This window comes from Ruminococcus bromii (genome assembly GCF_002834225.1).
GTDB classification, from domain to species: Bacteria; Bacillota; Clostridia; order Oscillospirales; family Acutalibacteraceae; genus Ruminococcoides; species Ruminococcoides bromii.
The window spans coordinates 1-54,697 of the sequence record NZ_NNSR01000013.1; the positions used below are offsets into that span (position 1 = coordinate 1).

72 protein-coding genes and 1 other RNA gene are annotated in these 54,697 nt (G+C 43.2%); 69 read left to right on the forward strand and 4 right to left on the reverse strand.

Annotated features, from left to right (window positions below; genetic code table 11):
- The first annotated feature begins 108 nt into the window (after positions 1-108).
- The 37 genes from RBATCC27255_RS00175 (at position 109) to RBATCC27255_RS00350 (ending at position 32,496) form a co-directional block, all read left to right on the forward strand.
- Positions 109-1,374: a replication-associated recombination protein A gene (locus RBATCC27255_RS00175; protein ID WP_101028219.1), complete on the forward strand. Its 1,266-nt coding sequence runs from the start codon at positions 109-111 to the stop codon at positions 1,372-1,374.
- A 310-nt stretch (positions 1,375-1,684) separates the two neighbouring features.
- Entirely contained in the window at positions 1,685-3,340 is a 1,656-nt protein-coding gene (locus RBATCC27255_RS10340; protein WP_169923187.1) for a starch-binding protein, read from the forward strand.
- 34 nt (positions 3,341-3,374) lie between these two features.
- Positions 3,375-5,789 (forward strand): alpha-amylase family glycosyl hydrolase, encoded by a 2,415-nt coding sequence (locus RBATCC27255_RS00185; RefSeq protein ID WP_101028221.1) that lies wholly within the window; start codon positions 3,375-3,377, stop codon positions 5,787-5,789.
- A gap of 447 nt (positions 5,790-6,236) precedes the next feature.
- Positions 6,237-7,961, forward strand: a complete 1,725-nt coding sequence (ade, locus tag RBATCC27255_RS00190) for an adenine deaminase (RefSeq protein WP_169923188.1) — start codon at positions 6,237-6,239, stop codon at positions 7,959-7,961.
- A gap of 525 nt (positions 7,962-8,486) precedes the next feature.
- On the forward strand, positions 8,487-8,933 hold the full coding sequence (locus RBATCC27255_RS00195) for a DUF2712 domain-containing protein (protein ID WP_101028223.1): 447 nt from the start codon (positions 8,487-8,489) through the stop codon (positions 8,931-8,933).
- Positions 8,934-9,051: 118 nt separating this feature from the next.
- Positions 9,052-9,813, forward strand: coding sequence for a hypothetical protein (locus RBATCC27255_RS00200; protein WP_101028224.1), 762 nt, complete (start codon positions 9,052-9,054; stop codon positions 9,811-9,813).
- A complete protein-coding gene (locus RBATCC27255_RS00205) occupies positions 9,800-10,555 on the forward strand; it encodes a WxPxxD family membrane protein (protein ID WP_101028225.1) in 756 nt (251 codons plus the stop codon). Before RBATCC27255_RS00200 ends, RBATCC27255_RS00205 begins: the two co-directional genes overlap by 14 nt.
- On the forward strand, positions 10,542-11,234 hold the full coding sequence (locus RBATCC27255_RS00210; protein WP_101028226.1) for a DUF2705 family protein: 693 nt from the start codon (positions 10,542-10,544) through the stop codon (positions 11,232-11,234). Before RBATCC27255_RS00205 ends, RBATCC27255_RS00210 begins: the two co-directional genes overlap by 14 nt.
- A gap of 9 nt (positions 11,235-11,243) precedes the next feature.
- Complete coding sequence (locus RBATCC27255_RS00215) at positions 11,244-11,867, forward strand: ABC transporter ATP-binding protein (RefSeq protein ID WP_101028227.1); 624 nt, start codon at positions 11,244-11,246, stop codon at positions 11,865-11,867.
- Positions 11,857-12,852, forward strand: a complete 996-nt coding sequence (locus RBATCC27255_RS00220) for a leucine-rich repeat protein (protein ID WP_101028228.1) — start codon at positions 11,857-11,859, stop codon at positions 12,850-12,852. The genes RBATCC27255_RS00215 and RBATCC27255_RS00220 overlap by 11 nt, the downstream gene beginning before the upstream one ends.
- A 212-nt stretch (positions 12,853-13,064) precedes the next feature.
- Positions 13,065-13,514 carry an SsrA-binding protein SmpB gene (smpB, locus tag RBATCC27255_RS00225; protein ID WP_101028276.1) on the forward strand — a complete coding sequence of 150 codons (450 nt, stop codon included), beginning with the start codon at positions 13,065-13,067 and terminating at the stop codon, positions 13,512-13,514.
- A gap of 12 nt (positions 13,515-13,526) precedes the next feature.
- Complete coding sequence (locus RBATCC27255_RS00230; RefSeq protein WP_101028229.1) at positions 13,527-14,453, forward strand: hypothetical protein; 927 nt, start codon at positions 13,527-13,529, stop codon at positions 14,451-14,453.
- 18 nt (positions 14,454-14,471) lie between these two features.
- Positions 14,472-14,818, forward strand: a transfer-messenger RNA (tmRNA) gene (ssrA, locus tag RBATCC27255_RS00235).
- A 319-nt stretch (positions 14,819-15,137) separates the two neighbouring features.
- On the forward strand, positions 15,138-16,073 hold the full coding sequence (gene pyrF / locus RBATCC27255_RS00240; RefSeq protein ID WP_101028230.1) for an orotidine-5'-phosphate decarboxylase: 936 nt from the start codon (positions 15,138-15,140) through the stop codon (positions 16,071-16,073).
- Positions 16,074-16,225: 152 nt separating this feature from the next.
- Positions 16,226-17,311 carry a 3-phosphoserine/phosphohydroxythreonine transaminase gene (gene serC / locus RBATCC27255_RS00245; protein ID WP_101028231.1) on the forward strand — a complete coding sequence of 362 codons (1,086 nt, stop codon included), beginning with the start codon at positions 16,226-16,228 and terminating at the stop codon, positions 17,309-17,311.
- Between the two features lie 87 nt (positions 17,312-17,398).
- Entirely contained in the window at positions 17,399-18,553 is a 1,155-nt protein-coding gene (locus tag RBATCC27255_RS00250; protein ID WP_101028232.1) for a 3-phosphoglycerate dehydrogenase family protein, read from the forward strand.
- 291 nt (positions 18,554-18,844) lie between these two features.
- Positions 18,845-19,045: a ferredoxin-thioredoxin reductase catalytic domain-containing protein gene (locus tag RBATCC27255_RS00255; RefSeq protein ID WP_046433028.1), complete on the forward strand. Its 201-nt coding sequence runs from the start codon at positions 18,845-18,847 to the stop codon at positions 19,043-19,045.
- Positions 19,046-19,068: 23 nt separating this feature from the next.
- Positions 19,069-19,377: a thioredoxin gene (trxA, locus tag RBATCC27255_RS00260; protein WP_015522872.1), complete on the forward strand. Its 309-nt coding sequence runs from the start codon at positions 19,069-19,071 to the stop codon at positions 19,375-19,377.
- A 257-nt stretch (positions 19,378-19,634) separates the two neighbouring features.
- Positions 19,635-20,105, forward strand: a complete 471-nt coding sequence (locus RBATCC27255_RS00265; protein WP_021883169.1) for a terminase small subunit — start codon at positions 19,635-19,637, stop codon at positions 20,103-20,105.
- Positions 20,095-21,354 (forward strand): PBSX family phage terminase large subunit, encoded by a 1,260-nt coding sequence (locus RBATCC27255_RS00270; protein WP_101028233.1) that lies wholly within the window; start codon positions 20,095-20,097, stop codon positions 21,352-21,354. The genes RBATCC27255_RS00265 and RBATCC27255_RS00270 overlap by 11 nt, the downstream gene beginning before the upstream one ends.
- On the forward strand, positions 21,351-22,505 hold the full coding sequence (locus RBATCC27255_RS00275; protein ID WP_101028234.1) for a phage portal family protein: 1,155 nt from the start codon (positions 21,351-21,353) through the stop codon (positions 22,503-22,505). The genes RBATCC27255_RS00270 and RBATCC27255_RS00275 overlap by 4 nt, the downstream gene beginning before the upstream one ends.
- The gene (locus RBATCC27255_RS00280; RefSeq protein ID WP_101028235.1) at positions 22,495-23,490 is read left to right on the forward strand and encodes a hypothetical protein; all 996 of its coding nucleotides are present in this window, start codon (positions 22,495-22,497) and stop codon (positions 23,488-23,490) included. The genes RBATCC27255_RS00275 and RBATCC27255_RS00280 overlap by 11 nt, the downstream gene beginning before the upstream one ends.
- A 13-nt stretch (positions 23,491-23,503) precedes the next feature.
- Entirely contained in the window at positions 23,504-23,839 is a 336-nt protein-coding gene (locus tag RBATCC27255_RS00285; protein WP_101028236.1) for a hypothetical protein, read from the forward strand.
- An 18-nt stretch (positions 23,840-23,857) separates the two neighbouring features.
- Positions 23,858-24,865 carry a phage major capsid protein gene (locus tag RBATCC27255_RS00290; RefSeq protein WP_101028237.1) on the forward strand — a complete coding sequence of 336 codons (1,008 nt, stop codon included), beginning with the start codon at positions 23,858-23,860 and terminating at the stop codon, positions 24,863-24,865.
- 12 nt (positions 24,866-24,877) lie between these two features.
- Complete coding sequence (locus tag RBATCC27255_RS00295; protein ID WP_046433696.1) at positions 24,878-25,231, forward strand: hypothetical protein; 354 nt, start codon at positions 24,878-24,880, stop codon at positions 25,229-25,231.
- Entirely contained in the window at positions 25,228-25,581 is a 354-nt protein-coding gene (locus tag RBATCC27255_RS00300) for a hypothetical protein (protein ID WP_147639937.1), read from the forward strand. The genes RBATCC27255_RS00295 and RBATCC27255_RS00300 overlap by 4 nt, the downstream gene beginning before the upstream one ends.
- Positions 25,574-26,005: a hypothetical protein gene (locus RBATCC27255_RS00305; RefSeq protein WP_147639938.1), complete on the forward strand. Its 432-nt coding sequence runs from the start codon at positions 25,574-25,576 to the stop codon at positions 26,003-26,005. The genes RBATCC27255_RS00300 and RBATCC27255_RS00305 overlap by 8 nt, the downstream gene beginning before the upstream one ends.
- The gene (locus RBATCC27255_RS00310) at positions 26,006-26,371 is read left to right on the forward strand and encodes a hypothetical protein (protein ID WP_101028240.1); all 366 of its coding nucleotides are present in this window, start codon (positions 26,006-26,008) and stop codon (positions 26,369-26,371) included. It abuts the gene before it with no gap.
- On the forward strand, positions 26,368-26,517 hold the full coding sequence (locus RBATCC27255_RS10345) for a hypothetical protein (RefSeq protein ID WP_155131291.1): 150 nt from the start codon (positions 26,368-26,370) through the stop codon (positions 26,515-26,517). Before RBATCC27255_RS00310 ends, RBATCC27255_RS10345 begins: the two co-directional genes overlap by 4 nt.
- A complete protein-coding gene (locus RBATCC27255_RS00315; protein WP_101028241.1) occupies positions 26,514-27,029 on the forward strand; it encodes a LysM peptidoglycan-binding domain-containing protein in 516 nt (171 codons plus the stop codon). Before RBATCC27255_RS10345 ends, RBATCC27255_RS00315 begins: the two co-directional genes overlap by 4 nt.
- The gene (locus tag RBATCC27255_RS00320) at positions 27,023-27,979 is read left to right on the forward strand and encodes a hypothetical protein (protein WP_101028242.1); all 957 of its coding nucleotides are present in this window, start codon (positions 27,023-27,025) and stop codon (positions 27,977-27,979) included. Before RBATCC27255_RS00315 ends, RBATCC27255_RS00320 begins: the two co-directional genes overlap by 7 nt.
- Positions 27,954-28,283, forward strand: coding sequence for a phage baseplate assembly protein (locus RBATCC27255_RS00325; RefSeq protein WP_101028243.1), 330 nt, complete (start codon positions 27,954-27,956; stop codon positions 28,281-28,283). Before RBATCC27255_RS00320 ends, RBATCC27255_RS00325 begins: the two co-directional genes overlap by 26 nt.
- Position 28,284: 1 nt before the next feature.
- Complete coding sequence (locus tag RBATCC27255_RS00330; RefSeq protein WP_101028244.1) at positions 28,285-28,614, forward strand: hypothetical protein; 330 nt, start codon at positions 28,285-28,287, stop codon at positions 28,612-28,614.
- The gene (locus RBATCC27255_RS00335) at positions 28,601-29,659 is read left to right on the forward strand and encodes a baseplate J/gp47 family protein (protein WP_101028245.1); all 1,059 of its coding nucleotides are present in this window, start codon (positions 28,601-28,603) and stop codon (positions 29,657-29,659) included. The genes RBATCC27255_RS00330 and RBATCC27255_RS00335 overlap by 14 nt, the downstream gene beginning before the upstream one ends.
- A 17-nt stretch (positions 29,660-29,676) precedes the next feature.
- Complete coding sequence (locus RBATCC27255_RS00340) at positions 29,677-30,138, forward strand: hypothetical protein (protein ID WP_169923189.1); 462 nt, start codon at positions 29,677-29,679, stop codon at positions 30,136-30,138.
- 265 nt (positions 30,139-30,403) lie between these two features.
- Entirely contained in the window at positions 30,404-31,300 is an 897-nt protein-coding gene (locus RBATCC27255_RS00345; protein ID WP_101028247.1) for a YitT family protein, read from the forward strand.
- A 23-nt stretch (positions 31,301-31,323) separates the two neighbouring features.
- Positions 31,324-32,496 (forward strand): cation diffusion facilitator family transporter, encoded by a 1,173-nt coding sequence (locus RBATCC27255_RS00350; protein ID WP_101028248.1) that lies wholly within the window; start codon positions 31,324-31,326, stop codon positions 32,494-32,496.
- Positions 32,497-32,693: 197 nt separating this feature from the next.
- On the opposite strand, the gene RBATCC27255_RS00355 is transcribed toward RBATCC27255_RS00350, so the two are convergent.
- Positions 32,694-33,209, reverse strand: a complete 516-nt coding sequence (locus tag RBATCC27255_RS00355; protein WP_101028249.1) for a cob(I)yrinic acid a,c-diamide adenosyltransferase — start codon at positions 33,207-33,209, stop codon at positions 32,694-32,696.
- Between the two features lie 511 nt (positions 33,210-33,720).
- On the opposite strand from RBATCC27255_RS00355, the gene rpsJ reads away from it, so the two are divergent.
- From rpsJ to rplQ, 32 genes are all read left to right on the forward strand, one after another.
- Entirely contained in the window at positions 33,721-34,032 is a 312-nt protein-coding gene (rpsJ, locus tag RBATCC27255_RS00360) for a 30S ribosomal protein S10 (protein WP_015523187.1), read from the forward strand.
- Positions 34,033-34,105: 73 nt separating this feature from the next.
- Positions 34,106-34,738, forward strand: a complete 633-nt coding sequence (rplC, locus tag RBATCC27255_RS00365) for a 50S ribosomal protein L3 (protein WP_015523188.1) — start codon at positions 34,106-34,108, stop codon at positions 34,736-34,738.
- 16 nt (positions 34,739-34,754) lie between these two features.
- On the forward strand, positions 34,755-35,378 hold the full coding sequence (gene rplD / locus RBATCC27255_RS00370; RefSeq protein ID WP_101028250.1) for a 50S ribosomal protein L4: 624 nt from the start codon (positions 34,755-34,757) through the stop codon (positions 35,376-35,378).
- The gene (rplW, locus tag RBATCC27255_RS00375; RefSeq protein WP_101028251.1) at positions 35,375-35,668 is read left to right on the forward strand and encodes a 50S ribosomal protein L23; all 294 of its coding nucleotides are present in this window, start codon (positions 35,375-35,377) and stop codon (positions 35,666-35,668) included. Before rplD ends, rplW begins: the two co-directional genes overlap by 4 nt.
- A gap of 102 nt (positions 35,669-35,770) precedes the next feature.
- Positions 35,771-36,604 carry a 50S ribosomal protein L2 gene (rplB, locus tag RBATCC27255_RS00380; protein WP_101028252.1) on the forward strand — a complete coding sequence of 278 codons (834 nt, stop codon included), beginning with the start codon at positions 35,771-35,773 and terminating at the stop codon, positions 36,602-36,604.
- Between the two features lie 19 nt (positions 36,605-36,623).
- Positions 36,624-36,896, forward strand: a complete 273-nt coding sequence (gene rpsS / locus RBATCC27255_RS00385) for a 30S ribosomal protein S19 (RefSeq protein WP_015523192.1) — start codon at positions 36,624-36,626, stop codon at positions 36,894-36,896.
- A gap of 20 nt (positions 36,897-36,916) precedes the next feature.
- Positions 36,917-37,258: a 50S ribosomal protein L22 gene (gene rplV, locus RBATCC27255_RS00390; protein WP_015523193.1), complete on the forward strand. Its 342-nt coding sequence runs from the start codon at positions 36,917-36,919 to the stop codon at positions 37,256-37,258.
- A gap of 14 nt (positions 37,259-37,272) precedes the next feature.
- Positions 37,273-37,944, forward strand: a complete 672-nt coding sequence (rpsC, locus tag RBATCC27255_RS00395; protein WP_015523194.1) for a 30S ribosomal protein S3 — start codon at positions 37,273-37,275, stop codon at positions 37,942-37,944.
- Positions 37,944-38,363, forward strand: a complete 420-nt coding sequence (rplP, locus tag RBATCC27255_RS00400; protein ID WP_015523195.1) for a 50S ribosomal protein L16 — start codon at positions 37,944-37,946, stop codon at positions 38,361-38,363. Before rpsC ends, rplP begins: the two co-directional genes overlap by 1 nt.
- A complete protein-coding gene (gene rpmC, locus RBATCC27255_RS00405) occupies positions 38,363-38,566 on the forward strand; it encodes a 50S ribosomal protein L29 (RefSeq protein ID WP_015523196.1) in 204 nt (67 codons plus the stop codon). Before rplP ends, rpmC begins: the two co-directional genes overlap by 1 nt.
- Before the next feature lie 17 nt (positions 38,567-38,583).
- Positions 38,584-38,841, forward strand: a complete 258-nt coding sequence (rpsQ, locus tag RBATCC27255_RS00410) for a 30S ribosomal protein S17 (RefSeq protein ID WP_021883488.1) — start codon at positions 38,584-38,586, stop codon at positions 38,839-38,841.
- 39 nt (positions 38,842-38,880) lie between these two features.
- On the forward strand, positions 38,881-39,249 hold the full coding sequence (gene rplN, locus RBATCC27255_RS00415) for a 50S ribosomal protein L14 (RefSeq protein ID WP_021883487.1): 369 nt from the start codon (positions 38,881-38,883) through the stop codon (positions 39,247-39,249).
- A gap of 14 nt (positions 39,250-39,263) precedes the next feature.
- A complete protein-coding gene (rplX, locus tag RBATCC27255_RS00420) occupies positions 39,264-39,581 on the forward strand; it encodes a 50S ribosomal protein L24 (RefSeq protein ID WP_015523197.1) in 318 nt (105 codons plus the stop codon).
- A gap of 14 nt (positions 39,582-39,595) precedes the next feature.
- Positions 39,596-40,135, forward strand: coding sequence for a 50S ribosomal protein L5 (rplE, locus tag RBATCC27255_RS00425; protein WP_101028253.1), 540 nt, complete (start codon positions 39,596-39,598; stop codon positions 40,133-40,135).
- Between the two features lie 12 nt (positions 40,136-40,147).
- Positions 40,148-40,333 (forward strand): type Z 30S ribosomal protein S14, encoded by a 186-nt coding sequence (locus tag RBATCC27255_RS00430; RefSeq protein WP_021883486.1) that lies wholly within the window; start codon positions 40,148-40,150, stop codon positions 40,331-40,333.
- Positions 40,334-40,352: 19 nt separating this feature from the next.
- The gene (gene rpsH, locus RBATCC27255_RS00435; RefSeq protein ID WP_015523199.1) at positions 40,353-40,751 is read left to right on the forward strand and encodes a 30S ribosomal protein S8; all 399 of its coding nucleotides are present in this window, start codon (positions 40,353-40,355) and stop codon (positions 40,749-40,751) included.
- Positions 40,752-40,766: 15 nt separating this feature from the next.
- Entirely contained in the window at positions 40,767-41,309 is a 543-nt protein-coding gene (gene rplF, locus RBATCC27255_RS00440) for a 50S ribosomal protein L6 (protein ID WP_101028254.1), read from the forward strand.
- An 18-nt stretch (positions 41,310-41,327) separates the two neighbouring features.
- Positions 41,328-41,687 (forward strand): 50S ribosomal protein L18, encoded by a 360-nt coding sequence (gene rplR, locus RBATCC27255_RS00445; RefSeq protein WP_015523201.1) that lies wholly within the window; start codon positions 41,328-41,330, stop codon positions 41,685-41,687.
- A 17-nt stretch (positions 41,688-41,704) separates the two neighbouring features.
- Positions 41,705-42,202: a 30S ribosomal protein S5 gene (gene rpsE / locus RBATCC27255_RS00450; protein WP_021883485.1), complete on the forward strand. Its 498-nt coding sequence runs from the start codon at positions 41,705-41,707 to the stop codon at positions 42,200-42,202.
- Positions 42,203-42,219: 17 nt separating this feature from the next.
- Positions 42,220-42,390 carry a 50S ribosomal protein L30 gene (gene rpmD, locus RBATCC27255_RS00455; protein ID WP_101028255.1) on the forward strand — a complete coding sequence of 57 codons (171 nt, stop codon included), beginning with the start codon at positions 42,220-42,222 and terminating at the stop codon, positions 42,388-42,390.
- 18 nt (positions 42,391-42,408) lie between these two features.
- Entirely contained in the window at positions 42,409-42,852 is a 444-nt protein-coding gene (gene rplO / locus RBATCC27255_RS00460) for a 50S ribosomal protein L15 (protein ID WP_101028256.1), read from the forward strand.
- On the forward strand, positions 42,853-44,163 hold the full coding sequence (gene secY, locus RBATCC27255_RS00465; protein WP_101028257.1) for a preprotein translocase subunit SecY: 1,311 nt from the start codon (positions 42,853-42,855) through the stop codon (positions 44,161-44,163).
- A gap of 23 nt (positions 44,164-44,186) precedes the next feature.
- A complete protein-coding gene (locus tag RBATCC27255_RS00470) occupies positions 44,187-44,819 on the forward strand; it encodes an adenylate kinase (protein WP_101028258.1) in 633 nt (210 codons plus the stop codon).
- A gap of 3 nt (positions 44,820-44,822) precedes the next feature.
- Entirely contained in the window at positions 44,823-45,575 is a 753-nt protein-coding gene (map, locus tag RBATCC27255_RS00475) for a type I methionyl aminopeptidase (RefSeq protein WP_101028259.1), read from the forward strand.
- A gap of 10 nt (positions 45,576-45,585) precedes the next feature.
- Positions 45,586-45,831 carry a KOW domain-containing RNA-binding protein gene (locus RBATCC27255_RS00480; RefSeq protein ID WP_101028260.1) on the forward strand — a complete coding sequence of 82 codons (246 nt, stop codon included), beginning with the start codon at positions 45,586-45,588 and terminating at the stop codon, positions 45,829-45,831.
- Positions 45,832-45,835: 4 nt separating this feature from the next.
- On the forward strand, positions 45,836-46,054 hold the full coding sequence (gene infA / locus RBATCC27255_RS00485; RefSeq protein WP_015523207.1) for a translation initiation factor IF-1: 219 nt from the start codon (positions 45,836-45,838) through the stop codon (positions 46,052-46,054).
- Between the two features lie 42 nt (positions 46,055-46,096).
- Positions 46,097-46,210 carry a 50S ribosomal protein L36 gene (rpmJ, locus tag RBATCC27255_RS00490; RefSeq protein ID WP_015523208.1) on the forward strand — a complete coding sequence of 38 codons (114 nt, stop codon included), beginning with the start codon at positions 46,097-46,099 and terminating at the stop codon, positions 46,208-46,210.
- A gap of 54 nt (positions 46,211-46,264) precedes the next feature.
- Positions 46,265-46,633, forward strand: a complete 369-nt coding sequence (gene rpsM, locus RBATCC27255_RS00495; protein ID WP_015523209.1) for a 30S ribosomal protein S13 — start codon at positions 46,265-46,267, stop codon at positions 46,631-46,633.
- 15 nt (positions 46,634-46,648) lie between these two features.
- Positions 46,649-47,050 (forward strand): 30S ribosomal protein S11, encoded by a 402-nt coding sequence (gene rpsK / locus RBATCC27255_RS00500; protein ID WP_015523210.1) that lies wholly within the window; start codon positions 46,649-46,651, stop codon positions 47,048-47,050.
- Between the two features lie 26 nt (positions 47,051-47,076).
- Positions 47,077-47,679, forward strand: coding sequence for a 30S ribosomal protein S4 (gene rpsD, locus RBATCC27255_RS00505; RefSeq protein WP_101028261.1), 603 nt, complete (start codon positions 47,077-47,079; stop codon positions 47,677-47,679).
- Positions 47,680-47,753: 74 nt separating this feature from the next.
- Positions 47,754-48,707 (forward strand): DNA-directed RNA polymerase subunit alpha, encoded by a 954-nt coding sequence (locus tag RBATCC27255_RS00510; RefSeq protein ID WP_015523212.1) that lies wholly within the window; start codon positions 47,754-47,756, stop codon positions 48,705-48,707.
- A gap of 71 nt (positions 48,708-48,778) precedes the next feature.
- Complete coding sequence (rplQ, locus tag RBATCC27255_RS00515) at positions 48,779-49,120, forward strand: 50S ribosomal protein L17 (protein WP_015523213.1); 342 nt, start codon at positions 48,779-48,781, stop codon at positions 49,118-49,120.
- Between the two features lie 230 nt (positions 49,121-49,350).
- Here rplQ and RBATCC27255_RS00520 read toward each other — a convergent pair whose 3' ends face one another.
- The 3 genes from RBATCC27255_RS00520 to gpmI form a co-directional block, all read right to left on the reverse strand.
- Positions 49,351-51,099 carry an ABC transporter ATP-binding protein gene (locus RBATCC27255_RS00520; RefSeq protein WP_101028262.1) on the reverse strand — a complete coding sequence of 583 codons (1,749 nt, stop codon included), beginning with the start codon at positions 51,097-51,099 and terminating at the stop codon, positions 49,351-49,353.
- Positions 51,096-52,835 (reverse strand): ABC transporter ATP-binding protein, encoded by a 1,740-nt coding sequence (locus tag RBATCC27255_RS00525; RefSeq protein WP_101028263.1) that lies wholly within the window; start codon positions 52,833-52,835, stop codon positions 51,096-51,098. Before RBATCC27255_RS00525 ends, RBATCC27255_RS00520 begins: the two co-directional genes overlap by 4 nt.
- A gap of 229 nt (positions 52,836-53,064) precedes the next feature.
- Positions 53,065-54,576 (reverse strand): 2,3-bisphosphoglycerate-independent phosphoglycerate mutase, encoded by a 1,512-nt coding sequence (gene gpmI, locus RBATCC27255_RS00530; protein WP_021882732.1) that lies wholly within the window; start codon positions 54,574-54,576, stop codon positions 53,065-53,067.
- Between the last annotated feature and the right edge of the window lie 121 nt (positions 54,577-54,697).

The following is a 54,697-nucleotide window of genomic DNA, read 5'->3' on the forward strand; positions in this document are numbered from 1 at the left end:
GCCGAGGTTCACAGCCTTAAAATAACGACCGGCGAGGACTAAGCCGAGAATGATAACTTTGAAATATGCAGAAAATATGCAACTTAAAAATCACAAGGGGAAAAAACTATGAACAAACCGCTTGCGGACAGAATCCGCCCGAAAACTCTTGATGATATAGTGGGACAAAAGCATCTTATTGCACCCGAAAAGCCATTGCGGAAAATTATTGACAGCGGAGATATTCCGAATCTTATTTTTTACGGACCCTCGGGTGTGGGCAAGACTACACTTGCAACATATATTGCAAGAAAAACAAACCGTACTCTCAAAAAGCTGAACGGCACAACTGCGTCAACCGCCGATATAAAGGAAATTGTTTCGCAGCTCAACACATTTTCAGGAGTAAACGGTATTCTTCTCTATCTTGATGAGATTCAGTATTTTAACAAAAAGCAACAGCAAACCCTGCTTGAATACATCGAAAACGGAAGTATAACCCTGATTGCTTCAACAACCGAAAATCCGTACTTTTATGTATATAACGCAATACTCAGCCGTTCAACAGTTTTTGAATTTAAGCCGGTTACTCCCGACGAGGTTGAAAGGGCGGTTTACCGTGCATGTGATTTTCTTGCCGAAGAGAGTGGCATTGATATTGAAATGTCGGAGGAGTGTGCAAAAAAAATTGCAACAGGCTGTGGCGGAGATGTTCGCAAGGCTATGAATGCGGTTGAGCTTTCCGTGATTGCAACAGATGAAATTGACGGAAAAAAGGTTGTAAGACTTGAAACCGTTGAACAGCTTGTGCAGAAAAGTGCAGTAAGATATGACCGCGAGGGCGATGAGCATTACGATATTATTTCAGCATATCAGAAAAGTATGCGCGGCAGTGACCCCGATGCGGCGCTTCATTATCTTGCAAGACTTCTTGAGGCAGGCGATTTGCCCAGTGCATGCCGCAGACTTATGGTGTGTGCGTGTGAGGATGTGGGGCTTGCGTATCCGCAGCTTTTGCCGATTGTAAAGTCGTGCGTGGATATGGCGCAGGCTGTAGGGCTTCCCGAGGCGAGAATACCCCTTGCAGACGCGGTGGTGATGGTGTGCAATGCTCCAAAATCCAATTCGGCATATATGGGAATAAACAGAGCCTTGGCAGATATTCACACAGGTAATTCGGGACCGGTGCCCAGACAACTGCAGAATAAGCACTGCGACGGAGAAGACAACCCGAATAAGGGTCAGTTTTATCTGTATCCCCATGATTTTCCGAACCACTATGTTGAACAGCAATATCTGCCCGACGCATTAAAGGATAAAAAGTATTATGAGTACGGCAAAAACAAGAACGAACAGGCGTTCAAAGCCTACTGGGACAAAATCAAGGGGAAGTAATCCGATTTAATGAATTTTGATTTTAAAAAAACAAGTTAATATAAAAGTCGTTTATGAGTCGGTCAAAAAAGCTCGAAAATTATAAGTACACATCTGATTTGTTGCGTTTTATATTTTCATTTCTTGCTATTTATTTTCTTATTGTTTAATATGCACAATTTGAATGTGAATATTTTGTGACACAAGATATTTTATTATTCTAAAAAAGAAAATAAAAACCGATTCGATAATGTAAAATTAAGGAGTAATTGTGGAGTAGTGTTGAGTAGCTTCACACATGCAACAAAAAATAATTTTGGAGGAAATCAAAATGGTAAAAAGACAACACAAAATCATTTGCCTTGTGCTTTGCCTTATGCTGGCGGTTTCAACCGTATTCGTCGGTGCAGTAAGCGCTTCTGCTGCAACAGGCGATACTGTTTACGTTAAGGTAAACAACGGCTGGTCAAATGTTAACTGCTATATGTGGACTGACGGTCTCGGCAGCAACGCATCTTGGCCGGGTAAAGCAATGACAAAGGTTGAAGACGGTGTATATTCCTACACTCTTGACAAGGATTATACAATGGTAATCTTCAACAACGGCTCAGATCAGACAGGCGACCTTGCATACCCGGGTCACGGCAAAATCTATGACCTTTCAAAGAAAACATGGTCGGATTATGCAGGTGCTCCTTCACAGGGTCCAACTGTTCAGACACCTACAAGCGCAACAACAGCAACAACAGCAACAACAGCAACAACTCCCACACAGGGCAGTGAAGGCACAACTATTTTCCTCAATAACGAGGCAGGTTGGGCAACACCTGTTGCTTATATGTGGAACAGCAATTCTGACAGCAACGGCGCATGGCCGGGCGTAAAGATGACAAACATCGGCGGCAATGTCTATCAGTATACTGCATCAAAGACATTTACAAGCTGCATCTTCAGCAACAGCGGTCAGTCACAGACAGGAGACCTTACTGCAAAGGACGGCTATATATACAACAACAAGACTAATCAGTGGTCTGTTTATGATACAAGCCCTCTCCAGGTTAAGGAATTTACTGCTGATCCTGCATCAAACATCTACACAGGTACAGATGTACAGCTTTCTGCAACTGCTGCCAATAAGAGCGGTGCAGCAGTAAGCTACAAGTTCTCTGTTACTAACGCACAGGGCGGAACATCAACACTTTCCGACTTCTCTTCAGCAAAATCAGTAACATGGACTCCTACAGTTGCAGGTGAATACACAATTACATTTGACTTTAAGGATACAGACGGCAACACAAACAGCCGTACAATGACTCTTGAAGTTAAGGACGACTCAGCACTTGTTAAGCCAATCATCAAGAGTGTTACTCCTGCAAACCTTAACCTCATTAAGGTTAACTCAACTGCTACTGTAACAGTTAAGGCAGGCGGCGGTAAGACAGGTACAAACCTTCTTTTCTACAAGTATGTTGTAACTGATCCTAACGGCGCTCAGAACACTCCTTACTACACACTCAACAACATTTACACATTCGTTCCTACAATGAAGGGCGAATACAAGGTTAATGTATATGTTCAGGGCTCTGACAACAGCACAGTAAACAAGACATATACTTACACAGCAGCAGATGATGTTACTGAGCCGACAACAGTTGTTGTTCCTACAACAGCTCCTCAGCCAACTACTGTTCCGCAGCCTACAACAGCTCCTCAGCCTGCAACAAAGCCACAGCCAACTACTTCACCGGTTCAGCCGACTACAGCAGTTCAGCCTACAACTGCTCCCGAAAGACTCCGCGGTGATGTTAACGGTGACGGTGCTGTAACTGTTATTGACACAACATATCTCCAGAAGTCACTTGTTCATGACGCAGGTGTTCCTTCGCTCGATCAGCTTGATCTTGCAATATGTGATCTTGACGGTGACGGCATAATCAGCATTAAAGACGCAACTATTATCCAGACAATTGTTGTAAATCTTAAATAATCTAAATTAAATAATAAAGATTGGAGATATACTTATGACAGGAATCAAGAAGCTGTGTGCGCTTGTTCTTGCTGTAATGATGGTTGTAACCGTAGGCGTGATTTCTGTAAATGCAGCTCAGAGTTCCGACTCTGATGCTGTTGCTGCGGATACAACAAATACAGGCATTACAATTCATGTAAGAATGAAGGACAGCACTCAGCCATATGTATATTTGTGGAACTCGCTTCCTACAAATAGCGCTATGTCAAAGTCTTACCCCGGTGAGAAGATGACAAAGGGCGACAAATGGTACAACTACCATGTAGCTGATGTTACAAAAGTAAACGCAATTATCACAGACGCAGACGGCAAGCAGTACTCTACAGAGAAAAAGCTTGAGTCAGGAGCAAGCTCAGACTGGTACTTTGAGAACGGTAAGTGGTCAAAATACAACCCTGACGAGCCGGATCCGATTGGCAGCGTTGATATGCGTGAAGAAACAATCTACTTCGTTATGACAACCCGTTTCTATGACGGCGATACAGGCAACGATGTTCATTGCTGGGATGACGGCACAGCCGGCAACGGTGATGACGACCCTGCATGGCGTGGTGACTTCAAGGGTCTTGGCGAAAAGCTCGACTACATCAAGGCTCTCGGCTTCAGCGCAATTTGGGTAACACCTGTTGTTACAAACGGATCAGGCTATGACTACCACGGCTATCATGCTATGGATTTGTCAACAGTTGATGCTCGTTATGAAAGCTCAGACTACACATACGAGGATCTTATTCACGATGCTCACCAGAAGGGCATGAAGATTATTCAGGACGTAGTTCTTCAGCACACAGGTAACTTTGGTGAAGCACACTTCTGTGATCTTTTCACAAAGGATACAACTAAAGACCTTGGCAACCTTCAGGAGTCATTGATTCCTACACAGTATCTTCTTGATACATACGGCCTTAAGTCACCTGAGGAATACTGGGCTCAGAAGCCGGGTGTTCAGTATCAGCAGAGACTTAATCTTATGAAGAATGTTACTTACTCAGGCGACAACGGTAACTCAACAGGACCTCAGCCCGCAGCTAAGGACTTCTCTATGGATAAGATTTCACAGAGTGATACTTACAACCCGAACAACTACTATCATACAGGCTATTTCCAGAGTCCTAACTATGATGACTGGACAACAAAGTTCAGCCAGATTGCAGGCGACTGCGTTGACCTTAACACAGAGAACCCTGCAGTTGCAGAATATGTTGTAGATTCATATTCAAAGTATATGGATATGGGCGTTGACGGCTTCCGTGTTGATACTGTTCGTCACATTCCGAGAGTATCTCTCAACATTATGTTCAATGATCAGCTTATGGACGCTGCTAAGGCAGCAGGCAAGCCTAACTTCTATATGTTCGGCGAAATCTGCACAAGATACACATCAGTTTGGTATCGTGGCCATGCCGAGGAGTCAACTCCTTACTACACATGGAAAGAGTCTAACTCTAAGTGGGCAGACAGCTGGAACTGGGGCACATCAGCTTCAGAAATCAACGACAACATGAACCTCGTTCTTCAGCATTATCTTGAAGAAGATAATTACAACGGTGATATGGATTCTACACAGCCAAAGAGCGACAACGCTTACCTTGACGGTATTACATATCACGGTTCCGACCGTTCTATGGCATCAGGCATGGATGCAATTGACTTCCAGATGCACAGAATGTTCGGTAGCGCTAAGAACGCTTATAACTTCGCTGTTAACAACGACCAGTATTACAATGATGCAACATACAGCGTAATGTATGTTGATTCACACGACTATGCTCCTGAACAGCCGGATGAAACAACTCGTTTCACAGGCGGTACACAGACATGGGCAGAGAATATGGATCTTATGTTCACATTCCGTGGTATTCCTTGCGTATACTATGGTTCAGAAGTTGAGTTCAAGAAGGGTGAGCTTATTGATAAGGGTACACTTATTTCTCTTGAAAACTCAGGTCGTGCATACTTCGGTGATTATCTTGAGGGTACTGTAAACGCTACTGACTTCAGTGAGTACACAGCATCAGGCACTGTTGCTGACACTCTTGCAAGCCCGCTCAGTAAGCACCTTTCAAAGGTTAATGCTATTCGTCGTGCTATCCCCGCTCTCCAGAAGGGTCAGTACACAGCATCAAACACATATGTAACAGGTGGAGATATGTCTTATGTTCGCCGTTATACTGACGACAACACAGACAGCCTTGCACTCGTTTCAATTTCTTCAGGTGCAACATTTAAGAACATTCCTAACGGCAAGTATGTTGACGCTGTTACAGGTGATGTTAAGTATGTTACAGACGGTACACTTACAGTTCCGGAACTTGCTAAGGCTAACATGAGAGTTTATGTATGCTGCGCAAGCGGATTTACAGGTATCGACGGTCAGATCGGCGGAGATTCAGCTTACGCTAAATAATTCCGACTCGGTTTATTCCTGAATCTGTAATTAAACAAAATAATTACGGCACTCCGATATTTTTCGGAGTGTCGTTTTTTTGCGCTTGTTTTGAGAATGCATTTTGTATATTTGAGCGTAGTTGAGGATAATATTATATTTTGTGTATTTGAAGGCTTTGTAACATTTTGTATGTTAAAAGTGAGTTTTACGGCAACAATTTACTGATACATAATAAAAAACTCTAAGAGATGAAAACATAAAAAATTTCACATTGCAAAAATTATCGTGGTATATCATATTAAAATGATAAATTGTAAAAACTATTTATTATAGTTCTTTGAAATTGCAGAATTTTTATGCAAGTTGCTAAAAAACAGCGTATGATATTCGTGAAATTTACTTATGGAAATGGTTTTTGCAAAGTGTTATAATCTTGTAAATATATATAAGAAGGGCGGTGCTTTTATGCAGGAAATATTCGAACAGAAAATAAACAGACAGCTTGCAGCAAAGCAGAGACTAATTGCAGTTGCGGCAGGCAGGGAAAAGGCAGACCTTGTTTTGAAAAACGCAAAGTATCTTAATGTGTTTTCAAATGAATTTTTGTGCGGTGACATAGCCGTTGCAAATGGACTGATTGCCGGTGTCGGAAAATATGACGGTAAAACAGAGATTGATGTCAGCGGAAAACTCGTTCTCCCGGGTTTTATCGACGCACATATTCACCTTGAAAGTTCAATGGTGACTCCTGCTGAATTTGCAAAGGCAGTTGTTGCCCACGGTACAACCACAGTTATAACCGACCCTCACGAAATCACAAATGTAATGGGCATTTACGGAGTTGAATATATGATTCAGGCATCGCAAAATTTGCCGATTGATGTTCATTTTATGATGCCGTCATGTGTGCCTGCCACAGAAATTGACGAGAGCGGTGCGGAGCTTGACTGCAAGGATATTGACTTGTACTTGGATAATAATAAAAAGGTACTCGGACTTGCAGAGATGATGAACTATGTTGGTGTTATCAACGGCGATAAAAATGTGCTTTCAAAAATTGTTACCTCGCAGGCTCATCACAAGAAAATTGACGGTCACGCTCCTGAGCTTTCGGGCAATGACCTCAACGCATACATTGCCGCAGGTGTCTATTCCGACCACGAGTGTTCCACCTTTGAAAATGCCCTTGAAAAGCTGAGAAAAGGTCAGTTTATTATGATAAGAGAGGGTACTGCCGCCCATAATCTCAAGGCACTTATGCCGCTTTTGACTCAGCAGTATTACTCAAGGTGTATGTTTGCAACAGATGATAAGCATCCAAGTGATTTGCTCTACGGCGGTCATATTGACTACATCGTAAAACAGGCGCTGAAAAACGGTGCAGATCCGATTGTTGCCCTCAAAACAGCAACCCACCATGCTGCAAGATACTTTTTGCTCAATAACAAAGGTGCGATTGCTTCGGGTTATCTTGCCGATATTGTTGTTGTTGATAATCTTGAAGATTTCAATGTTGAAACTGTTTTCAAGCGTGGCAAGCTTGTTTTTGACGGCGAAGTTAAGGACTTTTCTGCTCCCACAGTTGATGAAAAGCTTGCCGAAAAATGTTTTGACACTTTCCACCTTGACAGCGTAACTCCGAGCAGTTTCAAGGTTGACGGAAAACTCGGGCTTATCGGTCTTGTCGGCGGTGAATTGCTCACACGCAATCTCGGCACAGCAGATAAAATTGATGTGGAAAACGATATTCTGAAAATTGCCTGCATTGAGCGTCACAAAGGCACAAATCATATCGGTGTCGGCTATGTTAAAGGCTATTCGCTGAAATCGGGTGCAGTCGCAACCTCTGTTGCCCACGATTCGCACAACATTATCACAGTCGGCTGTAATGATGATGATATTGCCGTTGCCGTGAACGCAATCAAGGACAGCAAGGGCGGTATCGCAGTTGTTGAAAACGGCAAAATTAAGGCTCTGCTCGAACTCCCGATTGCAGGCTTGATGTCCGATGAACCGCTGACAACCGTAAACGAAAAGCTTGAAAATGCAAAGTCATCTGCATATGAACTTGGCGCGGACAAAAGCATTGATCCGTTTATGACTCTCTCGTTTCTAAGTCTGCCCGTTATCCCAAGCTTGAGAATAACCACCAAAGGTGTGTTTGATGTGGAAAATTGGAAAATGCTCTGATGTGCGGAAACTTTTAATAATACAATAAAATATCAAATAATTTAAGCAGGAAAACAAAATGCGTATTTGTCACTTTGTTTTCCTGTTTTATTTTGTAAAAGGGCTATAGTCATTTTACAGTCACTTTGCATTTGTATAATTTGAATATAAAAGAAATTGGTTGATTTAAAGCATATAGCAATACAATATTAAATAATAGCCATTGTGCAATATTTACAAATTATTGTGTAAAAATTTGTCGTGAAAATTACCTGATTTGCTTGAAATATTATTAAAATGTGATATAATAGCATTATAAAGTCAATGTATAAAAAGTATTGCAATAATAATTACAGAGCTAATTTAAGTGTATTCTACTGAATTATCAGTTGTATACGACTAAAGATGCAATAGTTGAAAATTAAAAACATCAAGATATTACAAATAATTTAAACAGATAAACCGTGCATTTGCGTTTGTTTAAATGGTAAATCTGTACAATGGCTTGTGAGGAGGTCTGGATATTAAGAAAAATGAGGTGACGAAATGAAATTCTATAAAAGATTATTAGCAATGGCAATTGTGGCAACCGTTTTTATTTCCGTTTTTGCATTTGGTGCAACGGCATACGGATCTGATAATGATATTCCGTTTTCAGTGAAGGTTCCTGGATATCAGGGTAAGGTTTATACTAATGCAGAGTACAGAGGTAATTCAGGAATAGAAGTTCCTTGGAAAGTTAATTTTACTTATTCAGAAGAAGGTAAAGGTACCATAATGTACTTCTATCTTTCAGGACCTTGGTATTCAAAAGAGTCAAATGTAAAAGCTGTAAAACAGGGAAGTGGCAATAAATATTTTGATGCGTATGATTCCTGCAAAAAAATGAATGTTGGACTTGCTATTAAGAACAATAACAAGGAAGATGGCAATAAGTATAATGTTTCAGGATATTGGGACGAAGAAACAGCAAAACACGCATTTTCATACTAATAAGTTTTACTGCTTTTAAAAATTACTGTTAGTTAATTAACTTTTATTCCTCATAAGTCATTTGCAGATTTACCATATAACTATATAACGAATCAGCCTATAAATTGAGGTGAAAAATATGTCATATTATATTACCCGAATATTTAATAACAAACTTAAATTAGGTGTTATACTTTTTATTTTTGTAGCTCCGATTTTAGATATATTGATGGCTCTTGTGGATGTGTTCAAAGGAGCATCTGTTCCTGTTCCCGGATTAGTTACTTTTTTGGGATCTTTCATGACGGCAGGACTTCAAGGCGTGTTGACAGGGTATTTACCGTTGTTCTTGGCAATTATTGTTGCGGATGATTGCATTGAAGATTACAGAATAGGGTACAAAAATATTCTTGTCACCAAAAGAGGTAAGAATAAATATTTTGCATTAAATATGCTTAAAAGTTTTACTGTTTCATTTTTTGTGCTTATAATTCCTCTCTTACTCAATCTTCTTATGGTGCATATTGTTTTTGCGGGAGGTACATATATTCCTGCTGATGTGGAAATGCTGAAATCTGAATCCAATCTACTTCAGTCTTACAGCAATCCGATGTTTTATAACATACTTTATATTCTTGTTTTTTCATTCATTGGCGGTATTGTGGGAAGCGGTGCAACGGCACTTGCAATGGCATTTCCAAACAGATTTATTCTTTATCCGTTAGCTTTCATATTATGGTATATATCGACTGCCATCAAACCGTCTATCATAGGAGCATTAACCCCGTTTACTGTGTATCCTTTATCACATTATACTTTTACAATTATTTTTGTAGTAGCAATAAATATAATTGCTGTTCTGTTTTCGTTCTTTAAGGTGACTAAGTATGATCAGGTGTAAATTAAAAAAGTATGCAATCATACTTCCGCTTTGCGCAGTGTTTTTCACTATGCTTTGCACATACACATATTTACGATTTTATAATTATTTTAATTCGGATTATGCTGAGAAGTTAAGCCCAAAAGGTGTTTTTTGCAGAGTTGCAGGTAACGGAGATTTTAATGCATCAGGTAATGTTGCTTGCATTTTCATAGTAGTGTTTGTTCTGTTTTTGTTTTACATATTTACCGATGATAATGTAAGTTACATTGTAAGACTGAAATCGAGAGCCTCTTTTGTTACAAGAAGAATTGCTGATTGTGCGGTATTTGCTTTTCTGTTTTCATTTTTGATAGAAGCAGTCAGCGTAGTTGCGGCACTCATCTGCTTTGACATTAACCTGATTTTAGAATCGAATTTTCTGCAATATTCGGCACTTGAACTTTTGACTTTGTTTTTGTTTTATTTTAGAGCAGGACTCGTTATGCTCTCGTTCGGAATAATCATTTCTACAAAAGTTGCTCCAATTATCACCATAGCTCTGATTTTTACAGAGTTTTTTGCAGATGTAGCCTTTATGATAAGCAGGGTGTGGCTTCCGTTCAGAGATGCCATAGTGTTGTCAAAACTTATGAACGGCGAAATGGTTCTGTCGGATATGTGGGGCATTATATTAAGAGCATTGCTTATGATGTTTTTGCTTATCTTCTCTTCCTACTTTTTGTATCAGAAAAAGGATGTTTTGAGTAATGTTAAAAAGTAAGCTTGTTTTGTCGATAATACTAATTGTTGCGTGCCTTGCTCAATTGTTCAGTTGTGTATTTCAGGGTAACTTTCAAAATGCCTTTATGATTGGTTTAGCTCCAAGCGATTACGGCCTTGAAATTTCAAAATTTCTGCCGCTTTTGCTGCCTGTGTGTTTTATTCTCTTCTTTACAAGCGGCTCAATTGAGAACCTTAAACAAGGCTACGGCAAGATGTTGATTGTACGCAATTATTCAAAAACAGTGCTGATTTTAAAGCGTTGTCTTAACAATTTTATAGCATTGATTTGCATTGTTTTGTTCCAGTTCATAATCTTTTTTGTTGCAAGAGAAAGTATGACTCCCGTTGAAAGCGGAACTCTTAAATCTTTGATTATGTACTTTTTGACAATTTTTTCGCTGATAGTTATTCAGTCTTTGCTTGAAATCAGTATTCCTGCACACATTGTGAACATAGGAATTTTCATCTATTGCTTTATTGCGTACTATTTGGTTCAGAATTTCGTTGACGCACCGATTTGGAAAATGCTTCTCTTCCCGAGCTTGATGTTCGGAATGCAGAACGGTGCTGTGTCGGGCGAGAGCATTTACTACGGATACCTGTTATTCATAGTTGCGTTAAATGCTTTGTGCATTTTTATTCTGAATTTGAGATTTAAGAAAACCGATATTTTTTGAGGTGATATTATGGTAGAAATAAAAAATTATTGTAAAAGTATCAAATCAAGACCGATTTTAAATAATGTAAGTTACAATTTTGAGTACGGCAAAATCTACGGAATTTACGGACACAACGGTTCGGGCAAAACTATGCTTTTGAGAGCAATTGCAGGCTTGCTTGTTCCCGACAGCGGCTCTGTTGTGATTGACGGAAAGGTTTTGCACAAGGATATGTCATTCCCTCCGAGCATAGGCATCGTGATTGAAAATATGAACCTGTTGCCCCAGTACAATGCTTTTGACAATCTGAAAATCCTCGGCAAAATCAAGAAAACCGCCACAGATGAAGATATTAAAACAGCGCTTGAGCGTGTTGGATTAAAGTCCGATTTAAAGGTGAAAAAGTTTTCGCTTGGTATGAAACAGAGGCTGAATATTGCTCAGGCTGTGTTTGAAAAGCAGAAAATCATCCTGCTTGATGAACCGACAAATGCACTTGATAATGACGGTGTACAGCTGATTTACAAGCTTCTTAAAGAAGAAAAAGAAAGAGGTGCGCTCGTGGTTATCACAACTCATCACAAAGAGGATTTGGAAGAAATTTGTGATGTTGTTTTGAAAATGACAGAAGGTGAGCTGCATGAAAAGTAAACTGTTTACTCATAAATTTTTCGTTGTTCTTTGCATCTCGGTTGCCGCTTTGCTCGGCTTGTCTTTCCTTGCCAGAGCAACAATCGTAAATAACAGATTTGAACAAATGGCTGTTGATGAAAAATATAGTCTAAAGGCTTCAGCTGACGGTCAGTTTTCAATTCAATTTCAAGACGATGAAAACGGAAATTTTTATGCCACTGTCGGCTTGTTTCGGGGCGGATATTACGGCTTGGACGATGCGTATATTCCGACTTCATATGATGAAAATACAAAAATAACCGCTATTGAAAAGGAAGCTTTCAGCGGCTTTGATTGTCTTAAAAAAGTTGTTATCCCCAACGGCATTTGTGAAATCAAGGATGACGCATTTAAGGATTCAAAAAATATAACGGAAATTTATATTGCGCCCTCCGTAAATAAGATTGCAAAAACCGCTTTTGACGGCATTGACAACCTTACGATATATGCCGAAAAGGGTTCTTATGCCGAAAAATTTGCGGTTGAAAATAAAATCAATTATAAAAACTATACGACCGAGCCTGAAAATCCGGAGGCTAAAAATACCGATTATTCAAAAATCAGAAACGGTGCGTATTACGGCGAATATTATAATTATGATGTTATCTATGATGAAGGCAAGCCCGTGTGCGTAATAACTAACTATAACCCAATGTCGTCAGAGGAAAAGCTTGAAATTCCTGCACATATTGACGGCTTGGATGTGATTTCAATTGCAGATGATGCAATAAATTACGGCGGTGCAAAGAAAACAGTCGTTCCCGATACAGTAAAATTCATTGCCGATAATGCGTTTAAAGAATCCTACTCCCTTGAGGATATCTACCTGACCAAAAATGTGTCCTACATAGGAAAATCTGCCTTCAAAGACTCAAAAGACCTAACAATCCACGCCCCGACAGATTCCTATGCACACACCTTTGCGACCGAAAATAAAATAAATTTCAAAGCCACAGACGATTAAATCTGATAAGCAATGAATAAATCTTTAAATTTACAGCCCTCCTATGGCAGAACTAAAAACTGCCATAGGAGATTTTATTATATCGCGGTTTGTAAAATCCGTTACACAAAAGCCGCTGATTTTAATTTCTTGATTGGAACTATTGACAAATTCTCAAAACAATAGTATAATAACATATTCCACAACAGAAGGGAGGATGTGCGGTGGCAAATATGAAAACAATTGCTCAGAACAAAAAGGCAAGACACGACTATTTTGTCGAGGAAACCTATGAAGCAGGAATTGAGCTTTGCGGTACGGAAGTAAAATCCTTGCGTGCAGGCAGAGTGAATCTCAAGGACAGCTGGTGTTCGATTGTTGACGGCGAAATTTTTGTCAACGGAATGCACATTTCTCCTTATGAGCAGGGAAACATCTTTAACCGTGACCCTATGCGTGTGAGAAAACTTCTTATGCACAAAAAAGAGATTTTAAAGCTCTACGGCACGGTTAAGCAGACGGGATATTCACTTATCCCGATCAGCCTTTATTTTAAAGACAGCAAGGTCAAACTTCAGGTCGGACTCTGCAAAGGCAAAAAGCTATACGATAAGCGTGCAGATATGGCAGAACGCTCCGCAAAGCGTGATATGGAACGCGCCGTTAAAGAACAGAGAAGATAGTTTGGTGTTATTATGAGCTTGCGTAGCCTGTACGAAAAGATTTCGGAATACAGCGATTTTGCTTTAATCGGACGGGACTTTTCCGCCTTTGATACCGATTATTCTGTACTCGGTTTTGCAAATTCGTCCGATAAAACCGAACTTGTTCTGCTGAATTTCAATTGTGCCGAAGAGGATATTTGCTGTGAAGATTTGACTTTCAGAGAAAATATTATTCTTGAAAAGAAAAATCAATCTGATTTATCCGATGATTTTTCCGCAATTGTAATTGACGGACAGCGTTTTGAATTTAGCTCTGTATGCGGCGAAACGCTTGAATGTTGCGAATTAACAAGGTCATATATCATATCAGAGTTTATGAAACTCGGTTGGAAGAGCGACAGGCTTTTGGACGCTCCTCTTGATTCTCTGTTCATAAGCTTTATTGAACTTGAGAATAAAATTGATGATTTGTCTTCGTTTGATTTGACAAAGAATGTTGAAATAATATTTTCAAAATATCAAAAGACAGATTATCCGTTAGCAAAACTCAGTCTTGAAGTTGGCAAGGAAGTAAATATTCCGATTGGAATTTTTGACGGTGAAAATCAGATTGTGATTAAAAATCTTAAACTTTTGTATTCAGCCGATAATTCCGAAATGAAAGAATTTGTTGAAAATGATATTGTGCTTCCGTATGTTGAGTATTCGTGTGATGATGAAATCTCAGTGATATTCTGCCTTTTTGATGAGCTTGACAAACCTTTCAAGGGTATGGGCGGATTGGCAACCGATGACGGAGTTGTTGCTTTGGCAGTAGATAATTCAAGCGAAAGCAATTTGAAATCGGCTGTGATATATTCACCGATTGAGCCGAATACAAAGCACATTGAATGTTGTCTTGTCTGCTGTGAAAAAATGCTTGATAAGCCTGCCGCTGAATACAGGTTTTCAATATAAAATTTTTAAATTGAATATGGGGATGTAAAGGTTTCGACGGGGATTTCAAACCTTGGTAAGCGAGCGGCGGTGCGGAACCGCCATAAAATCCGCAACTTTAAAATTAACTGACAACAAAACAGTTGCTTTAGCAGCCTGAGTGCTGCTCGTTCCTGCACAGAGTACCTCGGCTGTGTAAGGGGCGTCGATTAGAGGTAAATGTGAACAGGGGAGCGCTCCGAACCCTGTCACAGCTTAGGAGCTGCCAAAGTGCATAGCCTGTTGATGGGCGATGCACCGAGGGAGATTTAAAACACCAACTGCGTTCGGAGAAAACCTTGGCAAGATTTTTTCGGACAGGGGTTCGATTCCCCTCATCTCCACCATAACAAAAAGCCGTCAAACAACCGATAAACACTGAACAAGGCTCGTTTGACGGCTTTTGAAAAATGTTTTAACAGCAAGTTTAAACTGTTTTTTAATATCATATCCATTGAAACTATAGCTGTAGTTGTAACACCCCGACACAATATGGTATAATCTAAGGAGAAATGCGGCGTGTTACAGATGAACCGATATTATGAATCGGGATTTAAGAGGATTGTCCGCCTATACGGAATAACAATATTGTAAAAGACGGATATTGCAGTCGGAACGCAGCTTGTCTGCCCGACCGAAAAAAGAAAAACAAAAGGGAGAATTACCATGGCATTTGACAGACTTATCGAAAACATTGTAAAAATGCAGAATCCTACGGTTGCAGGTCTTGACCCAAAGCTTGACTATGTTCCCGAATCAATCAAAACAAAATGCTTTGAAAAGTACGGCAAGACGCTTGAGGGTGCGGCTGCTGCACTTTTTGAGTTCAACAAGGCGCTTATTGACGCGCTTTATGATATTGTTCCTGCCGTAAAGCCACAGGCTGCATATTATGAAATGTACGGCTGGCAGGGCGTTAAGGCTCTTTGCGACACAATCGCTTATGCAAAGTCAAAGGGTATGTTCGTTATCACAGACGGCAAGCGTAACGATATCGGCACAACTATGGAGGCATATGCTACGGCACACCTCGGTCATACAGATGTTGCAGGCGAAAGCATTGACGCATTCGGTGCAGACGCACTCACGGTAAACGGCTACCTCGGAACAGACGGTATCAAGCCGCTTGCAAAAATTTGCGATTCGGACGACAAGGGCATTTTTGTTCTTGTAAAAACTTCAAACCCAAGCTCGGGCGAACTTCAGGATATGAAGCTTGAAACAAACGAGAGTGTTTATGAGCATATGGGCAAGATGTGCGAAGGCTGGGGCGAAGACCTTATGGGTAAGCACGGCTATTCGGCAGTAGGTGCAGTTGTGGGTGCAACATATCCCGAACAGCTCGGTGAAATGAGAGCAAAACTTCCGCACACATTCTTCCTTGTTCCCGGTTACGGTGCTCAGGGCGGCGGTGCCGATGATGTTAAAAACGCATTTGACGAAAACGGTCTTGGCGCAATCATCAACTCAAGCCGCGGCATTATGTGTGCATGGAAAAAGCAGGGGCTTACAGAAGAAGATTTTGCCGTTGCCGCTCGCAAAGAAGCAGAGCGTATGAGAGATGAAATCGTTGGTTGCATCGGCAAAATTAAGCTTGGCTGATTCATTTGCACAACAGAATCACGAAATTTTTCGTTTTTTATGCTTTATCGCTTTGAATTTATTGACTTTAGCGTGCTAAAAGCGTATAATTTAAATGTATTTATTTTTACAACTATATTTTTAAATTTTCTTTAAAAAGGGAGATATCAGAAATGGCAAGAGTATATAATTTTTCGGCAGGTCCTTCAATGCTGCCTGAGTCTGTGCTTAAAAAAGCTGCGGCAGAAATGCTCGATTATGAGGGTAGCGGTCAGAGCGTTATGGAAATGTCACACCGTTCAAAAATTTACGGTACAATCATCGAGGGTGCAGAGGCTCTTCTCAGGGAGGTTATGAACATTCCCGACAACTACAAGGTTCTTTTCCTTCAGGGCGGTGCGTCAACACAGTTTGCGGCTATCCCTATGAACCTTATGACAAAGAGCGGTAAGGCTGATTATGTTATCACAGGTCAGTGGGCTAAAAAGGCTCATGCAGAGGCTGCCCGTTACGGTCAGGCTAATGTTGTTGCTTCATCGGCTGACAAGACCTTCACATACATTCCAAAGCTTGATCCTTCAACATTCACAAAGGATGCTGACTATTTCTACATCTGTATGAACAACACAATTTACGGTACTGTTTATCACGAGCTTCCCGACACAGGTGATGTTCCGCTCGTTGCAGATATTTCTTCCTGTATTCTTTCAAGACCGATTGATGTTTCAAAGTTCGGCGTTCTCTATGCAGGCGCACAGAAGAACATGGCTCCGGCAGGTCTTACGGTTGTTATCGTTCGTGAGGATCTTATCGGCAACGCTATGGATATTACTCCTACAATGCTTAACTGGAAAACTCACGCTGACAACGGTTCAATGTTCAACACACCGCCTTGCTACACAATCTACATTGCAAAGCTTGTTCTTGAGTGGATTAAGAACGAGGTTGGCGGTCTTGATAAGATGTATGAAATCAACAAGAAGAAGGCTGACCTTCTCTACGGTTTCCTCGATTCTTCAGAGCTTTTCAAGGGTACTGTTGTTCCCGAGGATCGTTCGCTTATGAATGTTCCGTTCGTTACAGGTGACGCTGACCTTGACGCTAAATTCGTTAAAGAGGCTACTGAAAACGGTCTTGTTAATATCAAGGGCCATCGCACAGTCGGCGGTATGAGAGCTTCAATCTACAACGCTATGCCTTATGAGGGCGTTGAAAAACTCGTTGAGTTTATGAAGAAGTTCGAGGCTAAAAACAAGTAATTATTGAATATTATGATATAACGGGCGAACGCTGTTCGCCTGTTATTGTAAATTCTTAAAATAAAAAATTAAAAAGGATTGATTTTGATGTATAACATTCTTACATTAAACAAAATCGCCGCTATCGGCACAAGCCGTCTCGGTGATAACTATAAATACGGTGACGATGTTCAGAACCCTGACGCAGTTCTTGTAAGAAGTGCTGCAATGCACGATATGGAATTTGCCGATAACCTTCTTGCAATTGCAAGAGCAGGCGCAGGCACAAACAATATTCCGAAGGATAAGTGCAGCGAGCAGGGTATTGTTGTTTTCAATACTCCCGGTGCTAACGCAAACGCTGTTAAGGAGCTTGTTATCGCAGGACTTCTTATTTCAAACCGTAAGGTTATTGAGGGTTATGAATGGGCAAAGACTCTCAAGGGCAACGGTGCAGCTGTCGGTAAGATGGTTGAAAAGGGCAAGAGTCAGTTCGTCGGCCCCGAAATCAAGGGCAAGACACTCGGTGTTATCGGTCTTGGAGCAATCGGTATTCTTGTTGCAAATGCCGCTGTTGCTCTCGGTATGAATGTAATCGGCTTTGACCCGTTTATGTCTGTAGGCAACGCTCTCAAGCTTGCTCCTACAGTTAAGCTCCAAAAGAGCGCAGAAGATGTTATGGTAAATTGCGACTATCTCACAATCCATGTTCCGCTCACTGACGACACAAGAGATATGGTTGACGCCGATATGATTGCCAAGATGAAAGACGGCGTTCGTATCCTCAACTTCAGCCGTGACGGTCTTGTTAATTCAACAGCAGTTCTTGAGGCTGTTAAGAGCGGCAAGGTTGCTAAGTATGTTACAGACTTCGGCACAGACGATATCCTCGGTGAAGAGAATATTATCTGCCTCCCGCACCTCGGCGCTTCAACTCCCGAAAGTGAAGAAAATTGTGCTGTTATGGCTTGTGATCAGGTTAAGGAGTATCTCGAGAACGGTAACATCATCAACTCCGTAAACTATCCTGCAATTTCACTTGCAAGAACAAATGCTGACGACACCCGTTTCTGTGTTGCTCACAAGAATGTTCCCGAGCTTCTTAAGAAGGTTCTTTCTCAGATAAGCGGAAATGTTGAAAATATGCTTTCAAAGAGCCGCGGCGACTATGCTTACACAATTATTGATGTTGCAGGCGCAGGTGCAGATGACCTTGCAAAAATCGCAGCAGTTGACGGCGTAATCAGAGTTCGTGCAATCTGATTTTGATTTTTAATTAAAAATTGAAAATTTAATTGTTGTAAAAAATTATCCGAACATCGTTTTTTGATGTTCGGATTTTTTGTGTGTGAATATAATTTTATGTTGTGATACTGTATTGCACAAACAATAGCAATTTTACGCTCGGGCATAATATGCTTTGCATTACAGAAACTATCTTCACGAACGGGGTGCGGTGACACACCGCCGCTTGACAATTTTAGGGTTGCGATATATAGTATAGGCAAGGGAAGAGATTAACGGCAAACGCCGTAAAAATTGTGGGGTGAGCAGATGAAAATAACACTTAATCCCGACAAAGAAGTAGTAAAAACAGTTAAAGAGGGCTTGAAGAGGACAGGCGGTTACTGCCCGTGCAGAATTCAGCGTACAGAGGAATACAAGTGTATGTGCAAGGAATTCAAAGAGCAAATTGCCGATCCCGATTTTGAGGGCTTTTGTCATTGTATGCTTTACTACAAATCTAAAGATTAAAATAACCGAACAGGAGGATTGTTATGGAAATAGAGCTTTACAAAGAAACTTTTGAACAGGAGGTTTTGCAGTCGGATATCCCCGTGCTTGTAGACTTTTGGGCAACATGGTGCGGTCCGTGTAAGATGATTGCCCCGATTGTGAAAGAAATCGCTGACGAATATGACGGCAAAATTCTTGTCGGCAAGGTTAATGTTGACGAAGAACCCGACCTTACAATGCAGTATAATGTGTCGAGTATCCCGACTCTTATGGTGTTCAAAAACGGTCAGCTCGTCAACAAGGCAGTAGGTTATCGTGAAAAGGACGAAATCCTTAAAATGCTCAAGTAAATATACCGACTATAACACAAAACCGTGTGTACAGAAAAGTACACACGGTTTTTTTATTACCTGATTTTGGAAAGGCGGTTTTTTTGAGGGGGATCAGGCGGAAATCTTTGCGATTGATTTTTGGTTGTGACTAATTATTTTTAAAAATATTTTTGGAAAAATGCATTAAAGTATGCAATTTTTTTGAATTTTGCAGGTATAAGTGAGAGGCGTTGATAAAGCCTCTCGAAAAACGGAGGTGACGAGATATCAGAAAATTGACAGGTAGGGAAAAGAAGTTTTGCAGTTTATTTCTCGGTTCGGGAAATTCCGAGCTTGCCGCAGAAAAGGCAGGCTACACAGGGGATTGTGAGCAGAAGGGGGAAGAGCTTATCTGCCGTCCCGAAATTTCAGCCGAGCTTGAACGGCTGTCACGGCTAAGAGAAAAATCCCTTGCCAATATGGCGGCGGCAGGGTATCAGCGGTTGGCTTTCGGGAGCATTTGCGACGCAATTTCTTTGCTTTACAAAAGTGATCCGAGCAAGGAGGACCTTGAGGGAATGGATTTGTTCCTTGTGTCGGAGATTAAAAGACCAAAGGACGGTTCAATGGAAATCAAGTTTTTTGACAGGCTAAAGGCACTTGAAAAACTCGGTGCCGGCGGAGAGCATGAAACAGGCGCAAAACAGCTTTTTGACGCCATTTCAAACAGTGCAAGGGCGGTGAATGACAAGGAAAATGGAAATTAAAGCTTTTTCTAAAAAACAGCTTACCGTGCTTTCGTGGTGGAACAGGGAGTCGGCTTTTCGTGACAGGGACGCAATCATCTGTGACGGTGCTGTGCGCAGCGGAAAGACATTTTGTATGTCGCTGTCGTTCATTTTGTGGAGCTTTTACGATTTTGCTAATTCGGACTTTGCACTTTGCGGAAAGACAATCCGTTCTTTAAGGCGAAATATGATTACGCCCGTGATTCCGATTTTGAAATCACTCGGTTTTAAGTGTGAAGAAAAGCTGTCGCAGAATATTTTGACCGTGAGCGTTAACGGAGTGATGAACAGGTTTTATCTTTTCGGGGGCAAGGACGAGTCATCCGCATCGCTCATTCAGGGCATGACGCTTTCGGGTGTGCTTTTTGACGAGGTTGCGTTGATGCCGAGGTCGTTCGTTGAACAGGCATTGGCGAGATGTTCCGTGTCGGGCTCAAGATTTTGGTTTAACTGCAATCCCGAATTTCCTGAGCATTGGTTCTACCGTGAGTGGATTAAGAAGTGCGGTGACAAAAATGCGTTATATCTGCACTTTACAATGCAGGACAATCCGTCTTTGAAGCCCGAGGTTATCAAGAGGTATGAAAGTATGTATTCGGGTGTGTTTTACGAGAGGTTCGTAAAGGGCAGATGGGTAGCCGTTTTCGGTGCGGTTTATCCGTTTATGGACGATGAAAAGATGTACTGCGATATTCCGTCAGATATTGAAAGCTGGGCGGTATCGTGCGATTACGGTACTGTAAATCCCGCATCATTCGGTTTGTGGGGCAGAAAAAACGGTGTGTGGTACAGGGTTGACGAATACTACTTCAACTCACGCACGCAGGGCTTTCAAAAGACCGACGAGGAGCATTATGACGGACTTGAAAAGCTGATTGACGGGCGGAAAATCGAATGTGTGATTGTCGATCCGTCTGCCGCAAGCTTTATTGAGGTTATAAGGAGACACGGAAAATACACGGTTGTGTCGGCTGAAAACAATGTTATCAACGGCATAAGGCAGACTTCGCAGGCTTTGAAGGACAGAAAAATCAGAATCTGCAAAAATTGCAGAGCCGCAAGAAGGGAATTTTCGCTTTACCGTTGGGACGGTTCAGGGCGCAGTGACGCACCTGTTAAGGAAAACGACCATGCAATGGACGACATAAGATATTTTGTCGCTACGAAAATTTACGGTTGTGACGGATTCTTTGCCGTTGCAACCAAAAGACAGGAGGAAACAGCTTGAGGCTTGGCAGAAAAAATAAAAAGACCGAGAGCATAAAGACGGTGCAGACCGTTTTGAGAGAAACGAGAAATAATTCGCCGATTTTCTCACGATTTGCCGTTCAGACGAGAACGGAAAGGCAGCTGTACACAACTTTGCGTGAGTCTGTGCCGATTATTGATGCGGCACTCTGCAAAATTATCAGACTTATCGGCGGATTCAAAATTGTGACTTCATCAGCTGAAAGTCAGAAGATTGCCGACAGCTTTGTTAAAAATGTCCGCACAAACGGTGAAATGATGGGACTTGAAAGCTTTGTGCTTTGCTATCTTGATTCGCTTCTCACCTACGGACAGGCGGTCGGTGAGATTGTTCCCGATAGTGGCGGTGAAGGAATTTGCGCATTGTATAATGCAAGCCTTGATGATGTTGAAATCAGAGCGGATTCTTCTCCGCTGAAGCTTGCTGTTTACACACTCGGCAACGGTACAGCCGAAAAACCTAAGCATCCGGAAAGGATTTTTGCAACCCTGCTTAATCCCAAGCCGGGTACTGTGTGCGGTACTTCCATACTCAGCGGTTTGCCGTTTGTCAGCTCAATACTTTTGAGGATTTTTGAGTCGGTAAAAACAAACTGGGAGAGGGTTGGCGATATCCGTTTTGCGGTTACTCTCAATCCCGATTCAAACGGTTCGGCTGTGAGCAGAGAAAATGCACAGGCGGTTGCCGATGAGTGGAAAAAGGCGATGAGAAGCGACAGCGTGTGTGATTTTGTGTCGGTCGGCGATGTCAGCATTAAGGTTATCGGTGCTGAAAGCGATATGCCCGACTGTGACATTCCAGTAAGGCATATTCTTGAGCAGATTATTGCAAAGCTTGGTATTCCGCCGTTTTTGCTCGGCATTTCGTGGTCGAGTACGGAGAGAATGAGCGAACAGCAGGCGGATATCCTCACAAGCGAGCTTGCCTACTACCGCACAGTGCTTGAACCCGTGATTACAAAAATTGTGTCGGCTCATCTTAAAATGTGCGGTTATAACGACAGCTTTAAGATTGAGTGGGATAAGATCAATCTTCAGGATGCGGTTGAGCTTTCTCAGGCAAGACTTAACAATGCAAATGCGATGAACATTGAAAGACAGATTGGAGCGGAGGTGCAGAATGAAGGATAACAAACTTATTAAAAGCGGTGTTTCGGGTGTTGTTGACGGTGAAAATCAGACTGTCGGTGATGATGAACTCGAACTGATTAACCGCTTTACAAGGCGAAATCTTGCAAAAAATGAGGTGTATGCGTTTTCGGTTGTGCTGTGTGACAACGATGTTGACCGTGACGGCGAACGCTTTACAACAGATTCGCTTTATGAGCTTGAAAAGCTTTTTGTCGGCAAGACAGGAATTATTGACCACAATCCGAGTGCCAAAAATCAGACGGCGAGAATTTTCAGCTGTAAGGTTGAGAAAATTGACGGTCAGAAAACGACCTTGGGTGACGATTACTACAGGCTCAAGGCAAGGGCATATCTTCCCGTTTGTGAGAGCAACAGGGATATTATCCTTGCGATTGACAGCGGAATTATCAAGGAAGTAAGCGTTGGCTGTGCCGTTGGCAGGGTTGTGTGCAATGTGTGCGGTGAGGACATCTCGATGTGTACTCACAAAAAGGGTGAGGTTTACGGTTCAAAGCTTTGTTGCGGTGAACTTGTGAACCCGTATGACGCATACGAATGGAGCTTTGTTGCCGTGCCGTCACAAAAGAGGGCAGGCATTACGAAAGGTCACAAAATTTTTGGAAAGGAAAATGATATGGAGAAAATTCTTAAAGCCATTGAAAACAAAAAGGCTTTTGCACTTGATGAGAGCGACAGCAGAAAGCTGTGCGAATATATTGACGGGCTTAAAAAGTCGGCTAAGGACGGTGTGCTGTACCGTGAAAGCCTTACCCGTGATGTTGTGGGACTTGCCGCTTTTGTTCAGCCTGACATTTCGGGCGAAACAATGGAGAGCGTTGCAAAGAGCATGACAATTGAACAGCTCAGAGAATTTAAGTCAGCATTTGAAAAGAAAAAGAAAGCAGCTTTTGAGCCTGTCCCGCAGCTTTACTGCAAGCAGGACAAGAGAAATAACGCCGTGGAAAACGGTCAGTTCAGTATTTAACGGAGGTATTATTATGAATGTAAATTTTAACGGTTATGGCGAAAATGCCGCAACATTTATTGCAGACAAAACAATTACGGAGGCAGGCGTGCCTGTTAAGATGAAGGACAACGGCACAGTTGCAAAATGTGACGCAAGCGAGAATTTTTGCGGTGTGTGCGTAAGCGTGAGAGGCGGTTATGCGGTTGTTCAGCTTTCGGGCTATGTAAAGGTTAAGAGCGACAAGAAAATCACCGTCGGCTACAAAAAGCTTTCTGCAACGGCAGTCGGTGGCGTGTCGGTTACAACAACCGGCAGAGAGTACCTTGTGCTTGACTCAACAGACACTTCGGTAGGATTTATTCTTTGATAAGGGGAGGAAGATATTATGGCAAATTTTGAAAATATTACAATTGAAAAGGGTATGTATCAGACAAAGGGCGGAATTTCGGGCGCACTTGAAAAGCTTGATCCGTCAGAAAATTACAGAGGTACTGCACTTGAGGGACTTGACGCATTTTCCCGTCAGCTCAAACGCTTTGACATTAAGGTTAAGGGCAGAAACAGCGACTGTGTTGAAAAGTTTTTTCAGAGTTCAAACTCTGCGGCACTTTTCCCCGAATATGTGAGCAGAGCCGTTATGCAGGGCATGGAGAGAGCGGATATTCTCCCAAATCTTGTGGCAACCGTGACAGACATTGAGGGTATGGATTACCGCAGTATTGCATCTGTTCCGAGTGAGGATGATAAGAGCCTTAAACTCGTCGGCGAGGGTGCAAAGATTCCGCAGACTGAGGTTAAGACAAGAGAAAACCTTGTTAAGCTTCACAAGCGTGGCAGAATGCTTGTTGCATCATATGAGGCACTTCGCTTTCAGCGTCTTGACCTCTTTACCGTAACACTCAATCAGATTGGCGCATATATTGCAAGAGCACAGCTTAAAGATGCGATTGATGTGCTTGTGAACGGTGACGGCAATGAAAATCCCGCCGGCACACTTGGTGTTGCAACAGGCGGCAAGGTTACATATGAGGACCTTTTAAAGCTCTGGACAGAGCTTGCTCCGTATGAACTCAACACAATTCTTGCGTCAACTCCCGAAATGCAGAAGATTCTTTCGCTCTCTCAGCTTCAGGATTCAAACGCAGGTCTTGATTTTCAGGCTACGGGCAGAATGATTACACCTCTCGGTGCAAGCCTTCTTCACACTCCTGAGCTTGAGGGCGGTAAGATTATCGGTCTTGACAAAAACTGTGCGCTTGAAATGGTTCAGGCAGGCGGTGTTGTTACAGATTACGACAAGCTTATTGACCGTCAGCTTGAAAGAGCCGCAGTTACCTGTACCGCTGGTTTTTCAAAAATCTTTACAGAGGCGTCAAAGGTGATGAGCTGTTAAGGAGGGATTGCCTTGAACATTGCAAACATTACAAAGCGTTTTGCCTTATACAGCGGTATTGACGGTGCTGAAGCATACAAATGGAAAAGCATTATTGACGATGCGGTTGTGTATGTTAATTCGATTGTTACGAAGGAAAATCTTTCGGAGGATGACGAATTAAGACTTGAAAACCTATGTGCCGTTTACGCTTTTAAGTTGTATTCCCTTTGCAATGATGACAGCATTTCTTCTTTTTCCGCAGGTGATTTGAAAATCTCATCATCTGCGGACGGCGAAAGCCGAGCCGAAAAGCTGTGGAGGGAATATGCCGACAAGTCGCAGGACCTTATCGGCAGAGAAAAATTTTTGCTTGGGGTGATATGATGAATATTTCACCGTCTATCGGGAAAATATTAAACAGATACGGCTGTGATGTTACCGTTAAAAACGGAGATGAAACGGTTAAGACAAAGGCTTTTATTTCACCTTTGAGATACAACTTCAATCAGAATTATGAAAGTGTGCGGCATAAACTGGGTATGAGAAAAACGAAGCTGTTTTTGTTTATTGCACCGCCCGATGTTTTGCTTAATTCGGAAAAAAGCGTAATAGAAAGTGAAAACGGTAAATATACTGTTAAAAGGTGCGAAAAATATTATGTGCAGGATAATCCGATTTATGTCAGGGCTGTTCTGTGTGCGTACAGAGAAGAAACGAGGGATGATTTTGAATAGAATTGAGAAACAGGTTGACCGTATTATTGCAGGCTTAAAGATAAATGAGGCTTTGAAAAATGTCAGGTTTATAAGAGAGTACGGCTCTGATGAAGCACCGTCACCGGTGAACGGAATGACTGCCGTTGTGTCGGTGAGAGATATGTCAACGGAGAAGAGCTATATCGGCGGATACCTTTCACCGTCTATCAAGGGCGAAAGCTACAGCGCAGGCGTTGAAATCAGGGTGTATGCTCCTGCAACCGAGAACGGAAGCGGTCTTTCGGAGGTTGTCAGTGAAATTCTTCTCGGACTTAAAACTGCCGACGCTGAAAAGACGATTACCCACAGTGAGGCGGCTTCAATTGAATTTGACCCCGATATGAACGCAATTTACAGAACAGTAAGCTTTAATATGGAATTCTGTCTTTGCGAGGAGGTTTAAATGGACGGCTTTGAGTTTGAAAATTGCGGAAAAGCCATATTGAAATGTGAGGGGAAAATTCTCGGCGGCGTTGAAAAGGCAACCTGTACAAGAAAGAACTCCTTCACGGAAATCAAGGAATTTCTCAATGACAAGCCCGTTGAGAGGATTGTTTCAAATGAATGGGAACTCACATTTGAAATGAGGCTTACTGACGAAACTCCGTTTTTGGAGCGTGACAGCTTTAAAAATCTTGAGCTTGACCTTGCGAAGAAGAAAATTGTTTACACGGATTGCAAAGTGCTTGAATTTTCAAGCGTTACTCAGGGCAGCGGAAGTATTCTTGCAACCGTGAAAATCAGTGCCGACGAGAGGAAAATTATATGAATGATAAAAATTCAGACGAACTTTACAGGCTTGCGGAGTCTGAGAACGGCGGTAAAGATACCGAGATGTTCGGTGAATTCCTTGAAAGGGAAAGCCGCCGTTACAGCCGCAGGCTTGATGAAGAAGAGGAGGCGAAAAGCCGATGAAACCGGTGCCGATGAAATTCGGTGAATATGTGTGGCATCATAATCCGCAGAATATCAGCTTTGAATGTGACAAGAGCGTTGCAGAAATGAAAAGTCCGTTCGGCGAATCTTCCGTTCAGGATATGGGGCGGAAGAATATGAAAATCAGCGGTTCGGGACAGCTGTACGGCGAGGATTGTGCCGAACAGTTTGAAAAGCTGTTTGAGGTGTTCAGAAACAGCGGAAAGGAAGTGCTTTCCGTGCCGAGCCTGCCGAGCGTTTATGCTGTGTTTGAAAAGCTTGAAATAAAGGGCGAGCCAAAGCCGAATGTGCTTGAATACAGCTTTGTATTCCGTGAGGTTATGGAGAAAAAGCAGAAAACGGTAATTACATATTTTGACTGTGAAAACGGACAAACCCTGTGGGACATTGCATACAAAACAGGGGTGAAAATTGACGAGCTTGTGCGGCTGAATCCCGATGTTAAGTTCCCCGATGATGACCTTGGAACAAGGAGGGTGAGGCTGTGCTGACTTACTTTTTTACGGACAAAAACGGCATAAGGTGTAAAATTAAAAATGTCCTTACTGTTGAAATTTCGGCAGATGTCGATGTGCCTGCCAATGAGCTTGTGCTGACTGTGCCGTATGACAGAAAGTACAGGAATGTTGATATGCTTGAGGCTTATGACGGCAAGTCGCTTGTATTTGTTGGGCAGGCGGACGAGATTGTCAGCATTGTGAGAACCGACGGTGCGATTGTAAGGCTGAGTGCAAGGAGTCTTGCCGGAAGGCTTCTCGACAATGAGGCGGAGCCTGTTACATATATAAATCCTGCGGCAAAGTTCATTTTTGAAAGGCATTTAAAGCCGTTCGGAATTGTCGGTTATGACGGTGACGAACATCCGTTTATGGGCACAATCAAAATTGAAAAGGGTATGACCGAGTGGCAGGTGCTTGAAAAATTCTGCAACGGCAGATACGGCAAAGGTCCGAGAATTACGGGTGCGGGATTTGCCTTGATGTGCGGAACTTACGGCGGTGCAGAGCCGATTGTGTTCGGCAGAAACGGAGTAGGCTACACATCTCTGCGTGAGTACATAAAGCCGTGCAAGGTGATTTCGCAGGTCAAACTACGCACCGAGGAATACGGCGGTTACAAGAGTGTTGTCGGCAACGGCAGTGCTGCCGACAGAATTAAGAGAGTTAGATATGTAAACGCTTTTCTCGACAACAACGCGGTTAAAACAGCCGACAGAATGATTGAAAACGGCAACAGGCAGAGCTTTGAAATAATGCTTGAATGTGCAGAATGTCTGTGCGGAGTTGTCGGCAGAAGGGCTGTGATTGATGACTCTCTCCTTGGAAAAAGAGAGGGCTTGGTTGTGAAAAGCATTAAATATTCACTTGGGAAAAACGGTGAAAGCACAACGGTTGTGCTTGGAAAGGAGAACGGCGATGTGGCTGATGAATTACATAACTAAAAATTCGATTACCGCTCCTAAGGCGGAAAGAGGCGGTGTGAAAAGTTCGGGAAACACCGTTTCGGTTGACTCTTCGGAAGAACACAGGGGGATAAAATGTTGCGTGCCATACGGCTTTGCAAGCGTTGTTCCGGTTGGAGAGTCGGCGGTTGTATTGCCGCTTGCCAACGGTGAAGTGAGCCTTGGTGTGCTTGCGAAAAATGTTGAGCTTGATGAGGGCGAGGTTATGCTCTCGTCAAAGGGCGGAGCGAGTATTGTGCTGAAAAATGACGGCAGGGTTCTTATCAACGGCAAGGCGGTGTAGAATGAGGGATATAATGATAAAAAACGGTGACACAGTTATCAATTCTTCGGGCAGTACGGTGCTGCTTGAGGGGCTTGACGCAAAATTTCAGCAGGCTGTGATTTGTATTTCGGCAAAGCTCGGCGTATTTGTTTATGACCGAGAACTCGGTTCGACTGTTGCTTTACAGAGCAAAACGCTTTCGGCAAAACAACTTGAACTGCTTGCCAATGAATCGCTTGCCGAAATGGAAAACGCCTTTGCAAGCATTAAGGATGTCGGCAGAAAAATTACAATTGACCTTACGGTTGACGGAATTACAAGGGAGGTACAGATAAATGGATACATATGACGAAATTTACGGCAGAATGAAGAATGTATATGAGCAGGAAACAGGCGACAGTTTTAATGAAAAAAGCGATATTGCAATCAGGCTCAAGGTGCTTGCGGGCGAGATTTTCAAGGTGCAGACAAACCTTGAGTGGTGGAAAAGACAGATGTTTGCAGTGAGCGCAAGCGGTGAATGCCTTGATAAACTCGCATCGCAGAGGGGAATTGAACGCAAAAAGGCGATGAAGTCAACGGGCGAAATTACATTCTATATTTCTCAGCCGTGCAGTCACGATATTATAATTCCAAAGGGCTGTGTTGTGGCAACGGCAGACCCTGTGCCTGTGAGATATGTTACAACGGAAGATGAAGAAATCAGCGCAGGCAACACGCTTGTGAGTGTTTATGCCGAGGCTGAACAGGCGGGGAGTAACGGTAATATCGGGCTTGGTTGTGCGGTTGTTCCCGTGAGTGTGCCGACAGAGATTGAAACGGTTACAAACCGTGAAAAATTTACGGGCGGTTGTGACGCAGAAACGGATGACGAACTTCGCAAACGCATAAGGGATACATATGTCAACACCTCTAACGGCACGAATGCGGCATATTATGAACAGCTTGCATTCTCGGTTGACGGTGTGGCTAAGGCCTGTGCCGTCGGTAAGGTGAGAGGCTTTGGCACGGTAAATATTTATGTTACAGGTTCGGATGCCGCTGTCAGTACTGATGTTGTTGCAAAAGTTCAGGAAATTGTTGCAAAGCAGAGAGAGCTGAATGTGGATGTTCTTGTTGTCAATGCTCAGCGTACTGCTTGTAATATGAGTGTGACGGTTTATGCCGAGGACGGCTATTCTTCATCGGAGGTGAAAGCTCTGCTTTCAAAGGCTTTTGCGGATTATGTTAATTCAATTCCGATTGGCGGAACTTTTCATCTTGCGGAGCTGGGAGCAAAGCTCGTTGCAACGGGATGTATAAATAACTACACTTGGAATACCGATATGCAGGATGTGACAGCGGCAAAATCGCAGTGCTTCACAGTCGGTACGGTTACGATTGGGGTGAAGTGATGAACAGCTTTGAGTCGATGAAAACAAAATTAGAAGGCACGGGGCTTTATGATATTACGGCAAAATCAAATATCGGCGCGGAGCTTTTGGCATATGCAGAGGGACTGGATTCGGTGTTTGATATGCTTGAAATGATGGAACGGGAGCTGTTTATTGATACGGCAGAGGATTTCGGAATTGCAGAAAGAGAAAGGTTTGTCGGCAAGGTGCGTGAGGGGTATTCTATTGAAAAACGCAGAGATATGCTCAAAATTGCGGAGCAGAAAGTCGGCGGAAGGTGTACTCTCAATGATTTTAAACAGTTTGTCAGGGGCTACGGTGCGGAAAACTTTACAATAACGGAAATTGCACTCAAAAACCGTGTAAATTTGAAAATTTTTGACACAAAAACAGACGCAGAGAAAAAATATATCGAAAAATGTGTAAGTGCAGATTTTCCTTTACATCTCAATGTTGTGGTTTCATATGAAAAACCGTAAAAATATAATCATGCTTTGTCCGCACGGTTTTAATAAATTTTGCAATTTAATAAAACCCATTAAGATAACTAAATAACGGTTATCAAAAATGAAAATGACAGGTTGAAAATTTCAGCCTGTTATTTTTTGCGTTACAGCCGTTGCTTTCTCAACCTAAGCGGTTGTTTGTTTTGCTTTTCTTGCGTAAATATCAATATCGTGGTACAATACAAGTTATACTTGTGTGAATGATGGGGATGGAAATTTACTGCAAAGGATGATGACAATGAAAAATCTCTTACAAAGAGCGGGAAAGGCAATCAAAATCAAAAATATGCTTTTTCTCACAATTGCCGGAATTATCAATGCGTTCGGAATTACAATATTTCTTAACCCCGTAAACCTTTATGACAGCGGAATTTCAGGTACGGCTATGCTTGCCGCACAGCTTACCCCCGAAAGCCTGTCGCTTTCACTTTTTCTTATAATTTTTAACCTGCCGCTGTTTTTGTTCGGACTTAAAAAGCAGGGAAAGAAGTTTACATTTTACGCAATCTATACGGTTGCGGTTTATTCGTTTGTTTCGTGGCTGATAACCGATGTTCTGCCCGTTGATGTCAGTATGGCATCTCCGCTTGCGGGAACCGATTTGCTCCTTTGCGCCGTATTTGGCGGTGTGATTTCGGGTATAGGCAGCGGTCTTGCAATCAAATTCGGCGGTGCAATGGATGGCATCGAGGTTATGGCGGTAATCTTTGCGAAAAAAATCGGTGTATCGGTTGGCTCGTTCGTTATGGCGTACAACATTGTTCTTTATGTTGTATGCGGCTTCATTCTTCAAAGCTGGATTCTTCCGCTTTATTCGATTGTTACATATTTTGCCGCACTTAAAACGATTGACTTTATTGTTGAAGGTTTTGACAGGGCAAAGGCGGCAACGATTATTGCGTCTGTAAGCCGTTGCGATGAAATTTGTAACGCACTTTCGGAGGAATTTCAAAGCGGCGTTACCGTAATGCAGGCTCAGGGCGGATATTCAGGCAAGGACAAGGTGATGATTTACTTTGTTGTCAACCGTTTCCAGATTGGCAAGCTGAAGGAAATTGTGCGTGAAATTGACAAGAAAGCGTACATTTCAATTACGGAGGTTGCCGATGTTTTCAGCCGAAACGATTCGCTGTAAATAAATTTTAGTTGGTGTTTTATTTGACAAAATTACTTGTAAAGCTGTTCGTTAAAGACAGCGACAATTGCGATAATCCAAAGGTTAGAGCTGCCTATGGCAACCTTTCGGGTGTTTGCGGAATAATTCTTAACCTGGTACTGTTCGGAGGAAAATTGTTTGCCGGAATTGTTTCGGCATCGGTTTCCGTCATTGCCGACGCACTTAACAACCTTTCGGACGCAGGCAGTTCGGTTGTTACATTCCTCGGCTTTAAGCTTGCAAGCCGTCCTGCCGACAGAGAGCATCCGTTCGGTCACGGCCGATATGAGTATGTGGCGGGAATGGGTATTTCCGTTGTGATTCTTTTAATGGGCATTGAACTTATCAAAAGCTCAGTCGAAAAGATAATCTGTCCCGAGAGCGGTACGGCATTTTCAACGCTTTCGCTTGCAATAATGATTGCGTCAATTTTCGTAAAATTATGGATGTACTTTTTTAATTCGGGATTGTCGAGAAAAATAAATTCAACCGCACTCAAGGCGGCGGCACTCGATTCGCTGACCGACTGCATTGCAACCTCGGTTGTAATAATCGGATTGCTTATTTCTGCCTCAACAGGAGTTCAGATTGACGGTTGGCTCGGCGTGTGTGTTTCGCTGTTCATACTTTTTACGGGTGTCAGCACATTCAAAGAGAGCCTCTCTCCGCTCCTCGGCAAAGCGCCCGACCCTGAATTTGTTGATGAAATCAAGGAAACAGTGTTGAAAAATGATATGATTGTAGGTATCCACGATTTGATTATTCATGATTACGGTCCGGGCAGATGCTTTATTTCACTCCACGCAGAGGTACCGTGTGACGAGGATATCCTTGAAGCTCACGACGCAATTGACCTGACGGAAAAACAGCTTGAAAACAGGTACAACTGTTTTGCAACCATACATATGGATCCGATTGCGTCAAACGACGCGTTCACAAATGAGCTGAAAATGAAAATTTCCGAGGGCTTGTGTGAGCTTAATCCCGAATATTCAATCCACGATTTCAGGATTGTAAAGGGCAGTACGCATACAAATGTTGTTTTCGATATGGTTATTCCGTATGGACTTGACCTTACAGAAAGACAGATAAAACAGAGTGCAATCGAGAAAATCAAGTCGATTAACAATAAGCTCTATCCTATAATAAATGTTGAGAAATCTCTTTCGGATTAAATTGCCGGCAATAAAAAACAGAGACCATCGCTTTTGGCTGATGGCCTCTGTTTGCATATATCGGATATTTTGTATTTTTGCCTGCACACGGATTATATGCCGCTTGTCAGATAACTTAAAAATTATATTTTTTCGGGAAATTCAGGTTAAATTATTATCTGCCGAACTGCCGAAAATTTGCAAAACTACTGTGTGAATTAAAATTCTACGCCGATTCTGCCTGTGATGCCTCGGTCGTAGGGGTGCTTGATTTTCTTGAACTCGGTTACATAATCGCAGAGGTCAATCATCTTTTGCGACGGGTTGTGACCTGTCATAACAATTTCCATACTTGACGGAGCGTTGGTGATGAACTCAACAACTTCGGATTCGGTGAGCATTTCCGCATTGATTGCGTCAATGATTTCGTCAAATACGACCATATCATACTTTTCTGTTAATGCAAGTGTGACGCTGCGGTCAAAAATACCCTTAAAAATTTTTGCCGCCTGAGCCTTCTCCTTTTCGTTCATCTGAAATGTAAACTTGAGGTCGGCGGGGCAGAAGGTGAGCGTTACATTCTCGGTGTGGCTGAGAACATGGCGTTCTCCCGAAAATTCCGTCTTTAAAAATTGCACAAACAGCACCTTGAGGTTACTGCCTGCCGCCCTGACGGCAATTCCTATGGCGGCTGTGGTTTTGCCCTTACCGTCACCAAAATACAAATGCTTCATTGTCTGTCATTCCTTTTCATAAAACTGCACAATTGACAAAATGGAATCCCTTATATACAATAGTATAGAAAAAACATTTTCGTCTGCATAATTATAACATAAAATCGGCAAACGGGAGTATGTACAAATTAAACAAAATTAATTAAAAATATTTCAAAAACTTCTATACCGCTTATTTTGCCGAAAAGGTTGAAATAATGCGGTATTTCGTTTATAATAATGCTTGTGTGACTGCACAAGATATGCGATGAAGCGGGAGGTTGCGGCATTAAGCCGGTTTTTCCGTGGAGTATGTCCGATTTTAAACCGGGCGATTAAATTGAAACACAGAGCGATTGAGTGGCAATGGGGTTGCTTTGCCATAACTGCGCTCAAACGCTTTCAGAACTTCCCGGTTAACTGAATAGTTAAACGGGTTTTTTAATGCGGGGTGAGGAAACACCCGGCAGAGTTTCAAAAAAGTTTTGAAAAGCAACGCCCGCCAACTAACATTTTTAAGGAGGCGACGATAATGGCAGTCAAGGAAAAGATTAGAATAAGATTAAAGGGTTATGATCATCAGCTCGTTGATCAGTCTGCAGAGAGAATCGTGGCAACAGCTAAGCGCACAGGCGCAAGAGTTTCAGGTCCCGTTCCGCTCCCGACTGAGAAGCAGGTTGTAACAATTCTCCGTGCTGTTCATAAGTACAAGGACAGCCGTGAGCAGTTTGAAATCAGAACTCACAAGCGTCTTATCGACATCTTAAGACCGTCAAACAAGACAGTCGAGGCTCTTATGAGCTTAGAGCTCCCTGCCGGCGTTGATATCGAGATTAAGTTATAATCGGATACCAACCTACAAGCAGACAGGGTCATGTTGGGAAACCAACCAATAACCTATAAGGAGGATACAATTTATGCAGAAAGCAATCATCGGTAAGAAAATCGGTATGACACAGATTTTCGATGAAAAGGGAATCATGATTCCCGTAACTGTTGTTGAGGCAGGCCCTTGCGTGGTAACAGCCAAGAAAACAGTTGAAAACGACGGCTACGCTTCGGTACAGCTCGGCTACGGCGATGTTAAACCTCACAAGGTAAACAAGCCAATGAAGGGCTTCTTTGATAAGGCCGGTGTAGCACCAAAGAAAACTCTCAAAGAGTTCCGCTTTACAGACACAGACGCTTACAGCATCGGTGATCTCGTTAAAGCAGACGTATTCACCCCCGGCGACAAGATTGACGTAACAGGCAAGAGCAAAGGTAAGGGTACAGCAGGTGTTATTAAGAGATGGAACTTCCACCGTCTTAAGGAATCACACGGTACAGGTCCTTGCGTACGCCACGGCGGTTCAATCGGTGCCTGCTCATCACCTTCAAGAGTTTGGAAGGGTAAGAGAATGGCAGGTCACCTCGGCGCAGAACAGGTAACGGTTCAGAACCTCACAGTTGTTAAGGTTGACGCAGAAAACAACCTCATCGCTGTTAAGGGTGCTATTCCGGGTCCTAACAAGGGAATCGTTGTAATCAAAGATTCCGTAAAGGCTTAAGGAAGGGGGATTATAAATGCCAAATTTAGCAGTAGTAGATATGGAAGGCAAGAGCGTTGGCACAATCGAGCTTGCTGAGTCCGTATTCGGTATCGAACCAAATGCAGCTGTTATGCATCAGATGGTAGTTAGCTACCTCGCAGCACAGCGTCAGGGCACACAGTCCGCTCTTACAAGATCAGAGGTTTCAGGCGGCGGTAAAAAGCCGTGGAGACAGAAGGGTACAGGCCGTGCAAGACAGGGTTCAACAAGAGCTCCGCAGTGGACACACGGTGGCGTTGTATTCGCTCCGAAGCCAAGAGATTACAGATTTTCCGTAAACAAGAAGGTTAGAAGACTTGCTATGAAGTCAGCTTTCTCTTCAAAGGTTATGGAGAACGAGCTCATCGTTGTTGATTCAATCAGCATGGACGAGTACAAGACAAAGAAGATTGTTGCAATGCTCAGCGCAATCGGAGCTGAAAAGAAGGCTCTCATTGTTCTTCCTGAGGTTGACAGCAAGGTTATTAAATCAGCTAACAACATCCCCGGTGTTAAGACAGCTCAGGTAAACACTCTTAATGTTTATGACATTTTGAATGCTGACAAGCTTATCATCGTTAAGGATGCAGTAAGCAAGATTGAGGAGGTATATGCATGATAGCTCATGATATTGTAATCCGCCCTGTTATTACTGAAAAAAGTATGCTCGGCGCAGTTAACAAAATTTATACCTTTGAAGTTGCTAAGTCAGCAAACAAGATTGAAATTGCAAAAGCTTGTGAAGAAATCTTCAAGGTTAAGGTTGCTAAGGTAAACACAGTAAGCGTAAGAGGAAAGTTCCGTCGTCAGGGCAGAAACAACGGCGGCTACTCAAAAAGCTGGAAGAAAGCAATCGTAAAACTTACAGAAGACAGCAAGCCTATCGAATTTTTTGAAGGCATGATGTAATACTGACTCAGGTTCAGTATTGAGTCTGAAAACAATAATTCAGGCAGAATGTATGGGAAATGCCATATTCCCGCAAAGCCATCATGAGGAGAGTGAAACCAAATGGCCATTAAAGTATATAAGCCGACCATTAACTCAAGAAGAAATATGTCGGTTACAGATTATTCGGGTCTTTCAAAGGTTGAGCCGGAAAAAAGCTTGCTTGCTTCTTTAAATAAAAAGGCAGGTCGTAACAGCTACGGCAGAATCACCGTTCGTCACAGAGGCGGCGGCAACCGCAGAAAGTACCGTATTATTGACTTCAAGCGTCAGAAATTTGATGTTGAAGGTACAGTTAAAACATTAGAGTACGATCCAAACCGTTCTGCATTCATCGCTCTTGTAGAGTACACAGACGGCGAGAAGGCTTACATTATTGCTCCGGAAGGACTTAAGGTAGGCGACAAGGTAACAGCAGGTGCAAACGCTGATATTAAGCCCGGTAACGCACTTCCGCTTACAGCAATCCCTGTTGGTACATTTATCCACAATGTAGAGCTTTATCCCGGCAGAGGCGCTCAGCTCGCTCGTTCAGCCGGCAACATGGCTCAGCTCATGGCTAAGGAAAACGGTCTTGCACTTTTAAGACTTCCTTCAGGCGAGCTCAGAAACGTTCCTGAAAACTGCATGGCTACAATCGGTCAGGTAGGTAACACCGATCACGAAAATGTTAAGATCGGTAAAGCAGGTCGTAAGAGAAACATGGGTTGGCGTCCTACTGTTCGTGGTTCTGTAATGAACCCTAACGACCATCCGCACGGCGGTGGTGAGGGTAAGTCACCTGTTGGTCGTCCGGGCCCTGTAACCCCATGGGGTAAGCCCGCACTCGGCTACAAGACTCGTAAGAACAACAAGAGCAGCGACAAGCTTATCGTAAGAAGAAGAAACGGTAAGTAAGGCGGAAAGGAGCTAAAACATGAGTAGAAGTACTAAAAAGGGCCCTTATGTTCAGCCTGTACTGCTCAAAAGGGTTATCGAAATGAACGAAGCAGGCGAAAAGAGAATTCTCAAGACTTGGTCAAGAAGTTCAACAATTTTCCCTGAGTTCGTTGGTCACACATTTGCCGTTCATGACGGCAGAAAACATGTTCCTGTATATGTAACCGAAGATATGGTTGGTCACAAGCTCGGCGAGTTTGCTCCGACAAGAACATTCAAGGGTCACGCAGGATCAAAAACAAGCAAATAAGCGGAAGGAGAGTATTGCAGATGGAAGCAAAGGCAAATGCAAAATTTGTTCGTATTTCACCCCGCAAGGTTAATGTTGTTCTTGACCTCGTAAGAGGCAAAGATGTTAAGTATGCGGAAGCTGTTCTTAAGCACACTCCCAAGGCCGCTTGCGAGCCGCTTTTAAAGCTGCTCAATTCAGCTATGGCAAATGCTGAGAACAACCATGACATGGATGTATCCAAGCTTTACATTGCTCAGTGCAATGCAACAGCAGGCCCCATCCTTAAAAGAATTCGTCCGAGAGCACAGGGCAGAGCGTTCAGAATCAACAAGAGAACTTCTCACATTTCCCTCGTACTCAAGGAAAGAGAAGACGACTAAGGGGAGGTTAGATTATGGGTCAGAAAGTTAATCCGCACGGTCTCCGTGTCGGCGTTATTAAAGATTGGGATTCCCGTTGGTTTGCAAATAAGAAGGACTTCGGTGCTACACTCGTTGAGGACTATAACCTCCGTAAAACTCTGAAGGCTCAGCTTTACAACTTCGGTATCTCAAAAATTGAAATTGAGCGTGACGGCAAAAAGGTTAAAATCAGCATCCACTGCGCTAAGCCCGGTCTTGTAATCGGTAAGGGCGGTTCTGAGATTGAAAAGCTCAGAGCACAGTGCGAAAAGATGCTCGGCAAACCCGTTGCAATCAATATTGTAGAAGTTAAGGCTCCTGAGCTTGATGCACAGCTCGTTGCAGAAAGCATCGCTCAGCAGCTTGAAAAGAGAATCTCTTTCCGCCGTGCAATGAAGATGTCAATCGGCAACGCAATGCGTCGCGGCGCTAAGGGTATCAAGATTATGTGTTCAGGCCGTCTTGGCGGTGCTGAAATTGCTCGTTCAGAGCAGTACCACGAAGGTACTATTCCGCTTCAGACACTTCGTGCCGACATCGACTACGGCTTTGCAGAAGCTAACACAACCTACGGTAAAGTAGGCGTTAAGGTTTGGCTTTACAAGGGCGAGGTTCTTAACGAAGTTAAGTCAAGAAAGCCCCGCAGAGAAGGAGGCAGAAAGTAATGTTATTACCTAAGAGAGTAAAATACAGAAGAGTTCACAGAGGTCGTATGACAGGTAAGGCTCTTCGTGGTAACAAGGTTACTTACGGCGATTTCGGTCTTCAGGCTACAGAGCCTGCATGGATTACCTCAAACCAGATTGAGGCTGCCCGTGTCGCTATGACTCGTTACTGCAAAAGATTCGGTAAAGTATGGATCAAAATTTTCCCTGACAAGCCTGTTACAGCAAAGCCTGCTGAAACACGAATGGGTTCAGGTAAAGGTTCACCCGAGTATTGGGTAGCCGTAGTAAAGCCCGGCAGAGTTATGTTTGAACTCGGCGGCGTAGATGAAGCTACTGCAAGAGAGGCTCTTCGCCTTGCTGCAAATAAGCTTCCTATCAAGTGCAAGTTTGTTAAGAAAGAGGAGGGTGAGCAGTAATGAAAGCATCAGAACTCAGAGATATGTCAGTAGAAGAGCTTCAGACAAAGCTCACTGAACTCAAAGAAGAATTATTCAATCTTCGTTTCCAGCTTGCTGTTAATCAGCTCGAAAACTCATCCAGAATCGGTGCTGTTAAAAAGGACATCGCAAGAATTTCAACAGTTCTTCGTCAGATGGAACTTAACGGCGCTGAAGCTTAAGAGAGGAGGACTTAACAGTGAGTGAAAGAAATATGAGAAAAACTGTTGTCGGAAAAGTTGTAAGCGACAAGATGGACAAGACAATTGTCGTTGCAGTTGAAGACAGCGTAAAGCACAAGCTTTACAACAAAATTGTTAAGCGTACAGTTCGTTTCAAGGCACACGACGAAAACAACGAGTGTGGCATTGGCGACCGTGTAAAGATTATGGAGACCCGTCCTCTTTCTAAAGACAAAAGATGGAGACTCGTCGAGATTATAGAGAAAGCTAAATAAGTTTATTTTAGCGGCTTTGAGTAAAGGAGGAATTACACTGTGATTCAGCAGCAAACTATCCTCAAGGTTGCCGACAACACCGGCGCAAAGGAACTTATGTGCATTCGTGTACTCGGCGGTACCAGAAGGAGATATGCCAACATTGGCGATGTAATCGTAGCCTCGGTTAAAAAGGCAGCACCCGGCGGTGTTGTTAAAAAAGGCGACGTTGTAAAGGCTGTAGTTGTTCGTTCTGCAAAGGGCGTCAGAAGAGAAGACGGTACTTATATCCGTTTTGATGAAAATGCAGCTGTTATTATTAAGGAAGATAAGAACCCGAAGGGTACTCGTATCTTCGGACCGGTAGCAAGAGAGCTTCGTGATAAAGATTATATGAAGATTCTTTCTCTCGCTCCCGAAGTACTTTAATTGGAGGTGTCACAATGAGTAAAGTTCATGTTAAAACAGGCGACACCGTTATCGTATTAAGCGGTAAGGACAAGGGCAAGACAGGTCAGGTTATGGCTGTAAGCCCTAAAGAAGGCAAAGTTATCGTAGAAAAGGTAAATATGGTTTCAAAGCATGTTAAACCCAAGAAGATGGGCGAGCAGGGCGGTATCATTAAGGCTGAGGGTGCTATGTACGCATCTAAGGTTCAGATCGTTTGCCCAAGATGCAAAAAGCCTACAAGAGTTGCTCATAAGTTCTATGAGGACGGCTCTAAGGGCAGAGTTTGCGCTAAATGCGGCGAAGCACTTTAAGGAGGAAATAAGATATGGCAAGACTTAAAGAATACTATTCAAAAGAAGTTGCACCTGCTCTTATGTCAAAGTTCTCCTACAAGAGCACAATGCAGATTCCTAAGCTTGATAAAATCGTTATCAATGTAGGCGCAGGCGAAGCTAAAGATAACTCAAAAGTAATTGACGCTATCTGTACAGACCTTTCTGCTATTACAGGTCAGAAGCCTCTCATCTGTAGGGCAAGAAAGTCAGTTGCTAACTTCAAAATCAGAGAAGGCATGGCAATCGGCTGCAAGGTTACATTAAGAGGCGAGAGAATGTATGAATTTCTCGACAGATTCTTCAATGTAGCACTTCCCCGTGTTCGTGACTTCAGAGGTATCAACCCTGATTCATTTGACGGCCGCGGCAACTACAACATGGGTCTTAAGGAACAGCTTATTTTCCCTGAGATTGACTATGACAAGATTGACAAGGTTCGTGGTATGGACATTTGCTTCGTTACCACTGCAGCAACAGACGAAGAAGCTCGCGAGCTTTTAAAGCTTATGGGCGCACCGTTTTCAAAGTAAGGAGGGATTGTTGTGGCTAAAACTTCGATGAAAGTAAAGCAGCAGAGAAAGCAGAAATTCTCTACAAGAGAGTACACAAGATGTAACATCTGTGGTAGACCACACGCCTACCTCCGTAAGTATGGCATTTGTCGTATTTGCTTCCGTGAACTCGCTTACAAGGGCGAAATTCCGGGTGTAAAGAAAGCAAGCTGGTAAGCAAGGGAGGTAAAGCATAATGCAGATTACAGATACAATTGCTGATTTACTTACAAGAATCCGTAACGCAAATTCAGCAAAGCATGATTCTGTTGAAATTCCCGCTTCAAACCTCAAGAAGTCAATTTGTCAGATTCTTGTTGACGAGGGTTATGTAAAGAATTTCACAGTTATTGAAGACGGCAAGCAGGGCGTTATTAAGGTAACACTCAAGTATACAGACGGCAAGACTCCTGTTATCACAGGTCTTCGCCGTGTATCAAAGCCCGGTCTTAGAATTTACAGTAATGCAGAAGATATGCCAAAGGTAATGAAGGGTCTTGGTATCGCCATCATTTCAACCTCAAAGGGTGTTATGACAGACCGTGAGGCAAGAAAGCAGCACATTGGCGGCGAGGTTCTCGCTTACATTTGGTAAGAGGAGGTGCGATAAATGTCTCGAATTGGAAGAAAACCTATAAATATTCCCGCCGGCGTTACAGCTTCAATTGACAACGGCGTTATCACAGTTAAAGGTCCTAAGGGTACACTTGATTTCAAGTTCAATCCTGCAATGACTGTTGAGATTAAGGGCGATGTAATTGAGGTTACCCGTCCAAACGACGCAAAAGAAAACCGTTCACTTCACGGTCTTACAAGAACACTTATCCACAATATGATTATAGGTGTTACAGAGGGTTATTCAAAGACTCTCGAAGTAAACGGCGTTGGCTACCGTGTTCAGAAGCAGGGTAACAAGTGCGTTATGAACCTTGGTTATTCACACCAGGTTATCGTTGAGGATACAGAGGACATCAAGATTGAAGTTCCCGATCCGAACAAAATCATCATCACCGGCATTGATAAGCAAAAGGTTGGTCAGTTTGCTGCCGAAGTTAGAGAAAAGCGTCCTCCGGAGCCATATAAGGGCAAGGGAATTAAGTACGCTGATGAAGTTATCCGCCGCAAGGAAGGCAAGGCCGGTAAGGGCAAATAATTAAGGAGTGAATAACAAATGGTAAGCAGACCAGATACAAAAAAGGCACGCGCAAAACGCCATAAGAGAGTCCGCAGCAAAATCAGCGGTACAGCTTCTTGTCCCCGTCTTTGCGTATTCCGCTCCACAAGCAACATCTATGCTCAGATTATTGACGATGTAGCAGGTGTTACACTTGCTCAGGCTTCAAGCCTTGATAAAGAAATCACAGGCAATGGCGGAAACAAAGAGGCAGCTAAGGCTGTTGGCAAGCTCGTTGCTGAGCGTGCAAAAGAAAAGAATATCGTTGATGTTGTATTTGACAGAGGCGGTAATATATATCACGGCCGTGTTAAGGAATTGGCCGAAGGCGCCCGTGAGGGCGGCCTCAATTTCTAAGGATTGGAGGAATAACTTTGGCTAAAACAGTAGAAGTAACAGGCGAATTAAAAGAAAGAGTAGTTACTATTAACCGTGTTTCTAAAACAGTTAAGGGCGGTCGTATTTTCAAGTTTGCAGCTCTCGTAGTTGTAGGCGACGGTAACGGAACAGTTGGTTTCGGTATCGGCAAAGCAGGCGAAGTACCTGATGCTATCCGTAAGGGTATTGAGGACGCTAAGAAGAACCTTATGAAGGTTTCTCTCAGAGGCACAACAATTCCACACGAAGTAATCGGCGAGTTCGGTGCGGGCAGAGTTCTTATGAAACCGGCTGCACCCGGTACAGGTGTTATCGCAGGCGGTCCCGTTCGTGCCGTTGTTGAGGCAGTCGGCATTAAGGACATCAGAACTAAGGCTCTTCGTTCCAATAATCCGTGCAATGTAGTTAGAGCTACTCTTGCAGGTCTTGGCGCATTGAGAAATGCTGAAGAAGTTGCTGCAATCCGCGGTAAATCCGTTAAGGAAATTCTTTAATAGGGAGGTTGTAAATTATGACAATTAAGTTAGTTAAGAGCCTTATCGGCTCTAAGAAAAATCAGATTGCAACCGCCCATGCTCTCGGTCTTAAGAAAATCGGTGATGTTACTACACAGCCCGATAACGCTCAGACTAAGGGTAAGGTAGCGAAAATCATTCACCTCGTAGAGGTTAGTGAAGCATAAGCAAGGAGGTGCGAACTAATGAAGTTACATGAACTTTCTCCTGTTGAGGGTTCTAAAAAGGACTCAAAAAGAATCGGCAGAGGCCACGGCTCAGGCTGGGGCAAAACTTCCGGTAAAGGTCATAAGGGCCAGAAGGCTCGTTCAGGCGGCAGCATCCGTCCCGGATTTGAGGGCGGTCAGATGCCTTTACAGCGTCGTATCCCTAAAAGAGGTTTCAACAATATTTTTGCAAAGACTGTAGTAGCAGTAAACCTCAGCACTTTGAACAGAAAGTTTGAAGACGGTGCGACAGTAGATATTGAGGCTCTTGTTAATGCAGGCGTTGTTAAGAACGGCTTTGATGCTGTTAAGGTTCTTGGCAACGGTAAGCTTGACAAAAAACTTACAGTAAAGGTTTCTGCTTTTTCCGAATCAGCTAAAGCTGCAATTGAGGCTGCGGGCGGAAAGGCAGAGGTGATCTAAGTGTTTAAAACAATTAAAAATGCTTGGTCACTCCCCGATTTAAGAAAGAAAATTTTATTTACTCTCTTAATCATTGTTGTATTCAGAATCGGCTCGGTTATTCAGGTTCCATTCCTGGATACTGCGGCTCTCAGAAGTGTTATGAATCCGGATGACTGGTCAAACACAATGCTTTCTTATATGAATACACTCTCAGGCGGTGCATTCTCAAACGCAACATTGTTTGCAATGGGTATTACCCCTTACATCAACAGCTCAATCATTGTCCAGCTCCTCTGTGTTGCTATTCCTCCGCTTGAGAGATTAGCAAGAGAAGGCGAAGCCGGCAGACGCAAAATCAGTGCAATCACTCGTTATGTAACAGTCGGTCTCGGTATTATTCAGGGTACTGCATATTACTTCTATCTTCTCAACAGCAAGGTAACTCTTTACAACAGCGGTTTTGAACTTTGGTTCTCAGCTATTGTAATTATCCTTGTTTTCACGGCAGGTACAGCCGTAATGATGTGGCTCGGTGAACAGATCAACAGCCACGGCATAGGAAACGGTATTTCCATTCTCCTTTTTGCAGGTATCGTTGCTCAGTTCCCACAGATTATCAACACACTCGGTCAGTATTGGGGTCTTGCTTTAAACGGCAGCACACAGTACTTCTTCCTTGTACCGCTTTGGGTTATTCTCTTTGTTGCAGTTGTATGGGTTATCACATTCATGCAGGACAGTGAAAGAAGAATCCCGATTCAGTACGCAAAGCGTGTTGTGGGCAGAAAGATGTACGGCGGTCAGTCAAGCCACCTTCCTATCAAGGTAGCACTCGGCGGCGTACTTCCAATCATCTTTGCAAGCTCAATTCTTTCAATTCCAAGTACAATCAACCTCTTCCTCAAGATTCCGGCAGGAGATGGTTTCTGGGGTGCATTCTTTGCAGCATTCAGCACTTCAGGCTGGCTGTACATGGTACTTTATTTCTTGTTCATTATAATGTTCGCTTATTTCTATACATCAATTCAGTACAACCCTGTTGAGATGGCTAACAATCTTAAGGCAAATAACGGTACGGTTCCCGGTATCCGTCCGGGTGCTCCGACAGCCGATTACATCAGAAAGATTTTGTCAAGAATCACTTTAATCGGTGCAATGTTCCTTGCTGTTATTGCTATGATTCCGCTTATCTACGGCGCTGCTTCAGGAATGGGTCAGATGTCAATCGGTGGTACATCAATCATCATCGTAGTTGGTGTTGCTCTTGAAACTGTTAAACAGCTCGAGTCACAAATGATGATGCGTCATTACAAAGGTTTTCTTGACTAATTGAGAAAAAAGGAGTATAATAGATGAACATTATCATGTTAGGTGCTCCGGGTGCAGGTAAAGGCACACAGGCCGCTGTACTTTGTGAACACTTTGGTATTCCCACAATTTCAACCGGAAACATGATCCGTGAAGCGCTGAAAAACGGCACTGAGATGGGCTTGAAGGCTAAATCCTTTATGGATGAAGGCAAGCTTGTTCCCGACGAAGTAGTAATTGGTATTGTAAAGGAAAGACTTTCTGCCGATGACTGCAAGAAGGGTTTCATTCTTGACGGTTTTCCAAGAACTATTCCTCAGGCTGAGGCTCTGGATAACATGGGTGTTGAGATTCAGCATGTCATCAACATCGACATTTCTGATGAAAAAATCATCAACCGTATGTCCGGACGCCGTGTTTGCGAAAATTGTGGCAGACCTTTCCACACTGTGACTTTAAAGCCCAAGAAGGAAGGCATCTGCGACGATTGCGGCGGCACCCTTGTTCAGCGCAAGGACGACCACCCCGATACCGTGCTTGCTCGTCTCGAAACATATCACAAAGAGACTGAGCCCCTCGTTTCTTACTATGAGAAGCAGGGTAAGCTTGTTACTGTAAAAGGACAGGATGATGTAGAAGCTACTACAAAGGCTATCCTTGAAGGTATAGAGGCTTAATTCATGGTTGTAGTTAAGACAGCACGGGAACTTTCAAAAATGAAAGACGCCTGCAGAATTTCTGCCGAGGCGTTGCGTGTTGCGGGAGAGGCTGTAAAGCCCGGCGTTACTACTTATGAAATAGATAACATTGTCCGCTCATACATCGAGAAACAGGGAGCAGTTCCCTCGTTTCTCGGTTACGGCGGCTTTCCTGCGAGTGCGTGCATTTCCGTTAACAATGTGGTTATCCATGGCATACCCAGTAAAGAACTCGTTTTAAAAGACGGCGATATAGTAAGCGTTGATGTTGGCGCTTTCTACGGGGGATTTCACGGCGACAACGCCTATACTTTCCCCTGCGGCAAAATCAGTGCTGAGGCACAGGCTTTGCTTGACGCCACAAAAGAGAGTCTGTATGAGGGAATTAAACAGGCTCTTGCCTTCAACCGTGTCGGTGACATAGGCAGCGCAGTTCAAAAGTATGTCGAAGCTCGCAGTTACTCGGTGGTACGAGATTTTGTCGGCCACGGCGTAGGTGCGAAACTGCACGAAGACCCAAGCGTACCCAATTACGGCACTCCGCACAGAGGAGTAAGGCTTATTCCGGGTATGACTATTGCCATTGAACCCATGGTAAACCAGGGCAGGTGCAATGTGCGTGTTCTTGATGACAAGTGGACTACCGTCACTGCTGACGGAAAGCTCTCGGCTCATTTTGAACATACTGTTGCAATAACTCCTGACGGGCCTAAAATTATGACTTTGTGCGATTAAAGGTGATTTTATGAACACAGTAAAAGGTAGTATAGTAAAGGCTGTGGCAGGAAGGGAAAAGAACGGCTTTTTTGTTGTTCTCAGCTGTGACTCCGTGTTTGCTTACATTGCAGACGGAAAGCGCAGAAAAATTGAGAAACCAAAAAAGAAAAAGCTGATTCATATTTCTCCTACAGGAACCGTGATAGAGGGTTCAATCAAGACCAATCCGCAGATAAGAAAAATTTTAAGCGATTTTAGAAAAAGCGAGGGTTGACAATATGTCAAAACAGGATGTAATTGAAATTGAAGGTATTGTTAAGGAAGCTTTACCGAACGCACAGTTCAAGGTAGAGCTGCCGAACGGTCACGTGATATTAGCTGTTATTTCAGGCAAGCTGAGGATGAACTTCATTCGCATTTTGCCGGGCGATAAGGTAAAGGTGGAAATGTCCCCCTATGACCTGACAAGAGGCAGAATTACTTGGAGAACTAAATAATCCAAAGTAAAAACACGACTTTTTAGAAAGGAATGATTATACATGAAAGTCAGACCTTCAGTAAAGAAAATGTGCGATAAGTGCAAAGTTATCAAAAGAAAAGGTAAGATTTTAGTTATTTGCGAAAACCCCAAGCACAAGCAGCGTCAGGGTTAATTTACCTAAGAAAAACAAAACTATATTTTAGAATTTATATGGAGGTGCAACTATATGGCTCGTATAGCAGGTGTTGACTTACCGAGAGATAAAAGAGTTGAGATTGGTTTAACCTATATCTACGGTATCGGCCGTAAGACTGCAGACGACATTATTGCTGCAACAGGTGTTAATCCCGACACTCGTGTCAGAGATTTGACAGAAGAAGATATTGCAAAGCTCAGAGAATACATCGAGCATCACTGCCGCGTTGAAGGTGACCTTCGCCGTGACATCGCTTATGATATTAAAAGACTTATTGATATTGGTTGTTACCGTGGCGTTCGCCACAGAAAAGGACTTCCTGTAAGAGGTCAGCGTTCTAAGACTAACGCTCGTACTCGCAAGGGTCCCCGTAAGACCATGGCTAATAAGAAGAAGTAAGGAGGGCAAAGGACTATGGCAGCACCAAAGGGTGGTAAGAAGGTTATCCGCCGTCGCCGTGAACGCAAGCACATTGAAAAAGGCGCAGCGCATATCCAGTCAACATTTAACAACACAATTGTTACTATTTCCGATACACAGGGCAACGCTGTTTCATGGGCAAGCGCAGGCGAGCTCGGTTTCAGAGGTTCAAAGAAGTCAACTCCGTTTGCCGCTCAGTCAGCAGCCGAGACAGCTGCAAAGGCAGCAATGGAACACGGCATGAAATATGTTGAAGTTTATGTAAAGGGCCCCGGTCAGGGTCGTGAAGCTGCAATCCGTGCATTGCAGACTGCAGGTCTTGAAGTAACTATGATTAAGGATGTTACTCCGATTCCGCACAACGGATGCCGTCCTCCAAAGAGAAGACGTGTATAGTATTTTAAAAGGAGGAAAATTCTACTATGGCTAAAAATATGCAGCCTATCGCTAAGCGTTGCAGAGCTCTTGGTATTTCACCTGCAGTTATGGGTTATTCCAAGAAGACTTCCAACAGAAATCCCGGCGGTAAGATGAGAAGAAAAAAGAGCGAGTACAGCATGCAGCTTACTGAGAAGCAGAAGGTAAAATTTATCTACGGCATCATGGAGAAGCAGTTCAGAGCTTACTACGAAAAAGCTGAACAGGCTGAGGGTAAGACAGGTGCTGTATTGCTCACACTTATTGAAAGAAGACTTGACAATGTTATCTTCAGACTCGGTCTTGCAGCAACAAGAAGAGAAGCAAGACAGCTTGTAAGTCACAGCCACTTTACCGTAAACGGCAAGAAGGTAAACATTCCTTCATACCTTGTTAAGGTTGGCGATGTAATCGAAGTTAAGGAGAAGAGCCGTTCAACTGCAAGATTCAAGGCAATCGCAGATGGCGAAACATCTTCAATTGTAACACCAAAGTGGCTTGAGAAGAACGAAAACCTTCTTGGCGGCAAGGTTGTTGCAGCTCCTCAGAGAGAAGACATCGACTTTCCTGTTGAAGAACACCTCATCGTTGAGTTGTACTCCAAGTAATCTTATATTTCACACGCAGATTACACACAGATGGGCTGCTTTTGCAGTCGCATAATGTTTAGGAGGATTCGCGAATGATAGAAATTGAAAAGCCAAGAATTGAAACCGAGGAATTAACCGAGGATGGAAAGTACGGCAAGTTTGTTGTTGAACCGCTCGAGCGCGGCTTCGGCAACACACTCGGCAACAGTTTGCGCCGTGTGCTGCTTTCCTCTCTTGAAGGCTGTGCTGTTACATCAATCAAGATTGACGGCGTTCTTCACGAATTTTCAACTATTCCCGGCGTAAAGGAAGACGTTACGGAAATTGTTCTTAATATGAAAAGTCTTGTTGCAAAGCTCCATGAAACAAGCCCTAAGGTTATCGAAATTGCAGCCGAGGGTCCCTGTGAGGTAAAGGCTGCCGACATCAAATGTGATGATGAGGTTGAAATTCTCAACCCTGAACTCCATATTGCTACACTCGGTGAGGGTGCTAAGCTCAATATGGAAATCACAGTTGACAAGGGCAGAGGATATATTCCTTCGGAGCGCAACAAGCAGTTAAGCGGCAACAATGTTATTGGCGTTTTGCCGATTGATTCAATTTATACTCCCGTGTTAAAGGTAAACTATACAGTTGATAACACTCGTGTAGGTCAGATTACCGACTATGACAAGCTCACTTTGGATGTTTGGACAAACGGAGTTATCAATGCTCAGGAGGCTGTTTCTCTTGCAGCAAAGGTTCTTACCGAGCACCTTAACCTTTTTGTAAACCTTTCCGACAAGGCTTCAAGTGCCGAGGTTATGGTTGAGAAGGATGACAAGGGCAAGGAAAAGATTCTTGAAATGACAATTGAAGATCTTGATCTTTCAGTTCGTTCTTTCAACTGTCTCAAGCGTGCAGGCATTAACACGGTAGAGGATTTGATCAACAAGTCCGAAGAGGATATGATGAAGGTGCGTAACCTCGGTAGAAAATCTCTCGAGGAAGTAGTACAGAAGCTCAATTCTCTCGGTTTTAGTCTTCAGAAGGAAGACGAATAAACTTCCCAAGTCTTTGACAGTTGTTCTGTCAAATTCTTACCAATAAACTCAACGGTAAAGGAGTGAAAGAAATGCCAGGTACAAGAAAATTAGGAAGAACTACTGCACAGAGAACTGCAATGCTTCGTGCTATGGTTACTTTCCTTTTGGAAAACGGCAAAATTGAAACAACTCTTACTCGTGCCAAGGAAGTTCAGGCTATGGCAGAGAAGATGATTACTACAGCTAAAGAAGATACTCTTCACAACAGACGCCTTGTTTTGGCTTTTGTTACTAAGGAAGATGTTACAAGCAAGCTCTTTAAGGAAATTGCTCCAAAATACAGCGACAGAAACGGTGGCTATACAAGAGTTACTAAAATCGGTCCCCGTCGCGGTGACGCAGCTGAAATGGCAATTATCGAGCTCGTTTAATTCTTTTTAAGTTTATACAAGTTCAATTTCAGGGACTGTGAAGAGATGAAGTCCAAGGCTTCGTCCTTCGCAGTTCCTTTTAATTTTTGCGTAAAAGTACGGGCGGATATTATATAATGATATATAAAACCCAAAAAGGGCACATAACCGTAATTATTTTCGGTTATGTGCCTTTTTTTCTTAGACTGTGCTTTTTACACTTCGGGAGGATAAAACAGATTGCCGCTGAGTTACTGCTTTGCAAACTGACTGTTATAGAGTTTGTTATAGAATCCGCCTTTGGCGAGCAACTCCTCATGTGTGCCTTGTTCAATGATGTTGCCGTCCTTCATAACAAGGATAACATCGCTTTCCTTGATTGTTGAAAGTCTGTGGGCAACAACAAAGCTCGTCTTGCCCTTCATCATCTTGGCAAAAGCCTTTTGAACACGGATTTCGGTAAGGGTATCAATTGATGAAGTTGCCTCGTCAAGAATAAGAATTGACGGGTTTGTAAGCATCGCCCTTGCAATACACAGAAGCTGTTTCTGTCCCTGACTGAGATTACCGCCGTCCTCGCTGATTACGGTGTTGTAGCCGTCAGACATACGGCGGATGAATGAGTGCGCATATGCTGCCTTTGCGGCGGTAATAACTTCTTCTTCGGTTGCGTTTTCGTTGCCGTAACGCAGATTTTCCATAATCGTTCCGTTGAACAGCCAGCTGTCCTGAAGAACCATTCCGTAGCATTTTCTGAGGTTGTCACGGGTGATGTCCATAATGTCAACACCGTCAATGCTGATTTTGCCGCTGTCCGTGTCATAAAATCTCATAAGAAGATTGATGAATGTTGTCTTGCCGCAGCCTGTCGGACCGACAATGGCAATGTGACTGCCGCTCTTGACATCAAGCGAAAAGTTTGTGATGAGCGGTTTTTCCTTTGTGTATGAGAAGTTTACATTCTCGATCCTGACATTGCCTTTGCAATGCTCAAGCTCTTTTGTACTGTTGTCGGGAATTTCGTTATCAGCCTCAAGAACCTCAAAAACCCGTCCTGCCGCCGCAATGCCTGTCTGCAACTGCGTGAGTACGCCTGTAACCTCGTTAAACGGCTTTGTGTACTGATTTGCGTAGGTGAGAAAGCATGATAACTGTCCGACCGAAAGTGTGCCTGCAACGGCAAACAGAGCACCCATAATGCCTACTGCGGCATAAACCAATGCGTTTACGAATCTTGTTGACGGGTTGGCAAGTGCGCCTGCAAACTGCGCCTTGAATCCCACTTCAAGAAGTTCATCGTTGTATTTTTCAAATTCTTCAAAGGCTCTGTCCTCATATGAAAAAGCCTTTACAATTCTCTGATTGCCGATATGCTCCTCAACATATGACGAGATGTCACCGTTGAGTGCCTGTTGACGGGTAAAGCGGTTGTGCGTCATCTTGCCGATGAATGCCGCAACAAAGAGCGAAAGCGGTGTGAGAACAACAACCACAAGGGCGATTTTCCAGTTGATTGTCAGCATAAATACAAGCGTGCCGACAATGGTAACAATGCCCGAAAAAAGCTGTAGAAACATCTGTGTAAGACCGTCACCAACTGCGTCAACATCGTTGATTACTCGGCTGATAAGGTCGCCGTGAGGTGTTGTGTCAATGTAGGATAGGGGAACTGTGTTGAATTTTTCAAAAACCTCTCTTCTGAGGTCACGAACAGTGCGGTAGCTGACAATGTTGGTAAAGTAGGTCATAATCCACTGGAAAAGTGCCACACCGCCGATGCCTACACCGATATATACAAGAATCTGAATAACGCTTGCAAAGTCAACATTGCCCTTGTCAATGATGTTGTCGATTGCGTTACCTGTGAGAACAGGAATATAGAGCGTGAGCGAAACGCTGATGATTGCGCTCACAAGAGCTAAAATCAGATAAAACGAATACGGCTTTATTTTTTTGAGTACCTTTTTTACAGAGGAGGATTTTTTTGCTGAATTTTTCATCTTTTTGCCTCCTCTTCACTAAGCTGTGAAAGACAGATTTCACGGTAGGTTTCGCAGCTTTCAAACAGTTCATCGTGCTGACCTTTGCCTACAATTCTGCCGTCATCAAGCACAAGAATAAGGTCTGCGTTCTTAATTGTTGAGCAACGCTGTGTAACGATTATTACGGTCATATCCTTTGTGTTTTCACGCAAAGCCTTTCTGAGTGCCGCATCTGTTGCAAAGTCAAGAGCCGAAAAGCTGTCGTCAAGAATGAGAAGCTTCGGTGAGCCTGTGAGTGCTCTGGCAATGCAAAGTCGCTGACGCTGACCGCCGCTGAAGTTCTTACCTCCCTGTTCAACAAAGCTGTCAAGCCCTTTGTTCAGCTTGCTTACAAACTCGTATGCCTGTGCAATTTTGAGAGCCTTTATAATATCCTCGTCAGTTGCATTTTCGTTTTGCCATTTCATATTGTCACGGATTGTTCCCTTGAAAAGAATTGACTGCTGAGGAACAATACCAATCTGTGAACGGAGCTGTAAGAACGGATAGTCCTTGACATTTCTGCCGTCAACGCTTACAGTACCCTGCGTTGCATCGTAAAAACGGGGGATAAGGTTGACAAGCGTACTTTTACCGCAACCCGTACCGCCGATAAGACCGACCGTCTGACCGCGCCTGATTTTAAAGCTGATGTCCTCAAGCTCATCATCACCCGTGCCGTATGTGAAGTTTACATTGTCAAATTCGATTTTCGGAGTGCTTTCGCTCTCTGAAATTTCAATGTTCTCGGTAGTGCTTTCACACACACTCGGCTGAGTTTCAAACACTTCGTTAAGTCTTGCCGCACTTGCACTTGCTTTAGTGAGAAGGACAACAAGGTTTGCAACAACAATCATTGCAAGCAAAATCTGCGTCATATAGTTTACAAGGGCAATGATGTCACCCGAAAGCATTCCGTTGCCTGCGTTTACATTCTGAGCGCCAAACCAAATGATGAGAATAATTGCAGCATTGGTGATGATGTAGGTGACAGGGCTTAAAAGTGCCGAAAGAATGCTTACTCTGATCGAAGTTTTAGCCAAATCCTCGGTTGAATCGTCAATACGCTTTTTCTCATTTTTCTGCTTTGAAAAGGCTCTGATAACCCTGTTGCCCGAAAGATTTTCACGGCAGATAAGGCTGATTTTGTCGAGCTTTTTCTGCATCTTTTCAAAAATAGGAATACTCTTTGTCATAATGAGGTAAAGAGTAACGGCAATCAATATAGCTGCAATGAAGAAAATAATTGACATTTCAAGGTTGATTGTCATTGCCATAACCATTGAACCGATAACAATAAACGGTGCTCTGGTGAGCAGGCGGATAGCCATTGCAACAGATTGCTGAACTTGATTGGTGTCATATGTGATTCGTGTTATAAGTGACGGAGTGCCGAGCTTGTCCAACTCTGCGTGAGAGAGTTTGTTGATGTGCAAAAACAAATCTCGGCGAAGTCTTGTTCCCACACCCTGAGATGCCTTTGATGCAAGATACTGACACACGAGTGCACTGCAAAGTCCTACAGTTGCAAGAATAACGAGCATACCGCCCATTCTCCAAATGTATGCCGTGTCGCCGTTTCGCACACCGTTGTCGATGATTCCTGCCATAACAAGCGGAACGAGCAATTCCAAAATTGCCTCAAACAGCTTGCAAAGCGGACCGATGATACATTCCTTTTTGTAGTATGCAAGATATCTTCGTAGCTTAATCAAATTTTCCCCTTCTCTGCCATATAATTAACAATACATAAGTAATATTATTTTACACCGATTAACGATATTTTACAACTTAAATTTTGCGTTGCGGGAATTTGCGACATTTATACGCTTTGTATATACTATAATGTGTGTGCCTTTACTTGCGGGCGGATAAAGTTTTGTGCTAACACAAAAAAGCCACCGATAAAACATCGGTGGCTCTGTATATAATCAGTAAAATAAATTACTTAATAAGGCTTGTGCCGTCCATTTCTTCGGGCTGCTCGAGTCCCATAATTTGGAGCATTGTCGGAGCGATATCGGCAAGTCTGCCGCCCTCACGAAGCTCGCAGTCGTAGTTTACTACGCAGAAAGGAACAGGGTTTGTTGTGTGAGCAGTAAACGGTGAACCGTCCTCTGCAACCATCTTATCTGCATTGCCGTGGTCGGCTGTGATAAGAGCAACACCGCCCATTTCTTTGATTGCGTCAACAACCTTGCCAACGCAGGTGTCAACAGCCTCAACAGCCTTTACGGCTGCCTCGAATACGCCTGTGTGACCAACCATATCGCAGTTAGCATAGTTGAGGATAATCATATCGTACTTACCGCTCTTGATTGCCGGAACAAGCTTGTCTGTAACCTCGTAAGCACTCATTTCAGGCTGGAGGTCATATGTTGCAACAGCAGGTGACTTAACAAGGATTCTGTCCTCGCCGGGATACTGCTTTTCAACACCGCCGTTGAAGAAGAATGTTACATGAGCATACTTTTCTGTTTCTGCAATTCTGAGCTGTGTCATGCCCTTGTCTGATACATACTCGCCGAGTGTGTTCTTGAGAACCTCTGGCTTGAATGCAACTTCAACATTAGGCATTGTTGCATCATACTGAGTCATGCAAACAAAGTTTACGGGGAAGAAACCGTTCTTTCTTTCAAAGCCCTTAAAATCAGGGTCAACAAATGTTCTTGTAATCTCTCTTGCTCTGTCAGGACGGAAGTTGAAGAAGATGATGCTGTCGTTAGGCTTAACTTGAGCACCGCCCTCAATAACACAAGGAACAACAAATTCGTCTGTTACGCCGTCATTGTAAGAGTTCTTAATTGCGCAAACAGGGCACTCTGCCTTGTTGCCCTCACCATATACCATAGCGGCATATGCCTTTTCAACTCTGTCCCAGTTGTTATCTCTGTCCATTGCGTAGTATCTGCCCTCAACTGTGGCAACCTTGCCTATGCCGATTTCTTTGAGCTTGTCAAGAAGCTTGTCAGCATATTCAGCGGCACTTGAAGGCGGAACATCACGGCCGTCAAGGAATGCGTGAATGTAAACATCTTTAAGACCCTTTTTCTTAGCAAGTTCAAGAATACCGTAGAGATGCTCAATGTGGCTGTGAACACCGCCGTCTGAGAGAAGTCCCATAAGGTGAAGTGCCGTGCCGTTCTTGAGAGCCTTGTCCATTGCATCAACAATAGCCTCGTTATCTTTGAGCTTGTCCTCGTTGATAGTCTTTGTAATTCTTGTGAGTTCCTGATAAACGATTCTGCCGGCACCCATATTTGTGTGACCGACCTCAGAGTTACCCATCTGACCGTCAGGAAGACCTACATCCATACCCGACGCACCAATCTGTGTGAGCGGATTAGATGCAAAAAGCTTGTCAATGTTTGGCTTTTTAGCAGCCTTGATAGCGTTGCCTTTTTCGGGAGCAATACCAAAGCCGTCAAGAATCATTAAAATTACCGGTTTTTTCATTTTGCGTGTCCTTTCCATAAAGCATACACAATCTTGTTATGCAAAAAACAAAATCCAAAAGCCGATTACAGACTTTTGTGCCGTGCCCAAAAGGACACGGCATTGTGTTTGAATATACTGT

What these genes read in the sequence shown, in the direction of transcription:
- trxA (WP_015522872.1), top strand. Translation starts at nt 19,069, where the DNA reads ATGGAAATAGAGCTTTACAAAGAAACTTTTGAACAGGAGGTTTTGCAG.
- RBATCC27255_RS00200 (WP_101028224.1), top strand. Translation starts at nt 9,052, where the DNA reads ATGTCATATTATATTACCCGAATATTTAATAACAAACTTAAATTAGGT.
- serC (WP_101028231.1), top strand. Translation starts at nt 16,226, where the DNA reads ATGGCAAGAGTATATAATTTTTCGGCAGGTCCTTCAATGCTGCCTGAG.
- RBATCC27255_RS00285 (WP_101028236.1), top strand. Translation starts at nt 23,504, where the DNA reads ATGAATGTAAATTTTAACGGTTATGGCGAAAATGCCGCAACATTTATT.
- rplF (WP_101028254.1), top strand. Translation starts at nt 40,767, where the DNA reads ATGTCTCGAATTGGAAGAAAACCTATAAATATTCCCGCCGGCGTTACA.
- RBATCC27255_RS00220 (WP_101028228.1), top strand. Translation starts at nt 11,857, where the DNA reads ATGAAAAGTAAACTGTTTACTCATAAATTTTTCGTTGTTCTTTGCATC.
- rplO (WP_101028256.1), top strand. Translation starts at nt 42,409, where the DNA reads ATGAAGTTACATGAACTTTCTCCTGTTGAGGGTTCTAAAAAGGACTCA.
- rplR (WP_015523201.1), top strand. Translation starts at nt 41,328, where the DNA reads ATGGTAAGCAGACCAGATACAAAAAAGGCACGCGCAAAACGCCATAAG.
- rplB (WP_101028252.1), top strand. Translation starts at nt 35,771, where the DNA reads ATGGCCATTAAAGTATATAAGCCGACCATTAACTCAAGAAGAAATATG.
- RBATCC27255_RS00270 (WP_101028233.1), top strand. Translation starts at nt 20,095, where the DNA reads ATGGAAATTAAAGCTTTTTCTAAAAAACAGCTTACCGTGCTTTCGTGG.
- rplP (WP_015523195.1), top strand. Translation starts at nt 37,944, where the DNA reads ATGTTATTACCTAAGAGAGTAAAATACAGAAGAGTTCACAGAGGTCGT.
- rpmD (WP_101028255.1), top strand. Translation starts at nt 42,220, where the DNA reads ATGACAATTAAGTTAGTTAAGAGCCTTATCGGCTCTAAGAAAAATCAG.
- RBATCC27255_RS00255 (WP_046433028.1), top strand. Translation starts at nt 18,845, where the DNA reads ATGAAAATAACACTTAATCCCGACAAAGAAGTAGTAAAAACAGTTAAA.
- RBATCC27255_RS00250 (WP_101028232.1), top strand. Translation starts at nt 17,399, where the DNA reads ATGTATAACATTCTTACATTAAACAAAATCGCCGCTATCGGCACAAGC.
- smpB (WP_101028276.1), top strand. Translation starts at nt 13,065, where the DNA reads ATGAAAACAATTGCTCAGAACAAAAAGGCAAGACACGACTATTTTGTC.
- RBATCC27255_RS00340 (WP_169923189.1), top strand. Translation starts at nt 29,677, where the DNA reads ATGAAAACAAAATTAGAAGGCACGGGGCTTTATGATATTACGGCAAAA.
- rplC (WP_015523188.1), top strand. Translation starts at nt 34,106, where the DNA reads ATGCAGAAAGCAATCATCGGTAAGAAAATCGGTATGACACAGATTTTC.
- RBATCC27255_RS00185 (WP_101028221.1), top strand. Translation starts at nt 3,375, where the DNA reads ATGACAGGAATCAAGAAGCTGTGTGCGCTTGTTCTTGCTGTAATGATG.
- RBATCC27255_RS00230 (WP_101028229.1), top strand. Translation starts at nt 13,527, where the DNA reads ATGAGCTTGCGTAGCCTGTACGAAAAGATTTCGGAATACAGCGATTTT.
- RBATCC27255_RS00280 (WP_101028235.1), top strand. Translation starts at nt 22,495, where the DNA reads ATGAAGGATAACAAACTTATTAAAAGCGGTGTTTCGGGTGTTGTTGAC.
- RBATCC27255_RS00290 (WP_101028237.1), top strand. Translation starts at nt 23,858, where the DNA reads ATGGCAAATTTTGAAAATATTACAATTGAAAAGGGTATGTATCAGACA.
- rpsD (WP_101028261.1), top strand. Translation starts at nt 47,077, where the DNA reads ATGGCTAAAAATATGCAGCCTATCGCTAAGCGTTGCAGAGCTCTTGGT.
- RBATCC27255_RS00300 (WP_147639937.1), top strand. Translation starts at nt 25,228, where the DNA reads ATGATGAATATTTCACCGTCTATCGGGAAAATATTAAACAGATACGGC.
- rplQ (WP_015523213.1), top strand. Translation starts at nt 48,779, where the DNA reads ATGCCAGGTACAAGAAAATTAGGAAGAACTACTGCACAGAGAACTGCA.
- rpsM (WP_015523209.1), top strand. Translation starts at nt 46,265, where the DNA reads ATGGCTCGTATAGCAGGTGTTGACTTACCGAGAGATAAAAGAGTTGAG.
- rplW (WP_101028251.1), top strand. Translation starts at nt 35,375, where the DNA reads ATGATAGCTCATGATATTGTAATCCGCCCTGTTATTACTGAAAAAAGT.
- rplD (WP_101028250.1), top strand. Translation starts at nt 34,755, where the DNA reads ATGCCAAATTTAGCAGTAGTAGATATGGAAGGCAAGAGCGTTGGCACA.
- RBATCC27255_RS00510 (WP_015523212.1), top strand. Translation starts at nt 47,754, where the DNA reads ATGATAGAAATTGAAAAGCCAAGAATTGAAACCGAGGAATTAACCGAG.
- RBATCC27255_RS10340 (WP_169923187.1), top strand. Translation starts at nt 1,685, where the DNA reads ATGGTAAAAAGACAACACAAAATCATTTGCCTTGTGCTTTGCCTTATG.
- ade (WP_169923188.1), top strand. Translation starts at nt 6,237, where the DNA reads ATGCAGGAAATATTCGAACAGAAAATAAACAGACAGCTTGCAGCAAAG.
- RBATCC27255_RS00470 (WP_101028258.1), top strand. Translation starts at nt 44,187, where the DNA reads ATGAACATTATCATGTTAGGTGCTCCGGGTGCAGGTAAAGGCACACAG.
- RBATCC27255_RS00310 (WP_101028240.1), top strand. Translation starts at nt 26,006, where the DNA reads ATGGACGGCTTTGAGTTTGAAAATTGCGGAAAAGCCATATTGAAATGT.
- rpsJ (WP_015523187.1), top strand. Translation starts at nt 33,721, where the DNA reads ATGGCAGTCAAGGAAAAGATTAGAATAAGATTAAAGGGTTATGATCAT.
- rpsK (WP_015523210.1), top strand. Translation starts at nt 46,649, where the DNA reads ATGGCAGCACCAAAGGGTGGTAAGAAGGTTATCCGCCGTCGCCGTGAA.
- RBATCC27255_RS00355 (WP_101028249.1), bottom strand. Translation starts at nt 33,209, where the DNA reads ATGAAGCATTTGTATTTTGGTGACGGTAAGGGCAAAACCACAGCCGCC.
- RBATCC27255_RS10345 (WP_155131291.1), top strand. Translation starts at nt 26,368, where the DNA reads ATGAATGATAAAAATTCAGACGAACTTTACAGGCTTGCGGAGTCTGAG.
- RBATCC27255_RS00215 (WP_101028227.1), top strand. Translation starts at nt 11,244, where the DNA reads ATGGTAGAAATAAAAAATTATTGTAAAAGTATCAAATCAAGACCGATT.
- rpmC (WP_015523196.1), top strand. Translation starts at nt 38,363, where the DNA reads ATGAAAGCATCAGAACTCAGAGATATGTCAGTAGAAGAGCTTCAGACA.
- RBATCC27255_RS00520 (WP_101028262.1), bottom strand. Translation starts at nt 51,099, where the DNA reads ATGAAAAATTCAGCAAAAAAATCCTCCTCTGTAAAAAAGGTACTCAAA.
- RBATCC27255_RS00345 (WP_101028247.1), top strand. Translation starts at nt 30,404, where the DNA reads ATGAAAAATCTCTTACAAAGAGCGGGAAAGGCAATCAAAATCAAAAAT.
- map (WP_101028259.1), top strand. Translation starts at nt 44,823, where the DNA reads ATGGTTGTAGTTAAGACAGCACGGGAACTTTCAAAAATGAAAGACGCC.
- rplV (WP_015523193.1), top strand. Translation starts at nt 36,917, where the DNA reads ATGGAAGCAAAGGCAAATGCAAAATTTGTTCGTATTTCACCCCGCAAG.
- RBATCC27255_RS00175 (WP_101028219.1), top strand. Translation starts at nt 109, where the DNA reads ATGAACAAACCGCTTGCGGACAGAATCCGCCCGAAAACTCTTGATGAT.
- gpmI (WP_021882732.1), bottom strand. Translation starts at nt 54,576, where the DNA reads ATGAAAAAACCGGTAATTTTAATGATTCTTGACGGCTTTGGTATTGCT.
- RBATCC27255_RS00205 (WP_101028225.1), top strand. Translation starts at nt 9,800, where the DNA reads ATGATCAGGTGTAAATTAAAAAAGTATGCAATCATACTTCCGCTTTGC.
- RBATCC27255_RS00325 (WP_101028243.1), top strand. Translation starts at nt 27,954, where the DNA reads ATGTGGCTGATGAATTACATAACTAAAAATTCGATTACCGCTCCTAAG.
- RBATCC27255_RS00315 (WP_101028241.1), top strand. Translation starts at nt 26,514, where the DNA reads ATGAAACCGGTGCCGATGAAATTCGGTGAATATGTGTGGCATCATAAT.
- RBATCC27255_RS00210 (WP_101028226.1), top strand. Translation starts at nt 10,542, where the DNA reads ATGTTAAAAAGTAAGCTTGTTTTGTCGATAATACTAATTGTTGCGTGC.
- rpsS (WP_015523192.1), top strand. Translation starts at nt 36,624, where the DNA reads ATGAGTAGAAGTACTAAAAAGGGCCCTTATGTTCAGCCTGTACTGCTC.
- rpsH (WP_015523199.1), top strand. Translation starts at nt 40,353, where the DNA reads ATGCAGATTACAGATACAATTGCTGATTTACTTACAAGAATCCGTAAC.
- pyrF (WP_101028230.1), top strand. Translation starts at nt 15,138, where the DNA reads ATGGCATTTGACAGACTTATCGAAAACATTGTAAAAATGCAGAATCCT.
- RBATCC27255_RS00195 (WP_101028223.1), top strand. Translation starts at nt 8,487, where the DNA reads ATGAAATTCTATAAAAGATTATTAGCAATGGCAATTGTGGCAACCGTT.
- rpsC (WP_015523194.1), top strand. Translation starts at nt 37,273, where the DNA reads ATGGGTCAGAAAGTTAATCCGCACGGTCTCCGTGTCGGCGTTATTAAA.
- RBATCC27255_RS00480 (WP_101028260.1), top strand. Translation starts at nt 45,586, where the DNA reads ATGAACACAGTAAAAGGTAGTATAGTAAAGGCTGTGGCAGGAAGGGAA.
- RBATCC27255_RS00335 (WP_101028245.1), top strand. Translation starts at nt 28,601, where the DNA reads ATGGATACATATGACGAAATTTACGGCAGAATGAAGAATGTATATGAG.
- infA (WP_015523207.1), top strand. Translation starts at nt 45,836, where the DNA reads ATGTCAAAACAGGATGTAATTGAAATTGAAGGTATTGTTAAGGAAGCT.
- RBATCC27255_RS00330 (WP_101028244.1), top strand. Translation starts at nt 28,285, where the DNA reads ATGAGGGATATAATGATAAAAAACGGTGACACAGTTATCAATTCTTCG.
- rplX (WP_015523197.1), top strand. Translation starts at nt 39,264, where the DNA reads ATGAGTAAAGTTCATGTTAAAACAGGCGACACCGTTATCGTATTAAGC.
- rplE (WP_101028253.1), top strand. Translation starts at nt 39,596, where the DNA reads ATGGCAAGACTTAAAGAATACTATTCAAAAGAAGTTGCACCTGCTCTT.
- rpmJ (WP_015523208.1), top strand. Translation starts at nt 46,097, where the DNA reads ATGAAAGTCAGACCTTCAGTAAAGAAAATGTGCGATAAGTGCAAAGTT.